Annotated in this window: 47 protein-coding genes and 2 pseudogenes (2 of these 49 cut by a window edge); 32 read left to right on the top strand and 17 right to left on the bottom strand. The window is 65.9% G+C overall.

The features are described from left to right. Positions 1–1,169, bottom strand: the 5' portion of a protein-coding gene (locus VSR82_RS28490; RefSeq protein WP_429455552.1) for an MFS transporter. It extends 271 nt beyond the left edge of the window; only the first 1,169 of its 1,440 coding nucleotides appear in the window; it begins with the start codon at positions 1,167–1,169; its stop codon lies off the left edge, out of view. Positions 1,170–1,412: 243 nt separating this feature from the next. Then, on the bottom strand, positions 1,413–2,297 hold the full coding sequence (locus VSR82_RS28485; RefSeq protein ID WP_018438163.1) for an isocitrate lyase/PEP mutase family protein: 885 nt from the start codon (positions 2,295–2,297) through the stop codon (positions 1,413–1,415). A gap of 199 nt (positions 2,298–2,496) precedes the next feature. Between VSR82_RS28485 and prpR the strand changes: the two genes are divergently transcribed. The 3 genes from prpR to ahpF all read left to right on the top strand — a co-directional run bounded on the left by prpR (position 2,497) and on the right by ahpF (position 6,996). After that, a complete protein-coding gene (gene prpR, locus VSR82_RS28480; RefSeq protein WP_429455551.1) occupies positions 2,497–4,518 on the top strand; it encodes a propionate catabolism operon regulatory protein PrpR in 2,022 nt (673 codons plus the stop codon). Between the two features lie 148 nt (positions 4,519–4,666). Then, positions 4,667–5,230 carry an alkyl hydroperoxide reductase subunit C gene (ahpC, locus tag VSR82_RS28475; RefSeq protein ID WP_368583782.1) on the top strand — a complete coding sequence of 188 codons (564 nt, stop codon included), beginning with the start codon at positions 4,667–4,669 and terminating at the stop codon, positions 5,228–5,230. 173 nt (positions 5,231–5,403) lie between these two features. After that, on the top strand, positions 5,404–6,996 hold the full coding sequence (gene ahpF, locus VSR82_RS28470) for an alkyl hydroperoxide reductase subunit F (protein WP_368583783.1): 1,593 nt from the start codon (positions 5,404–5,406) through the stop codon (positions 6,994–6,996). Between the two features lie 110 nt (positions 6,997–7,106). Here ahpF and VSR82_RS28465 read toward each other — a convergent pair whose 3' ends face one another. Together VSR82_RS28465 and VSR82_RS28460 are read right to left on the bottom strand one after the other, a co-directional pair. Then, on the bottom strand, positions 7,107–7,520 hold the full coding sequence (locus VSR82_RS28465; protein WP_176123767.1) for a DoxX family protein: 414 nt from the start codon (positions 7,518–7,520) through the stop codon (positions 7,107–7,109). Between the two features lie 96 nt (positions 7,521–7,616). Then, on the bottom strand, positions 7,617–8,342 hold the full coding sequence (locus tag VSR82_RS28460) for a pirin family protein (RefSeq protein ID WP_368583784.1): 726 nt from the start codon (positions 8,340–8,342) through the stop codon (positions 7,617–7,619). A gap of 138 nt (positions 8,343–8,480) precedes the next feature. On the opposite strand from VSR82_RS28460, the gene VSR82_RS28455 reads away from it, so the two are divergent. Further along, the gene (locus VSR82_RS28455) at positions 8,481–9,392 is read left to right on the top strand and encodes a LysR family transcriptional regulator (RefSeq protein WP_410849311.1); all 912 of its coding nucleotides are present in this window, start codon (positions 8,481–8,483) and stop codon (positions 9,390–9,392) included. A 15-nt stretch (positions 9,393–9,407) separates the two neighbouring features. On the opposite strand, the gene VSR82_RS28450 is transcribed toward VSR82_RS28455, so the two are convergent. Next, on the bottom strand, positions 9,408–10,424 hold the full coding sequence (locus VSR82_RS28450; protein ID WP_429455549.1) for a 1-aminocyclopropane-1-carboxylate deaminase: 1,017 nt from the start codon (positions 10,422–10,424) through the stop codon (positions 9,408–9,410). Positions 10,425–10,557: 133 nt separating this feature from the next. Between VSR82_RS28450 and VSR82_RS28445 the strand changes: the two genes are divergently transcribed. From VSR82_RS28445 to VSR82_RS28405, 9 genes and pseudogenes are all read left to right on the top strand, one after another. Next, the gene (locus VSR82_RS28445; protein WP_498858265.1) at positions 10,558–11,070 is read left to right on the top strand and encodes an Lrp/AsnC family transcriptional regulator; all 513 of its coding nucleotides are present in this window, start codon (positions 10,558–10,560) and stop codon (positions 11,068–11,070) included. A gap of 154 nt (positions 11,071–11,224) precedes the next feature. Beyond that, positions 11,225–11,983, top strand: a complete 759-nt coding sequence (gene msrA, locus VSR82_RS28440) for a peptide-methionine (S)-S-oxide reductase MsrA (RefSeq protein WP_368583788.1) — start codon at positions 11,225–11,227, stop codon at positions 11,981–11,983. Between the two features lie 307 nt (positions 11,984–12,290). Further along, complete coding sequence (locus VSR82_RS28435) at positions 12,291–13,190, top strand: MipA/OmpV family protein (protein WP_429455547.1); 900 nt, start codon at positions 12,291–12,293, stop codon at positions 13,188–13,190. 104 nt (positions 13,191–13,294) lie between these two features. After that, positions 13,295–15,430, top strand: a pseudogene (katE, locus tag VSR82_RS28430) (catalase HPII); the annotation flags it as partial. 321 nt (positions 15,431–15,751) lie between these two features. After that, positions 15,752–19,309 (top strand): response regulator, encoded by a 3,558-nt coding sequence (locus VSR82_RS28425; protein WP_498858264.1) that lies wholly within the window; start codon positions 15,752–15,754, stop codon positions 19,307–19,309. Between the two features lie 34 nt (positions 19,310–19,343). After that, complete coding sequence (locus tag VSR82_RS28420) at positions 19,344–20,189, top strand: CheR family methyltransferase (RefSeq protein ID WP_410849307.1); 846 nt, start codon at positions 19,344–19,346, stop codon at positions 20,187–20,189. Between the two features lie 37 nt (positions 20,190–20,226). After that, positions 20,227–20,844, top strand: a complete 618-nt coding sequence (locus tag VSR82_RS28415; protein WP_429455545.1) for a chemotaxis protein CheB — start codon at positions 20,227–20,229, stop codon at positions 20,842–20,844. Between the two features lie 9 nt (positions 20,845–20,853). Continuing rightward, the gene (locus VSR82_RS28410) at positions 20,854–21,981 is read left to right on the top strand and encodes a hybrid sensor histidine kinase/response regulator (protein ID WP_429455544.1); all 1,128 of its coding nucleotides are present in this window, start codon (positions 20,854–20,856) and stop codon (positions 21,979–21,981) included. 103 nt (positions 21,982–22,084) lie between these two features. Then, positions 22,085–22,909 (top strand): helix-turn-helix transcriptional regulator, encoded by an 825-nt coding sequence (locus VSR82_RS28405; protein ID WP_429455543.1) that lies wholly within the window; start codon positions 22,085–22,087, stop codon positions 22,907–22,909. Positions 22,910–22,933: 24 nt separating this feature from the next. Here the strand turns inward: VSR82_RS28405 and VSR82_RS28400 are convergent, their stop codons facing one another. Continuing rightward, a complete protein-coding gene (locus VSR82_RS28400; protein ID WP_368583795.1) occupies positions 22,934–23,875 on the bottom strand; it encodes a LysR family transcriptional regulator in 942 nt (313 codons plus the stop codon). Positions 23,876–24,067: 192 nt separating this feature from the next. On the opposite strand from VSR82_RS28400, the gene VSR82_RS28395 reads away from it, so the two are divergent. The 5 genes from VSR82_RS28395 (at position 24,068) to VSR82_RS28375 (ending at position 27,978) form a co-directional block, all read left to right on the top strand. Next, complete coding sequence (locus VSR82_RS28395; protein WP_368583796.1) at positions 24,068–25,267, top strand: amino acid aminotransferase; 1,200 nt, start codon at positions 24,068–24,070, stop codon at positions 25,265–25,267. A 97-nt stretch (positions 25,268–25,364) separates the two neighbouring features. Then, positions 25,365–26,159: a class II aldolase/adducin family protein gene (locus VSR82_RS28390; RefSeq protein WP_410849301.1), complete on the top strand. Its 795-nt coding sequence runs from the start codon at positions 25,365–25,367 to the stop codon at positions 26,157–26,159. A 71-nt stretch (positions 26,160–26,230) separates the two neighbouring features. Further along, positions 26,231–27,214, top strand: coding sequence for a 2-dehydropantoate 2-reductase (locus tag VSR82_RS28385; RefSeq protein ID WP_429455542.1), 984 nt, complete (start codon positions 26,231–26,233; stop codon positions 27,212–27,214). Positions 27,215–27,415: 201 nt separating this feature from the next. Further along, positions 27,416–27,697, top strand: a complete 282-nt coding sequence (locus VSR82_RS28380; protein WP_429455541.1) for a hypothetical protein — start codon at positions 27,416–27,418, stop codon at positions 27,695–27,697. Next, positions 27,679–27,978: a hypothetical protein gene (locus tag VSR82_RS28375; RefSeq protein WP_498858263.1), complete on the top strand. Its 300-nt coding sequence runs from the start codon at positions 27,679–27,681 to the stop codon at positions 27,976–27,978. Before VSR82_RS28380 ends, VSR82_RS28375 begins: the two co-directional genes overlap by 19 nt. A gap of 44 nt (positions 27,979–28,022) precedes the next feature. Here VSR82_RS28375 and VSR82_RS28370 read toward each other — a convergent pair whose 3' ends face one another. The 3 genes from VSR82_RS28370 to pdxR all read right to left on the bottom strand — a co-directional run bounded on the left by VSR82_RS28370 (position 28,023) and on the right by pdxR (position 31,618). After that, positions 28,023–28,208: a hypothetical protein gene (locus VSR82_RS28370; RefSeq protein ID WP_368583801.1), complete on the bottom strand. Its 186-nt coding sequence runs from the start codon at positions 28,206–28,208 to the stop codon at positions 28,023–28,025. Between the two features lie 21 nt (positions 28,209–28,229). Then, on the bottom strand, positions 28,230–29,966 hold the full coding sequence (locus tag VSR82_RS28365; protein WP_498858262.1) for an FAD-dependent oxidoreductase: 1,737 nt from the start codon (positions 29,964–29,966) through the stop codon (positions 28,230–28,232). 125 nt (positions 29,967–30,091) lie between these two features. Beyond that, complete coding sequence (gene pdxR, locus VSR82_RS28360; RefSeq protein WP_429455538.1) at positions 30,092–31,618, bottom strand: MocR-like pyridoxine biosynthesis transcription factor PdxR; 1,527 nt, start codon at positions 31,616–31,618, stop codon at positions 30,092–30,094. A 190-nt stretch (positions 31,619–31,808) separates the two neighbouring features. Between pdxR and VSR82_RS28355 the strand changes: the two genes are divergently transcribed. Continuing rightward, a complete protein-coding gene (locus VSR82_RS28355; RefSeq protein WP_498858261.1) occupies positions 31,809–32,561 on the top strand; it encodes an SDR family oxidoreductase in 753 nt (250 codons plus the stop codon). A gap of 21 nt (positions 32,562–32,582) precedes the next feature. Next, a pseudogene (locus tag VSR82_RS28350) lies at positions 32,583–32,954 on the top strand (SDR family NAD(P)-dependent oxidoreductase); the annotation flags it as partial. Between the two features lie 85 nt (positions 32,955–33,039). On the opposite strand, the gene VSR82_RS28345 reads toward VSR82_RS28350, so the two are convergent. Continuing rightward, entirely contained in the window at positions 33,040–33,741 is a 702-nt protein-coding gene (locus VSR82_RS28345) for a GntR family transcriptional regulator (RefSeq protein ID WP_410842466.1), read from the bottom strand. Positions 33,742–33,971: 230 nt separating this feature from the next. On the opposite strand from VSR82_RS28345, the gene VSR82_RS28340 reads away from it, so the two are divergent. Genes VSR82_RS28340 through VSR82_RS28325 form a run of 4 tightly spaced genes read left to right on the top strand, consistent with a single transcriptional unit; the run spans position 33,972 to position 38,231 of the window. Further along, positions 33,972–35,267, top strand: a complete 1,296-nt coding sequence (locus VSR82_RS28340) for an MFS transporter (RefSeq protein ID WP_429455536.1) — start codon at positions 33,972–33,974, stop codon at positions 35,265–35,267. A 43-nt stretch (positions 35,268–35,310) separates the two neighbouring features. Continuing rightward, a complete protein-coding gene (locus VSR82_RS28335) occupies positions 35,311–36,039 on the top strand; it encodes a maleate cis-trans isomerase family protein (RefSeq protein ID WP_429455535.1) in 729 nt (242 codons plus the stop codon). 10 nt (positions 36,040–36,049) lie between these two features. Continuing rightward, entirely contained in the window at positions 36,050–37,465 is a 1,416-nt protein-coding gene (gene hydA, locus VSR82_RS28330; protein WP_429455534.1) for a dihydropyrimidinase, read from the top strand. A gap of 13 nt (positions 37,466–37,478) precedes the next feature. Continuing rightward, positions 37,479–38,231, top strand: coding sequence for an aspartate/glutamate racemase family protein (locus VSR82_RS28325; protein WP_429455533.1), 753 nt, complete (start codon positions 37,479–37,481; stop codon positions 38,229–38,231). Between the two features lie 12 nt (positions 38,232–38,243). On the opposite strand, the gene VSR82_RS28320 is transcribed toward VSR82_RS28325, so the two are convergent. Then, positions 38,244–40,217 carry an AI-2E family transporter gene (locus VSR82_RS28320; protein ID WP_429455532.1) on the bottom strand — a complete coding sequence of 658 codons (1,974 nt, stop codon included), beginning with the start codon at positions 40,215–40,217 and terminating at the stop codon, positions 38,244–38,246. 143 nt (positions 40,218–40,360) lie between these two features. After that, positions 40,361–41,641, bottom strand: coding sequence for a DUF445 domain-containing protein (locus VSR82_RS28315; protein ID WP_429455531.1), 1,281 nt, complete (start codon positions 41,639–41,641; stop codon positions 40,361–40,363). A gap of 210 nt (positions 41,642–41,851) precedes the next feature. Between VSR82_RS28315 and VSR82_RS28310 the strand changes: the two genes are divergently transcribed. Both VSR82_RS28310 and VSR82_RS28305 read left to right on the top strand, forming a co-directional pair. Then, positions 41,852–43,054, top strand: coding sequence for a metallophosphoesterase family protein (locus VSR82_RS28310; RefSeq protein ID WP_368624037.1), 1,203 nt, complete (start codon positions 41,852–41,854; stop codon positions 43,052–43,054). After that, positions 43,051–45,672: an AAA family ATPase gene (locus VSR82_RS28305; protein WP_498858260.1), complete on the top strand. Its 2,622-nt coding sequence runs from the start codon at positions 43,051–43,053 to the stop codon at positions 45,670–45,672. Before VSR82_RS28310 ends, VSR82_RS28305 begins: the two co-directional genes overlap by 4 nt. Positions 45,673–45,706: 34 nt before the next feature. Here VSR82_RS28305 and cobJ read toward each other — a convergent pair whose 3' ends face one another. From cobJ to cobG, 4 genes are read right to left on the bottom strand one after another with little or no spacing between them, the layout of a single operon-like run. Beyond that, a complete protein-coding gene (gene cobJ, locus VSR82_RS28300) occupies positions 45,707–47,461 on the bottom strand; it encodes a precorrin-3B C(17)-methyltransferase (RefSeq protein WP_498858274.1) in 1,755 nt (584 codons plus the stop codon). Beyond that, positions 47,458–48,201, bottom strand: coding sequence for a precorrin-2 C(20)-methyltransferase (locus tag VSR82_RS28295; RefSeq protein ID WP_368583669.1), 744 nt, complete (start codon positions 48,199–48,201; stop codon positions 47,458–47,460). Before VSR82_RS28295 ends, cobJ begins: the two co-directional genes overlap by 4 nt. Further along, entirely contained in the window at positions 48,202–48,828 is a 627-nt protein-coding gene (locus VSR82_RS28290; RefSeq protein ID WP_429455529.1) for a precorrin-8X methylmutase, read from the bottom strand. It abuts the gene before it with no gap. After that, positions 48,821–50,293: a precorrin-3B synthase gene (gene cobG / locus VSR82_RS28285; protein WP_429457687.1), complete on the bottom strand. Its 1,473-nt coding sequence runs from the start codon at positions 50,291–50,293 to the stop codon at positions 48,821–48,823. The genes VSR82_RS28290 and cobG overlap by 8 nt, the downstream gene beginning before the upstream one ends. Before the next feature lie 311 nt (positions 50,294–50,604). On the opposite strand from cobG, the gene cbiE reads away from it, so the two are divergent. The 6 genes from cbiE (at position 50,605) to VSR82_RS28255 (ending at position 56,769) form a co-directional block, all read left to right on the top strand. Beyond that, positions 50,605–51,828 carry a precorrin-6y C5,15-methyltransferase (decarboxylating) subunit CbiE gene (cbiE, locus tag VSR82_RS28280; RefSeq protein WP_498858259.1) on the top strand — a complete coding sequence of 408 codons (1,224 nt, stop codon included), beginning with the start codon at positions 50,605–50,607 and terminating at the stop codon, positions 51,826–51,828. Next, entirely contained in the window at positions 51,828–52,928 is a 1,101-nt protein-coding gene (locus VSR82_RS28275) for a cobalt-precorrin-5B (C(1))-methyltransferase (RefSeq protein ID WP_429455527.1), read from the top strand. Before cbiE ends, VSR82_RS28275 begins: the two co-directional genes overlap by 1 nt. Continuing rightward, on the top strand, positions 52,925–53,665 hold the full coding sequence (locus tag VSR82_RS28270; RefSeq protein ID WP_429455526.1) for a cobalt-precorrin-6A reductase: 741 nt from the start codon (positions 52,925–52,927) through the stop codon (positions 53,663–53,665). Before VSR82_RS28275 ends, VSR82_RS28270 begins: the two co-directional genes overlap by 4 nt. A gap of 20 nt (positions 53,666–53,685) precedes the next feature. Further along, positions 53,686–54,414, top strand: a complete 729-nt coding sequence (gene cobM / locus VSR82_RS28265; RefSeq protein WP_429455525.1) for a precorrin-4 C(11)-methyltransferase — start codon at positions 53,686–53,688, stop codon at positions 54,412–54,414. Between the two features lie 169 nt (positions 54,415–54,583). Continuing rightward, positions 54,584–55,591 (top strand): AraC family transcriptional regulator, encoded by a 1,008-nt coding sequence (locus VSR82_RS28260; RefSeq protein WP_410842465.1) that lies wholly within the window; start codon positions 54,584–54,586, stop codon positions 55,589–55,591. Positions 55,592–55,593: 2 nt separating this feature from the next. Beyond that, a complete protein-coding gene (locus VSR82_RS28255) occupies positions 55,594–56,769 on the top strand; it encodes an alpha/beta hydrolase family protein (RefSeq protein WP_429455524.1) in 1,176 nt (391 codons plus the stop codon). Positions 56,770–56,806: 37 nt separating this feature from the next. On the opposite strand, the gene VSR82_RS28250 is transcribed toward VSR82_RS28255, so the two are convergent. After that, positions 56,807–57,516, bottom strand: the 3' portion of a protein-coding gene (locus tag VSR82_RS28250; protein WP_429455523.1) for an MDR family MFS transporter. Its footprint extends 784 nt past the window's final position; 710 of the gene's 1,494 nt are visible here — the last part of the coding sequence; its start codon lies off the right edge, out of view; the stop codon is at positions 56,807–56,809.

Below are 57,516 nucleotides of genomic sequence, written 5' to 3'. Positions count from 1 at the left end.
TGCGTCTGCTGGATATCGGCGTAGGCGAGCGTCGCCAGCGTCGAGAACTGCATCGAGCGCGTGACGCCGTACACGAACACCACGATCAGCACCAACACCAGCGGTACGTCCGGCGTCAGCAGTCCGCACAAGGTGATGAAAATGCCCGCCACGACGACGTCGACGATCGCCACCGTCCGGAAGCCGTAGCGCTGCAGGATGCGCGTGGTCAGCGCCTTCATGCCGAGGTTGCCGACCGCGCTCGCGAGCAGCAGCAGACCCGAGCGGAACGCCGACAGCCCGAAGCCGACCTGGAACAGCAGCGGCATCAGATAGGGCACCGCGCCGATGCCGATGCGCGTGAACGAACCGGTGATGACCGTCACCGAGAACGTCGGCACCTTCAGCGTCGACACGTCGACGAGCGGATGCGGATGACGCTTCGCGTGCAGGAACGCGCTCGCGCCGACCAGCAGACCGCCCGCCACGACTGCGATCGCGAGCCACGCATTGGTGGCCGGCTGGCTCGCGAGCTCCGCACCGTACAGGATCGCGGTCAGCGCGACGCCGCTCAGCAGCAGGCCGACGACGTCGAGCGGCTTGCGTTCGGAGCCGCGCAGGTTCGGCACGATGGCGAGCGCGACGGCGATCGCCGCGAGGCCGAACGGCACGTTCAGCAGGAAGATCCAGCGCCACGACGCGTAGGTCGTGATGAAGCCGCCGATCGGCGGGCCGACCACCGGTGCCGCGATGGCCGGCCAGGTGATCGTCGAGATCGCCTGCATCATGCGGGCTTTCTCGGTGCTGCGGACCACGATCAGACGGCCGACCGGCACCATCATCGCGCCGCCGATGCCTTGCAGCAGCCGCGCGGCCGTGAACTCGGGCACGTTCTGCGACAGCCCGCACAGCACCGACGCGACCGTGAACACGCCGATCGCGCTGACGAACACGGTGCGCGCGCCGCAGCGGTCGGCGACCCAGCCGCTCGCGGGGATGAAGATCGCGAGCGCGAGCATGTAGGCGGTCATGCCGAGGCTCAGGCTGTTCGGGCCGACGCCGAACGAACGCGCCATCTGCGGCAGCGCCGTGGCGATCACCGTGGTGTCGAGGTACTCCATGAAGAAGGTGGCCGCGACGATGTAAGGCAGCCAGCCGACGTGCGCGGTGCGGGTGCCGCTGCTGCTCATCGCGCGAGCTCCCGCGGCGCGCTGAGGCGCGCGCAAAGACCATTGACGGGCCGGCGCGCGGCGCGCGAAGCGTGTGACTTCATGGTGCTTGAGATGACCTTTCGTGTGCGTTTTTATGCTTCGGGCTGGCGGGAACATCAGCTTGGCTGAGTTTCAGCCCCGCTTTCCAGCCCTGAATCCTAACGCAAGAAAGGTCCCCTTTCATGCAGGCGTGCAGCGCGCCGCCGCGCCGCCGCCGTTGCGTCAGTCCTTCGCCGCGTACTCCTTGTCCAGCCGGTCATACAGCGGCTTGTTGACGAGCCGCTGGCGCTCGCTGAACGGCGCGACGATCGTCGCGTCCTCGTCGAGGCGGCCATTGCTTTGCAGCGTGCCGAGCGCGCGCTGCATGCCGAGCACCGCGCCCTGCAGCGCCGCGTTCGCGTACAGCACGATGCCGTAGCCGAGCTTCGCGAGCGCGTCGCGCGACTGCACCGGCGTCTTGCCGCCGATCACGATGTTGATCAGCTGCGGCACGTCGAATAACCCCGGCAGACGCTCGATGTCGGCGAGCGATTCGGTTGCCTCGATGAACAGGATGTCGGCGCCCGCCTCGATGAAGCGATGACCGCGTTCGATCGCGTCCTCGATGCCGTGGACCGCGGCCGCATCGGTGCGCGCCATGATCTGCAGGTTCGCGTCCTCGCGCGCGTCGACGGCCGCGCGGATCTTGCCGACCATCTCGCTCGTCGCGACGACTTCCTTACCCGAGAAGTGGCCGCATTTCTTCGGCATCACCTGGTCTTCGAACTGGATCACGTCGGCGCCGCTGCGCTCGAGCACGCGCACGGTCTGGCGCACGTTCAGCGCGTTGCCGAAGCCGGTGTCGGCATCGACGATCAGCGGCAGCGCGACCGCGTCGCGGATGCGCGCGGTGTGCTCGGCGACTTCGGCAAGGCCGATGAAGCCGAGATCGGGCAGACCGAGCGACATGTTGGTGACGCCCGCGCCGGTGATGTAGACCGCCTCGAAGCCGGCGTCCTCGATCACGCGCGCGCTCATCGCGTTGAACGCGCCGGGCACGAGGAGGCCCTGACGCTGATTGACCTTGGCGCGGAACGCGGCGCGGCGGGTGGCGGAAGTGGTGGTCATGATGCGGGTCTCCAGAAGGGAAATCGGTAGTGGAACGCGGGTGACATTCTGCAGGAAACGTGCCATTGGCCGATGTTCCGCGCGTTGTGCCGATGGAACAAGGGTTTGCGCGCTGCGGGCTCGGCTCGGAGGTTCGTGGCAAAATCGGTGGAACGTTTCATGAAACGTTTCGCGGAACGTTTCAATCAAGGAGAACACGGTGTCCACGTTTAGCCCATTCGTCGCGAACCCGAGTCCCGCCGTCGATGTCGGGCGCCCCGGCGTCGCACTCGTCAGTATCAGCCGACTGCAATCGCTTTGCGAGGCGGTAGCGCCGCGCTATGCCGGCCGCGCGAAATTCTTCACGGTGCGGGAGGGCTATGGCGCTGCCGTCGCCGCGTTGCAGGCATACGTGGACGCAGGTTCCGTCGATGTCGTACTGTCCGCCGGCTCGAACGGCGCGTATCTGCGCGAAAATCTCAGCGTGCCGGTCGTGATGGTCAAGGTGAATGGCTTCGACGTGTTGAGCGCGATCACGCGCGCCACCGCCACGTGGCCGCAGGCGCGCATCGGGCTGGTGCTGCATGAAGCGATCGCGCAGGAACTGGCCGACCTGAGCCCGCTGCTGAACGTCGATTTGCGGCAGCGCGCGTACCGGTCGATCGACGAAGTGCGGCACGCGGTCGATGAACTCGCCGCGCAGGGCTGCCGCGTGGTGGTCGGCGCGGGCATGGCCTGCGATCTGGCGCAGCAGGCCGGCATGGAAAGCGTGTTCCTGTACTCGCTCGCCGCGGTCGAGGAAGCGTTCGAGCGCTCGGTCGAACTGGCGCGCGTGAGCCGCCAGAAGGAATCGAAGCGGGTGCGCCTGAATACGATCGTCGCGCACCTGCGCGACGGCGTCGCCGCGTTCGACGAAGCCGGCCAGCTCGAAGCCGTCAACCCGGCGATGCTCGACCTGCTCGGTTTAGGCCCGGCGCAGGAGGCGCCGAAGGACGACGAGGACACCCCCGCGCGGGTCGGACGCGCGCTCGCGCCGCTGTTGCGCGAGACGCGGGTCGCCGATGAGCCGGTCGACGAACGCATCGAGCAGATCGGGGGGCGCGCGCTGATCGTCAACTGTGTGCCGATCGTCGAGCAGGGCGAGCGGGCAGGTTTTGTCGTGACCGCGCAGGACGCGCTGGTTGCGCAGCGGATCGACCGTTCGCTGCGCACCAGCCAGCGCCCACGGCATCTGGTCGCGCGGCATCGGCTCGACGATCTGATCGGCGAGTCGGTGGCGCTCGAACGCGTGCGCCGGCTCGCGCGCGCCGGCGCCGCGCACGACGCGACCGTGCTGCTGAGCGGCGAAAGCGGCACCGGCAAGGAACTGGTCGCGCAGGGCATCCATAACGCGAGCCGGCGGCGCGGCAATCCGTTCGTCGCGTTCAACTGCGCGGCGCTGCCCGAGGGGCTGATCGAAAGCGAGCTGTTCGGGCACGAGGAAGGGGCGTTCACGGGCGCGCGGCGCGGCGGCAAGCCGGGACTATTTGAAATCGCGCACACCGGCACCATCTTTCTCGATGAAATCGGCGAAATGCCGGCCGCGCTGCAAAGCCGGCTCTTACGCGTGCTGCAGGAACGCGAGGTGATGAAGCTCGGCGCGGGCCGCGCGACCCCGGTCGACGTGCGTGTGATCGCCGCGACGCACCGCGATCTGCACGCGCTCGTCGAGCAGGGCGCGTTTCGCGCGGATCTGTATTTCAGATTAAATCTGCTTCAGATAAAATTGCCGCCGCTGCGCGAACGCCGCGCCGACATCGCGCCGCTGGCGCGGCATCTGCTGGAGCGCGGCGCGCTGCAATACGGCTTGTCGGCGGCGGCGCTCGAGCGGGTGCTCGCGTTTCTCGACCCGCTTTTCGCGAATTACGCGTGGCCCGGCAACGTCCGCGAACTGGAAAATCTGCTGGCGCGCGCGGCAATTTATATCGGCGACGTGACCGGCGAGTTGTCCGGGAACTCGACCGCCGACGCCTTGCCAGACTGGTTGGCGGTATTTCCCGAGTTCAGCCGGATCAGGCCGGCTGGGGACGAGCGAATCACGGAAGCGTCTCAGGACGCTGGCCCTGGCAACACGGCGCCCCGCGCCAGCCCCACCCGCGAGGATGCGCTGCGTGCCCTGGAACAATCCGGCGGCAATCGCGCCGCCGCCAGCCGCGCGCTCGGCATCGGCCGAACCACGCTGTGGCGGCTTCTGAAGGGCTGAATCGCCCGGCCATTCGACCGATAGTCTGAACCGCCAAAATTAATAGGGATGGACTATCGAAGTCATTAATACAATCCACTTTACCTATTAAGTGTAGTCTGACATACTGGCTCTACTTTCCAACCACCCTCCAAAGAGGATTCAGCAAATGCCGATCATCAACAGTCAAGTCAAACCGTTCAAAGCACAGGCTTACCACAACGGCGATTTCAAGACCGTCACTGAAGAAGACCTGAAGGGCAAGTGGTCGGTTTTCGTGTTCTACCCGGCAGACTTCACCTTCGTGTGCCCGACCGAACTGGGCGACCTGGCCGATCGTTACGAAGAGTTCAAGAAGATTGGCGTTGAAATCTACAGCGTGTCGACCGATACGCACTTCACGCACAAGGCCTGGCACGACACGTCGGACACGATCCAGAAGATCAAGTACCCGATGCTGGCTGACCCGACGCTCGCTATCTCGCGCAACTTCGACGTGCTGATCGAAGAAGAAGGCCTCGCGCTGCGCGGCACGTTCGTGATCAACCCGGAAGGCGAGATCAAGCTGTGCGAAATCCACGACAACGGCATCGGCCGTGACGCTGGCGAACTGCTGCGCAAGGTTCAGGCTGCGCAATACATCGCGGCTCACCCGGGTGAAGTGTGCCCCGCCAAGTGGACGCCGGGCGCAGAAACGCTGACCCCGTCGCTCGACCTGGTCGGCAAGATCTAAGGTCCGCGCAGCTCACGCTGCACTCGCAGTCTGCATCTGCCGGGATCTTCCCGGCGCATCACCGCGCGAATCGCATGCTACGGCGTTTCGCGCGTTCCCCGGGCCCAGCATGTCCTATCCGGATGTGTGCGGCGCCGGGACACCAACACCCCTCGTCACGGAATCGCAACGCCATGCTTGACGCCAATCTCAAGACTCAACTGAAGTCGTACCTCGAAAAAGTTAGCAGGCCTATCGAGCTCGTCGCATCGGTCGACGACAGCGCGAAGTCGCAGGAGCTGCTGGCCCTGCTGAACGACATCGCGACTCTGTCGGAGCGCGTGACGGTGATCGAGCGTCGCGGTGACGATGAGCGCAAGCCGTCGTTTTCGATCGGCGAAGCGGGCAAGGAAGCGGGCATTCGTTTCGCCGGCATTCCGATGGGTCATGAATTCACGTCGCTCGTCCTCGCACTGCTGCAGGTCGGCGGCCATCCAGTCAAACTCGACGATGCGGTGATCGAACAGATCCGCAGCCTCGACGGCGACTATCAATTCGAAACGTATTTCTCGCTGTCGTGCCAGAACTGCCCGGAAGTCGTGCAGGCGCTGAACGTGATGGCACTGATCAATCCGCGCATCCGTCACGTCGCGATCGACGGCGCGCTGTTCCAGAACGAAGTCGAAGCGCGCCAGGTCATGGCGGTACCGACGATGTTCCTGAACGGCGAAACCTTCGGCCAGGGCCGCAGCGGCGTGAAGGAAATCCTCGCGAAGCTCGACACCAACGCCGGTGCGCGCGCCGCGAAGGAACTGGCAAAGAAGCCGGTGTTCGATACGCTGATCGTCGGCGGCGGCCCTGCGGGCGCTGCGGCGGCGATCTACTCGGCGCGCAAGGGCATCGCGACTGGCGTCGTGGCGGAGCGTTTCGGCGGCCAGGTGCTCGATACGCTGGCGATCGAAAACTTCGTGTCGGTGACCGAAACCGAAGGCCCGAAGTTCGCGACCGCGCTCGAACAGCACGTGAAGGCCTATGACGTCGACATCATGGACGTGCAGCGTGCCGAAGCGCTGATTCCGGGGCGCATCAACGAAGTGCGTCTCGCGAACGGCGCGGTGCTGAAGGCGAAGACGATCATCCTCGCAACCGGCGCACGCTGGCGCGAAATCAACGTGCCGGGCGAGCGCGAGTACCGCAATCACGGCGTCGCCTACTGCCCGCACTGCGATGGCCCGCTGTTCAAGGGCAAGCGCGTCGCGGTGATCGGCGGCGGCAACTCGGGCGTCGAAGCGGCGATCGACCTCGCGGGTCTCGTGCGCGAAGTGACGCTGCTCGAATTCGGCGCGACGCTGCGGGCCGACGAAGTGCTGCAACGCAAGCTGCGCAGCCTGCCGAACGTGAAGATCGTCACCCAGGCGCAGACCACGGAAATCACCGGCGACGGCAAGAAGGTCGACGGTCTGGTCTATAAGGACCTCGCTTCGGGCGACGTGAAGAAGGTCGAACTCGAAGGCGTGTTCGTGCAGATCGGTCTCGTGCCGAACACCGAATGGCTGAAGGGCACGGTCGAACTGTCGAAGCACGGCGAGATCGTCGTCGATGCGCGCGGCGCGACGTCGGTGCCGGGCGTGTTCGCCGCCGGCGACGTGACCACGGTGCCGTTCAAGCAGATCGTGATCGCGGTAGGCGAAGGCGCGAAGGCATCGCTGTCCGCGTTCGATCACCTGATCCGCCACAGCGAAGAAGTCGCGGCGGTCAGCGAAGCGGAAGCCGAAGCAGCAGTTTGATCCGGTAGATCAGAGACGCAAACGGCGGCCCGCGGGCCGCCGTTTCAGTTTGCGCACGAAAAAAGGCCCGCGGCATGCGGGCCTTTTTCGTTAAAGCGCGGCAATCGGTATCAACGACGGTCGAACGAATACTTGCCGGGGCCGGTCACGCACAACAACAGCAAGCCGCCGATGATGCCGATGTTCTTGTAGAAATGGATCATGTTGTCGTATTGCATCGCGCCCGTCATATTCCAGTAGTGGTGGCCGATGATCGCGGTGCCGAGCGTATACAGCGCAAGCAGCAGCGCCAGCGGTCGCGTGAAGAAACCCACTAGCAGCGCGACGCCCACGACCAGTTCCATCACCACCGCGATAACGGCGGACAACTCCGGCACAGGCGCGCCGGTCGACGTCATATAGGCGACGGTGCCGGAAAAGCCGGTCAGCTTCGACCAGCCGAACATCACGAACAGCACCATCAGCAGGATTCGGGCGACGAGAACCACAGCGTCTTTCTGGTTTTCAAACAGCGTATAGCGCATGATTTTTCCCGTTAGGGTAGAGAGTTGAAGCTCGCTGGACCTTGTCGTCCAACGAGCCAGATCAAGATTGAGTCATTAGCGGCGCAAGCGGAGCGCTTATGCCCACAACGCCGAGGTCTCGATGTTGCGCAGGTCGAACACGAGCACTTCCGCGTCGCGGCCCTGCGTGAACGTCAGCGCTTCTTCGCCACGCACCCGTGCGCCATCACCCTCGCCAAGCTCGACGCCATTCACCGTGACGCTGCCGCGCGCCACATGAACATACGCATAACGGTCCTTCGCGAGTTCGAGCCGCGCGGTTTCGTCGCCGTTGAAAAGACCCGCATACACACGTGCGTCCTGTTGCAACTGCAGCGAACCGTCCGCACCATCCGGCGACAGCACCAGCCGCAGCACGCCGCGCTTGTCGGCCGCGCCGAAATGCTGTTGCTGATAGCGCGGCTGCGTGCCTTGCTGCGCCGGTGCGATCCAGATCTGCAGGAAGTGCACCGGCTCGCTCTTCGAATGGTTGTATTCGCTGTGCGCCACGCCGGTGCCTGCGCTCATCAACTGGATGTCGCCCGGCACGATCACCGAGCCCGTGCCCATCGTGTCCTTGTGTTCGAGCGCGCCTTCGAGCACGTACGAAAAGATCTCCATGTCGCGATGCGGATGCTTGCCGAAGCCTTGCGCCGGTGCCACACGGTCGTCGTTGATCACGAGCAGGTCGGAGAAGCCGTTCTGCTTCGGATCATGATAGTGCGCGAATGAAAACGTATGGCGCGAGCTGAGCCAGCCGTGTTCCGCGCGGCCACGTTGGTTGGCGTGTCTGATTTCGAGCATGCTGTTTTCTCCTTGAGTTTTGTCGTGTGATCCGGGCCAGATGTTTGGCTGCGATCGATGAATGACAGTGTAGGTCAATCCAGATCGTTATAATCATGGTAAAACCGGAAACACTGTCGCATTGGAGTGGACAATAAGATGCAGCTCGATGACATGCGGATCTTCGTCGCGACCGTCGACGCCCACAATTTCACCGCCGCGGCAAACCGGCTGTCGCTGTCGAAACAGTTCGTGAGCCGCCGTGTGATGGCGCTCGAAGAGGCGCTCGGCGTGCAACTGCTGATTCGCAATACGCGCAAGCTGGCGGTGACCGATCTGGGCCAGGAGTTCTACGAGCGGGCCAAGCGCATCCTCGGCGAGGTCGAGGACGCCGAGCAGGCGATGTCGCTGCGCCGTGCCGGGCCGCGCGGGCTGCTACGCGTGAGCGCGCCGATGTCGTTCGGCATGACGCATCTGTCGCCGCTCGTCGCCGCGTTTCTGCGCGAGCATCGCGACGTGCGCTTCGATATGGAACTGAGCGACCGCGCTGTCGACGTGGTCGGCGAGGGCTTCGACATGGCGATCCGCATCGGCACGCTGGCGGATTCGTCGCTGATCGCGCAGAAGCTGATCGACGTGAGGATGATCGCGTGCTGCAGCCCCGGTTATTTGCGGCGGCGTGGCAGCCCGGCCGTGCCGGCAGATCTCGCGAATCACGATTGTCTGCTGTACGGCCATGGCGGCGCGGTGAGCTGGGAGTTTCGCGTCGACGGCGCGGCGAAGAGCGTCGAGGTGCGCGGGCCGTTGCGGGCCAATAACGGCGAGCTGATTCGCGATTCGGCCGTCGCGGGACTGGGAATCGTCCGGCTGCCCGATTTCATCATCGCCGATGCGCTCGCCAGCGGACAGCTCGTGCCCGTGCTAGAAGCATTCCTGCCGTCGGCGACGGGCGTCTATGCGGTGTATCCGCAGCATCGGCAAAGCTCGGTCACGATCCGGGCATTCGTCGAGTTTCTGCGCACGCATCTGAGGAAAAAGCTCGCGGCCGAACCGCGGACGCCCGTCGGCTAAATCTTCTAAACCCCATCAACCGTCGCGGAAGATGAAGCTGTACGCGCTCAACGCCGGCACGCCGCCCAGGTGCGCATACAGCACGCGCGAGCCGGCCGGAAATTCGCCGTTACGGACCTTGTCGATCATGCCGTGCATCGATTTTCCCTCGTACACCGGATCGGTCAGCATGCCTTCGAGCCGCGCGCACAATCGGATCGCCTCGAGCGTGCCGTCGTTGGGCAGACCGTATTCCGGGCCGCCGTAGCGCTCGTCGAGCACGATGTCCTTCGCGGTGATGTCGCGGCCCAGCTCGACGCTCTCGGCGGTCCGCTTCGCGATGCGCGTGATCTGCTCGCGCGTCTGCGCCGGTTTCGCCGAGGCGTCGATGCCAATTACCCGCTCGGCGCGGCCGTCGGCGGCGAAACCGACCACCATGCCCGCCTGGGTGCTGCCCGTCACCGAGCACACGACGATGTAGTCGAATTTGAAACCCAATTCGGCTTCCTGCTGGCGAACCTCTTCGGCGAAGCCGACGAAGCCGAGCGCGCCCAGCGGATGATCCGAGCAGCCGGCCGGAATCGCGTACGGCTTGCCGCCGGCGGCGCGCACACTGTCGAGCGCGTCTTCCCAGCTCTTGCGAAAGCCGATGTCGAAGCCGTCCGGCACGAGCCGCACGTCGGCGCCCATCATGCGCGACATCTGGATGTTGCCGACACGGTCGTAGACCGCATCCGAGTAGTTGACCCAGTTCTCCTGCACGAGCACGCACTTCAGACCCAGATGCGCGGCAACCGCCGCGACCTGGCGCGTCTGGTTCGACTGGATGCCGCCGATCGATACCAGCGTGTCGCAGCCTTGGGCGAGTGCGTCGGGGATCAGATATTCGAGCTTGCGGGTCTTGTTGCCGCCGAACGCGAGGCCGCTATTGCAGTCTTCGCGCTTGGCATAGAGCTTGACCTTGTCGCCGAGATGCTCGCTCAGACGGTTGAGCGGCTGGATCGGCGTCGGCCCGAAGGTGAGCGAATAGCGGGGGAATCGTTGCAGGTTCATCGGGGCTCCGTGGTGGGTGATTTCCGAGAGTTCATGTTAGAAAAAACCGTCGGAAATGAGCTTGCGAAAAAAATCGGCCAGACCTATTTTTAAAAATCAGCGAATCTCCGCTTCCTCACAAAACTTCGTAAAGATGGCCACTAGCGCAACAAAAGTTCGTGCTGGATCGAAACCTTCCGATCGGCAACACGCGCTCGATCGCATCGATCGCGCGATCCTGCGGCAGTTGCAGACCGACGCGTCCATTTCGAACGTGGCGCTCGCGGCGAAAGTGAAGCTGAGCGCGCCGGCGTGTTTGCGGCGCGTCGAGCGCTTGAAGGAATCGGGGCTGATTCGAGGCGTGGTCGCGCTGCTCGACCCCAAGGCGGCGGGCGCGGGCATGCTGGTGATCATCGGCGTGGTGCTCGATCGCTCGACGCCAGAGTCGTTCGCCGAATTCGAAAAGGCCGCGCAGAAGGTGGCCGGCTGCATGGAGTGCCACGTGGTGACCGGCGAGTTCGACTATTTCATGGTGATCCGCACGCACGACAGCGACAGCTTCAATCGCCTGCACGCGGAGCAGTTGCTGTATCTGCCCGGCGTGCGGCAGATCCGCTCGTTCATGGTGCTGAAGGAAATCCTCTCGACCACGAAATTTCCGCTGTAATCCGCTCGGTCACCACGCCGCGCAGCCGGCCGCAAAAACGCGCATGCTGTCATAAACGCCGCGCCCGCGCGACCAAGCTTCGGCGCACCCGCGTGCGGCCTGGCAGCACGGTGGCAAGGCGGGCGCGCGTCGGCACTTTTTCGGAGCGACCACCATGACTGGCAACAGACCGCAATCCCTTACATCGCTCGGCGGCAACTCGAAACGCTCACGTGCGGCCGCGTTGTCGTTGCTGCTCGGCGCCGCCGCCTTTGCGTCGCCGCTCGCGCAGCGCGTCGCGTTCCCGGCCGAGAACGCCGTCGTGATCGCACCGCCCGCGCTCGACGAACCGCTCCCGGCCAGCACCGCGCACGAGGAAACCGCGGTGCTCGCGGGTGGCTGCTTCTGGGGCGTCCAGGGCGTGTTCCAGCACGTGCGTGGTGTGACGAGGGCGGTGTCCGGCTACTCGGGCGGCTCACGCGACACCGCGCAGTACGAGACCGTCAGCGGCGGCGACACCGGGCACGCCGAATCGGTGCAGGTCACCTTCGACCCCGGCAAGGTCACCTACGGCCAGTTGCTGCAGGTGTATTTCTCGGTGGTTCAGGACCCGACCGAGCTGAATCGTCAGGGGCCCGACAGCGGCACGCAATACCGCTCCGCGATCTTTCCGCTGAACGATGCGCAGCGGCGCGTCGCGCAAAGCTACATCGCGCAGCTCGACAAGTCGCACGTGTTCCCCGCGCCGATCGTCACGAAGACGGAGCCGTACAAAGGCTTCTATCCGGCCGAGTCGTATCACCAGAACTATCTGACCTTGCATCCCGATTCGGCCTATATCGTGTTCAATGACATGCCGAAAATCGCCAACCTGAAGCGCCTGTTCCCCAGCCTGTATCGCGACAAGCCGGTGCTCGTTCAAGCAGGGCAATGACCCGGCCGAACGGTTGCGCCGCGCTCGTCATCAATCTTCCACAGACTTGGCGCATATCTTGCGAAGCCATGTTCCGTGGGCCATTGTCCGGGTCAGCGCGGCGCGCAAGGATCATGCGCAGTGGCCACACGACCGCGTGGGTCACGCGGGCTCGCCACGCCTCGTGCGCATCGCGCCGCCCGCGTCATCGATTGGAAAAATTACACGCCGTAAGTAGCGGTGCGGCGGTCGTCCGTGCTTTTTGGGTCCGCGCTGGACCCCGGGCGAAAACCTAACCTCATCGCGACGAGCGGATCGGAGGCTTCCGGTGGTGAACAGCCGCAGAAAGAAGCGGGGCGCCTCGCCCCGCCATAAACAAACCGGCATCGCGGCGAGCTTCTTCGTCGCCGCGACCTTGAGTGCGATGGCCTGCGGGCCGGGTGTGGCCTTCGCGCAGACGCCGTCGCCGCTCGGCGAATGGCAATACTCGGTGGGCGTTCCGCTGCAGAAGATGTGGCAGCCGAACATTCCCGACTGGCAACTGCGCTTCGGCGTGGCTACGTCGTTCCAGCCGCGCTTCGAGGGATCGGACCGCTATCACCTGGTGGCCGGTCCGAGCATCGACGTGCGTTACAAGGATCTGCTCTTTCTGTCGAGCGGCGAAGGCTTCGGCGTGAATTTCGCGCAGGGCGAGAACTGGCGCATGAGTCTCGCCGCAGTCTACGATCTCGGCCGGCGCGCCCAGGACGATCCGCAGGAACTCAACGGGCTCGGCAACATCAACCCGGCGGTGGGTCTGAAGCTCTCGGGCGAGTACGTCATTTCGAAGGATTTTCCGCTCGTGCTGCGCGCCGATATCCGCCGCTATTTCGGCGGATCGAACGGCTGGATCGGCGATCTCGGTGCCTATATGCCGATGCCCGGCAGCACCAGGCAGTTCTTCTGGTTCGCCGGCCCGAACGTGGTGCTCGCGGACTCCAAGTACATGAACAGCTGGTTCGGCGTCAATCAGGAGCAGGCCGCTCACTCGCAGTATCCGCAGTATCACGCGAGCGCGGGCTTCAAGTCGGTGGGTTTCGGTGTCAGCGCGATCTGGCTGTTCAGCAAGCACTGGTTCGCGACCGCCGACGGCGCGTTCGAGCAGCTCGTCGGCAGCGCGGGCAACAGTCCGATCACGCGCAGCCGCGCGACGGGCGTCGCCGACGTATCGATCAACTACCGGTTCTGATCTTGCGCCGCCGCGCCGCCATTGCGCTGCGACTTCGTAGGTATGGCCCTTGCTGACTCCGTAATCGCGCGCCGCGACGCCTTCGTCGCCGCGCGCCCGAACACAAGGAGTCGATTCCCATGGCAGGTAAAGCGAATACCCAGAAGCCCGCGGCCCACGCAAACGGGGCGGCGCAGTCGAACGACGCGAAATCGAACGATCTCGAACGCAATCGCGTGAAGCCGCAAGGCGAGGCGCTGCGAACCAATCAGGGCGTCAAGATCGCCGACAACCAGAACACGTTGCGCGCGGGGCCACGCGGTCCGTCGCTGCTTGAAGACTTCATCATGCGCGAGAAGATCACGCATTTCGATCACGAGCGCATTCCAGAGCGGATCGTACACGCGCGCGGCTCGGCCGCGCATGGCGTCTTCAAGGTCTACGAATCGATGCGCGAGTACACCAAGGCCGCGTTTCTGCAGGACCCGGCCGCCGAAACGCCGGTCTATGTGCGTTTCTCGACCGTGCAAGGACCGCGCGGCTCGGCCGACACGGTGCGCGACGTGCGCGGCTTCGCGACGAAGTTCTACACGCAGGAAGGCAATTTCGATCTGGTCGGCAACAACATGCCGGTGTTCTTCATCCAGGACGCGATCAAGTTTCCCGATTTCGTGCACGCGGTGAAGCCGGAAGCACCGAACGAAATGCCGACCGGCGGCTCCGCGCACGACACCTTCTGGGACTTCGTTTCGCTCGTGCCCGAATCGGCGCACATGGTGCTGTGGACGATGTCGGACCGCGCGATCCCGCGCAGCTTGAGGACGATGGAAGGCTTTGGCGTCCACACGTTCCGCTTCGTCAATGCAGAGGGCAAGGCGCGCTTCGTCAAGTTCCACTGGCGTCCGGTATTAGGCTCGTATTCGCTGCTGTGGGACGAAGCGCAGAAGCTCGCCGGCAAGGACCCGGACTTTCACCGGCGCGACCTGTGGGAAGCGATCGAGCGCGGCGATTATCCCGAGTACGAACTGGGCGTGCAGATCGTCGAGGAAGCCGACGAGCACAAGTTCGATTTCGATCTGCTCGACCCGACCAAGCTGATTCCTGAAGAGCTGGTGCCGGTGCAGATCATCGGCAAGATGACGCTCAATCGCAATCCGGACAACTTCTTCGCGGAGACCGAACAGGCCGCGTTCCATCCGGGGCATATCGTGCCGGGCATCGATTTCACCAACGACCCGCTGCTGCAAGGACGTCTGTTCTCCTACACGGACACGCAGATCAGCCGTCTCGGCGGCCCGAACTTTCACGAGATTCCGATCAACCGGCCGGTCTGTCCGTCCGTCAACAATCAGCGCGATGCGATGCATCGGCAGGCGATTCACGTCGGCCAGGCGTCGTACGAGCCGAACTCGCTGAACGACGGCTGGCCGAAGGAAACCGATCCGGCCGCCGAAGATGGCGGCTTCGACAGCTATCAGGAACGCGTCGAGAGCACGAAGATTCGCGTGCGCAGCGAGTCGTTCGCCGATCATTTCTCGCAGGCCGCGCTGTTCTACAACAGCATGTCGCAGCCGGAGAAAGACCATATCGCGGCGGCCTATCAGTTCGAACTCGGTAAGGTGACGAAGCCCGAGATTCGCGCGCGCCAGGTCAACGAGATCCTCGCGAACTTCGACGCCGGTCTCGCCGCGAAGGTGGCCGAAGGACTCGGTCTGCCGGCGCCGAAGCAGGGCACGGCGAAGCCGGTGGGGCCGAAGGCGTCGCCGGCGTTGAGTCTGCTCAATCGCGTGAAGCCGGGCATCAAGACCCGCAAGATCGCGCTGCTCGCTGCGCCCGGCTCAGATGGGGCTGCGATCAAACAGATGCAGCAGGCGCTCAAGAGTGAAGGCGCGACGCCGATGCTGATCGCGCCGACGCTCGCCGGGATCGATGGCCTCACACCCGACGCGACGATCGCCGGGCTTCCGTCGGTGATGTTCGACGCGGTGATCGTCGTCGGCGGCGAGAAGGGGGCGAAGGCGCTGTCGCAGTCGGGCGATGCGCGGCACTTCGTGCTCGAAGCGTTCAAGCATCTGAAGGCGATCGCGGCGCTCGGCGCGGGCCGCGATCTGCTCACGGCCGCGCAGTTGCCCGCGCAGTCGGACGGCGTCGCGACCGGTGAGGATTCGCAATCGGCCGATGTGTTGAAGGCGTTCATCAAGGCTGCCGGGCAGCATCGCGTCTGGTCGCGCGCGGCGCAGGCGGAATTGGTGCCGGCCTGAGCGGGCCGGGGAGGTTGCGCTGCCGCGTGAGCCGCTAAAGACGCTGGGCGTAGCCGCAATGCGGCGTGTCGATGACGTGTGTTCGATGCAGGGACCTGGCCGGTGCGAGCCGGCCAGGTTTCTTTTTGCATTGCTCGCCGCACGCGACCGACCGCGCGAGCGAACCGCGTCCTGCCAGCAAGGCTCGACCTGCCGCCTTCCGATACAGGATGAGTGTCGTCCTTGTATGATGACGGCGGTCGTTTCGCGGTACTCACCACCGTGCACAGACCCGCAAAATATTCCGCATCGACCCGATTCGCCATGCCACCTACAGAAAAAATGACCGCATCGCAGGCCGTCGATCAACTCCGTTTCCGCCGCATCCTTCGCCGCAATATCGCGCTGCCTTTGGGCGTCGGCCTCGTCACGATGGCGCTGTTCGTCGGCCTGATCGTTTATCTCGTGTCGACGATGAGTTGGGCCGAGCACTCCGAGCGCGTGATCGGCGACGCCAACGAAATGCTGCGGCTCGCGGTCGATCGCGAATCGTCGATGCGCGGCTTTCTGATCACCGGTGACGAGAGCTTCCTCACGCCGTATGAAAACGGCGGCCCGAAATTCAAGGCGCAGCTCGAAAGCTTGCAAAAGCAGCTCGCCGACAACCCGCTGCAGATCGCGCGGCTCAAGCAGATCGAGGCGTTGCAGCAGCGTTGGACGCGCTTCGCCGAAGAGACCATCGACGCGCGCCGCCGCAACCTGGACTATGAGAGCGCGATCGCAGCGGGGCGCGGCAAGGTCGAATTCGACGAAATACGCCGCGAATTCGGCGATTTTCTCGATGTCGAATTGCGCCTGCGCCAGCAGCGCGCCGAAGCGACGCGCAATGTGACGGGGACGCTGGTCGGCCTGTTCCTGCTGTTCAGCCTCGTCGTCAGCGGCCTGCTCGCATGGCGGGGGCGTCGTGAACTGCTGGACCTGTCGGAGACCTACGACAACGTGCTGCGTCAGCAGGCCGAGCAGACCACGCTGCTCGAGCAGCAGGTCTGGTTGCGCTCGGGCCAGCGCCTGCTCGCGGACAAGGTGGTCGGTCAGACCAGCGCGCCGCTCGTCGGCCGCGCAATGCTCGAGTTTCTCGCCCAATATCTCGATGCGGTCGTCGCCGCGCTCTACGTGCGCGACCGGCAAAGCGGCACGCTGCGCCGCATCGCCGCGTATGGATACAGCCGCGACAGCGAACAGACCGCCGCACCGAGTTTCGAGGAAGGCGAAACGCTGGTTGGCCAGGCCGCGCGCTCGCACCGCACACTGGTTTTGCGCGACGTGCCCGCCGATTATGTGCGGGTCATGTCGGCGACGGGCAGCGGCGCGCCGCGCAATCTGCTGATCCTGCCGATCGACAACGACGGCCAGGTCAACGGCGTCATCGAAATGGGCTTCCTGCGCGAAGTGAGGCCGCGCGACGAAGAGTTCATGGAGCTGATCCGCCACAGCATGGGCGATTTTCTCGAAGCGGCGCTGTATCGCGAGCGCCTGCAGGATGCGCTCGCCGAGACGCAGCAGCTGAACGAGGAGTTGCAGGTCCAGCAGGAGGAGTTGCGGGTCTCCAACGAAGGTCTCGAGGAACGCGGCCGCGCGCTGATGGACTCGCAACGGCGCCTCGAAGCGCAGCAGTCCGAACTCGAACAGACCAACGTGCAACTCGAGGAATATGCGCAGCGGCTGGAGCGCCAGAAATCGGATCTGCTGCGCGCGCAGAACGATCTGGCGGCCAACGCGGAGCGCCTCGAACAGTCGAGCCGCTACAAGTCCGAATTCCTCGCGAATATGTCGCACGAATTGCGCACGCCGCTGAACAGCTCGCTGATTCTCGCGAAGCTGCTGCAGCAAAATCGCAGCGGCAATCTGACCGAAGAGCAGGTGCGCTACGCGGAGACGATCCACGCGTCGAACAGCGATCTGCTCGTGCTGATCAACGATATTCTCGACCTGTCGAAGGTCGAGGCGGGGCAGTTGACGGTCGAACCCGAAACGGTGTCGATCGACGCGACGCTGCAATCGCTCGACGAAATGTTCCGGCCGATCGCGGCGACCAAGCACTTGCGGGTCGCCTTCGACAAATTGCCGGGTACCCCGGATACGTTCGTCACCGACGGTCAGCGGCTCACGCAGATTCTGCGCAACCTGCTGTCGAACGCGGTTAAGTTCACCGAGCGCGGCGAGGTCACGCTCGATGTCGCCAAGGTCGAGGACAACGTGCTGCGCTTCGACGTGCGCGATTCGGGCATCGGCATTCCGGCCGACAAGCTCGACATGATCTTCGAGGCATTCCAGCAGGCCGATGGTTCGACGAGCCGTCAATACGGCGGCAGCGGCCTCGGGCTGTCGATTTCGCGTGAATTCTCGCGGCTGCTGGGCGGGCGCATCACGGTCGCGAGCGAAGTGGGCAAGGGCAGCGTGTTTTCGCTGTGGCTGCCGCTCGATGCGCGCGAGGCCGCGGGCAGCGCGATCAACGCCGGCACGGGCATTGGCGCGCAGGCGACGGCGGAAGCGCCGTTGCTGCATACGCCGCTCGACGCCGCGCCCGCCGCGGTGATCTCGCCGGCGAATGGCCTAGCAAACCGGGCGTCGCCGATCGCGTTGCGCGACGCGTTGCTGCCCGGCACGGCCGCGCCCGCCGCCGCCGCGCCGATCGCGGACGATCGCGACAACCGCACGCGCGCCGGCCGTCTGATCGTCGCGGTCGAAGACGATCCGCCGTTCGCGGCGATTTTGCGCGATCTCGTGCACGAACTCGACTTCGACTTCGTGCACGCGAGCGACGCCGCCAGCGGTCTCGCGCTGGTGCGCGACATGCGGCCGGCGGCGGTGCTGCTCGACGTGGGTCTGCCGGACCGCTCGGGCCTCACGGTGCTCGAATGGCTGAAAAACGATCCGCTGACGCGCCACATTCCGATTCATATCGTGTCGGCTACCGATCACGCCGATAAGGCTCTGCACCTCGGCGCGATCGGCTACACGCTGAAGCCGACTGCGCGCTCGACGATGGAGGCTGCGATCCGCCGCCTCGAAGCGCGGCTGCAACAGCGCCTGAAGCGCGTGCTGGTGATCGAGGACGACGCGCCGATGCGCGAAAGCATCCGCGCGCTGCTGCAAAGTGAGAACACCGAGATCGTCGCGGTCGCGACACTCGCCGAGGCGTTCGAGCAATTGGGGGCGCTGGCGTTCGACTGCGTCGTCACCGATCTCGCGCTGCCCGACGGCACCGGCTACGATCTGCTCGAACGCCTCGCCGCCAACACCGCACACCCATCGCTGCCGGTGATCGTCTACACGGGCCGCATGCTGTCCGACGAAGAGGAACACCGGCTGCGCCGCTATTCGAAGTCGATCATCATCAAGGGCGCGAAATCGCCGGAGCGTCTGCTCGACGAAGTCACGCTGTTCCTGCACAGCGTCGAGTCGTCGCTCGCGCCGGAGCAGCAGCGCATGCTGCGCACCGTGCGGCAACGTGACAATGCGTTCGAGGGCCGCACGATCCTGCTCGCCGAAGACGACGTGCGCAACATCTTTGCGCTGTCGCACGTGCTCGAACCGCTCGGCGCGAAGCTGCTGATCGCGCGCAATGGCCGCGAGGCGCTCGACGAACTGGAGAACGGACCGGAAGTGCATCTGGTGCTGATGGACGTCATGATGCCCGAGATGGACGGCCTGACCGCGATGGGCGAGATTCGCCGCAATCCGCGCTTCGCGCATCTGCCGATTATCGCGCTGACCGCCAAGGCGATGGCGAACGATCGCACGCGCTGCCTCGAAGCCGGCGCCGACGACTACGTGTCGAAACCGATCGACGTCGACAAGCTCGTCGCGCTGTGCCGCGTGTGGCTGCGGCAGCGCTGAGAGCGCGAGCGCAAGCACGCAAACGAGAAACGCGATGAAACCGTCCGCATCTGACGTACCGCAGCGTCTCAGCGATTTCGACATCGAGCTGAAGCTGCTGCTCGAGGCGATCTATCTGAAGTATCAGCACGACTTTCGCCACTACGCGATGTCGTCGCTGCGCCGCCGCCTCGCGCAGGCGCTCGATGAATTCAACGTGGAGACGCTGTCGCAGCTGCAGGACCGCATCATGCGCGACGGCAACGAGTTTTCGCGGCTGTTCCGGTACCTGACCGTGCAGGTCAGCGACATGTTTCGCGATCCGTCGTATTTCCTCGCGCTGCGCCAACATGTGCTGCCGCGTCTGCGCACCTATCCGTCGGTCAAGGTGTGGGTCGCGGGATGCAGCACCGGCGAGGAGCTGTGGTCGCTGAAGATCCTGTTCGACGAGGAAGGCCTCACCGAGCGCACGCTGTTCTATGCGACCGACATCAACCCCGACGCGCTCGCGCGCGCGGAGGCGGGCATCTATGCGCTCGAACGCATCCAGGGCTTCACGCAGAACTATCTGGCGGCGGGCGGCACGCGTTCGCTGTCGGACTACTATCATGCAGCGTATGGCGGCGCGCGCTTTGCCGGCTCGCTGAAAGAGCGGGTCGTGTTCGCCGATCACAGCCTGTCCACCGACGAAGTGTTCCTCGAAGCGCATCTGGTGTCGTGCCGCAACGTGCTGATCTATTTTGATCGCGGCCTGCAGGATCGCGCGTTGGGGCTGTTCGAGAACGCGCTGGTGCGGCGCGGCTTTCTCGGCCTGGGCAGCAAGGAAAGCCTGCGGTTTTCGCGTCACTATCCGGCGTTCGACGAGTTCCGCGCGGCCGAGCGCATTTATCAGAAGCGTTAGCGAGGTCGCGATGCCATCTTCGAACGTGGAACCTGCCATGACTCATACCGCCGATGCTGGTGGCGCCGCGCGCGCGCGCGAGCCGCGCGGTTACGAGCTTGTCGTGATCGGCGGGTCGGCGGGCGGCATCGAGGTGCTCAACGTGCTGCTCGCCGCGTTGCCCGCGCGCTTCGCGGCGGCCGTGATGGTCGTCATGCATCTGCCGCCCGATTCGCCGAGCTATCTGGTGCCGGCGCTCGCGCATCGCTGCGCGCTGCCGGTGCTCGAACCCGATGCCGGCGAGCTGATCCTGCCGGGCCGCGTGCACGTCGCGCCGCCCGGTTACCACATGCTCGTCGAAGTGGACCGCACGGTCGCGCTGTCGACCGATGCGGCGGTGCGCTTCTCGCGGCCGTCGATCGACGTGCTGTTCGAATCGGCCGCCGCGGTGTACGGCGAGCGGCTGCTCGCGATCCTGCTGTCCGGCGCCAACGACGACGGCGCGCTCGGCCTCGAACGCGTGCGCGCGCTCGACGGCACCGCATGGGTGCAGGACCCCGCCAGCGCCGGTTCGGCGGAAATGCCGCGCGCGGCGATCGCGCGTGGCGCCGCCGATGCGATTTTCAATCCCGAAACCCTGGCCAGGCGCCTTGCCGCGCTGCCGACTTCCCTTTGATCCGATGCCATGACGAACTCACCTGTGAACATCCTGATCGTCGACGACATCGCCCACAACATCACCGCGCTCGAAGCATTGCTCGCGCGGCCCGACGTCGCGGTGCTGGTCGCCGACTCCGGCACCGCCGCGCTCGATCTGCTGCTCAAGCACGAAGTCGCGCTGGCGATTCTCGACGTCAACATGCCCGGCATGAACGGCTTCGAGCTGGCCGCGCTGATGCGCGGCAGCCCGCGCACCTCGCACGTTCCGATCATCTTTCTGACCGCGACCGCGCAGGACGCGTCGCGCACGTTCCGCGGCTACGAGGCGGGCGCGGTCGACTTCCTGTACAAGCCGTTCGATCCGCGCATCCTGCAGTCGAAGGTCGACGTGTTCGTGCAGCTGGAGCAGCAGAAGCGCCAGCTCGCCGCGCAACTGGTGACGACGCGCCAGATGCTCGAAGCGAACGAAATGCTGATGGCGGTGCTCAGTCACGATCTGCGCACGCCGCTCGGCGCGGTGCTCGCGTCCGCGGAATACCTGATGCGCACGGCCGCCGACGAGCAGGCCGCGACCGTCGCCGCGCGCGTGAAGAACAGCTCGCTGCGCATGGCGCGGATGGTCGATCAGCTGCTGAACCTCGCGCGCCTGCAAGGCGGACGTCTGCCGTTGCAGCCGCGCTCGATCGAACTGGCGACGCTGTGCCGCGCGGTGATCGACGAATTCGCGTCGCAGGACAGCGGCAAGCAGATCGTGTTCACCTGCACCGGCAATACGGCCGGCGCGTGGGATACCGATCTCGTGTGGCAGGCGGTGTCGAATCTCGTCAGCAATGCGCTGCATCATGGCGCGCCGGAGGGGGATATCGGCGTCGAGGTCGATGGCGACGCCGAGGATTGCGTGCGGCTGAAGGTGTCCAATCGCGGCACGATTCCGGCCGAGGTGTTTCCGCATCTGTTCAAGGCGTTCGGGTCGAACGGCAACGGCGCGCGCTCGCGCGAAGGGCTCGGGCTCGGTCTGCACATCGTGCAGGAGATCGCGCGGATGCATGGCGGCGACGTCAGCGTCGTATCCAGCGACGAGGCCGGCACGACCTTTACGATTGAATTGCCGAGGGTGGTGGCGTTGCAGCGGGGGTCGTTTACCGGGCGATAAGGCATCGCTGACGACTGGATCACGCCGGCGGACCTGCGCCGCGCACCGGCTGTGCTACGCTTGCCGCAACCCAATCCACGCAGCGCAAGCACCAATCCCCATCATGCGTTCCTGGCGCCTCGCATCACCGCAGCGCAGCGGTCAGATCAGCACCGCGCGCGCCACCGACCTCGTCATCGCGATCTCCCACCCGGATGCCGACGCGCTCGCCGCGAGCATTCTGCAGACGGTTGGGGAATCGTTGTCGCTGTCCGTCTCGCAGTGCACGATCTTCGCGTATGAGTTCGATGCGCGGCCGCGTACGGTGTCGGCGGCCGATCATCGCGGCGGGCATTTTCTGCGCGACGTCGCCGAACGCTACGCCGCGCATTTTTATGCGCTCGACGGCAATCGCGCGATCATCGGCCAGACCCATGACAGGCGGCGCAGTGCTTCACGGGATGGGCTGGTGCTGCATCAGCAGCGCGGCGACGAAATCGAAAACGAAGCGTATCGCGCGGCCTGCTACGCGCAGCCGAACGTATCGGACCGGCTGTCGTTGTTGGTTCAGCCCGCGGATAGCGTATGGCTGTCGATCAACCTGTATCGCGACCGCGCGTACGGCGTGTTCACGCCGGGCGATCTGGAGCGGGTCGAAAGCGTCGCGCCGCTGTTCGCGCATGCGGCGAAGGGCCATTACGCGCTGAACGGGCAGCATCAGCAGGGCACCGGAGCGGCGATGCTCGCGCGCGTGCGGCGCGCATGTCCGACGCTGACGCCGCGCGAGCTCGACGCGTTGCGTGGCACGCTCGAAGGCGCGAGCGCCGCCGAGATTGCCGGCAAGATGGGTGTGAAGCCGGCGAGCGTCGTCACGTATCAGAAGCGCGCGTATGCGCGGCTGGGGATTTCGAATCAGCGGCAACTGTTCGCGCTGTGTATGCAGCCCTAGATGCGCGACGCGTCGCATCGCGCATCAACTCCGCTTACCCCGCGCCTCGGCCTGCGTCTCCCGATCCCAGCGTTTCAACCACGGCATCACGAAATCCGCGAAACCATCGGCCGATGGCGACAGCGCCCGTTCGGTCGAGCGATACACGCACACCTCGCGAATCGTTTCCGGATCGACGATGCGCTTCATCACGAGCCCGAACGTGCGCGCGAGCGGCGCCACATAGGCCGGCGCGAGCGTGACCGCCAGCCCTTGCGCGGCGAGGCCGAACGCGGTAGTCACGTTATCGACGACATCGACCGGAATGATGCGCGCCTCGACCGGCAGATTGGCGCGCATCTGATCGACCGCGCGCTCATGGTCGCGGCCGGTCGCGACGATCGGCACGTCGCGCAGATGCTGCCACTGCACGCGGCGGCGAGCGGCGAGCGGATGCGCGGCCGCGCACCACATGACCCACGGACTCGCGAACGCGGCCTCGGCGCGCACGCGCGGCCCGCTTTGCCGGTCGGGGCCGATCGCGAGATCGATATCGCCGCTCTCCACCCGCTCCACCAGTTGCTCAACCACGGTATCGCAGACCCGCACGACCACCTTCGGCTTGTCGCGCGCGTACTCGGCGATCGCCGCGGGCAGCGCCGTCGATGCGATCACGAGCGGCGCGCCGACCCGCACGATGCCGGCCGCGCGATTGCGGATGTCGTCGGCGGACTGGGCGGCCGCGCGCACGTGGCGCAGCACCGATTCGGCCGACGCCAGAAAGTCCTGCCCCGCGCTGGACAGCGTGACACGCCGCGTGGTGCGATCGAACAGCCGGAAGCCGAGCTCCGTTTCGAGCTCGGCAAGCAATTGGCTGACCGCCGACGAAGTCAGCCCGAGCCGCTCTGCCGCCGCGCCGATGCTGTGCAGATCGACGATGGCGAGGAACGCTTCGAATTGGCGGATCGTGACGCGGGTAAGAGGCATACGATCGATTCTAAAGAAAAACTTACGAATCGTGAAAAAACGATTGATTGTGCGCGGCGCGCCGGCGACCGACACTCGTGCGGGTCGACTTAGCCCGGCAAACCCGCTTAGACTTAAGGTTTGCCCTGTCATCGCGCGGCGCGCGGACGACCGCTACAACAGGCCTGCACAGGCCGCCTTCAAGGACCCGTCATGTTCGACCATATTCCCGCCTATCCGGGCGACCCGATTCTGAGCCTGAACGAAGACTTTCAGCTGGACCCCCGGCCGAACAAGGTCAACCTCAGCATCGGCATCTACTTCGACGACGCCGGCAAGCTGCCGGTGATCGACGCGGTGCGCCGCGCCGAAACCGCGCTGCTCGACGCGATCGGCCCGCGCTCGTATCTGCCGATGGCGGGTCTGCCGCTCTATCGCGACACCGCGCAGGCGCTGGTGTTCGGCACCGACAGCGCGGCGCGCGCCGAAGGCCGGATCGCGACGCTGCAAACGCTCGGCGGCTCGGGCGCGCTGAAGGTAGGCGCCGATTTCCTGAAGCGCTATTTCGCCGGCTCGCAGGTGTGGATCAGCGACCCGAGCTGGGAAAACCATCGCGTGATATTCGAAGGCGCGGGCCTGACGGTCAACACCTACCCGTACTACGACCCGCAAACGGGTGGCCTGCGTTTCGCCGAGATGCTCGCCGCGATCGACGCATTGCCGGAAAAGAGCGTCGTGCTGCTGCACGCGTGCTGCCATAACCCGACCGGCGTGGATCTGAGCCCGGCGCAATGGGCGGAACTGGCGCCGGTTTTGCAGCGCCGCAAGCTGATCGCGTTCGTCGACATGGCCTACCAGGGTTTCGGCGCGGGCCTCGAAGAAGACGCCGCACCCGTGCGCCTGCTAGCCGACGCGAACGTGCCGCTGATCGTCGCGAACTCGTTCTCGAAGAATTTCTCGCTGTACGGCGAGCGTGTCGGCGCGTTGAGCGTGGTCTGCAAGAGCGCCGACGAAGCGGCGCGCGTGGCGGGCCAACTGATGTCGGCGGTGCGCGCGAACTACAGCAATCCGCCGACGCACGGCGCGCGCCTCGTCGCCAACGTGCTCGCCGATGCGACGCTGCGCGCGTCGTGGGAAGCCGAGCTCGGCACGATGCGCGAGCGCATTCTGGCGATGCGCAACGTGATCCACGCGGGGCTCGACGGACGCGTCGACGAAGTGATGCGCGCGCGCTATGTCGCGCAGCGCGGCATGTTCACGTACACGGGCCTGTCCGAAAGCCAGGTCGAGCGTCTGCGCAACGAATACGCGGTGTACGTGCTGCGCTCGGGCCGCATGTGCGTCGCCGGGCTGAACGCGCGTAACGCGGACTATGTCGCGTCGTCGATCGCGGCGGTGGTGTCGGGCGCCTGAAGCCGTCCGGCGGTTCAGCCGCCGTTGCAGCACGAGTGAATAGGGTGGCGGCGCGCATGGCCGCGCCGTCACAACCACAATCATGGAGACACTGACGATGGCCACGACCCTCGAAGCGCAACCGGCGAGCTCGTCCAGACCCGCCGCGATGCATCCGGACGAATGGCAGGCGCGCGTGCAGCTCGCCGCGTGCTACCGGATCTTCGATCTGCTCGGCTGGACCGAGATGATCTACAACCACATCACGCTGCGCGTGCCCGAAACCGTCAGCGGCGCCGAGCGCCACTTCCTGATCAACCCGTTCGGGCTCCACTACAGCGAAGTCACCGCGAGCAATCTGGTGAAGATCGATGCACACGGGCGGGTGCTCGACGGCTCGCCGTATCCGGTGAATCCGGCCGGCTTCGTCGTGCATGCGGCGATTCACGAGGGCTTGCCCGACGCGCACTGCGTGATGCACACGCACACCACAGCGGGCGTCGCGGTGGCCTGTCTCGAAGAGGGCCTGCAGCAAACCAACTTCTATAGCGCGCAGTTGCACGACCGGATCGCGTATCACGACTTCGAAGGCATCACGATTCATGCGGAAGAGGGCCCGCGGCTGCTCGCGCATATCGGCGACAAACAGGCGGTGATCCTGCGCAACCACGGTCTGCTATCGTGGGGCCGGACGTTGCCGCAGACCTTCGCGATTCTGTGGACGCTGAATCGCGCGTGCGAAATCCAGATGGCGACGTTTTCGATGGGCCGCGCGCGGCCGGTGCCGGAGGAGGTCGCGATGCGCTGTTCGCGCGACGCGCTGCAGTTCGACCCGCGCCACGGCGCCGGGCAAGACGTGTTCGATGCGCTGGTGCGGCGGGTCGACCGGATCGATGCGAGCTACCGGCAATGATTGAAGCCACCCGTAAAAGAGCGCGACAATCAACGCTGCGATAAACACAGTAACAGGCAAGGATTCAGGCGATGAAAGTAGCGATCTACGGCGCCGGCGCGATCGGCGGCTGGATGGGAGTGAAGCTCGCGCAGGCGGGGCATCAGGTCAGCGTGGTCGCGCGCGGCGCGACGCTCGACGCGGTGCGCCAGCACGGTCTGCGGCTGATCGAAGGCGGCGTGATCTACGCCGAGCAGGTGAAGGCGAGCGACAAGCCGGCCGACCTCGGCGTGCAGGAGCTCGTCGTGATCGCGGTCAAGGGCCCGGCGATGGCGGCGGTGGCCGCGCATATCAAACCGCTGCTCGGCCCCGAGACGATCGTGCTGACGGCGATGAACGGCGTGCCGTGGTGGTTCTGCGACGGCCTCGGCGGCGAGCTCGCCGGCCAGCGCCTGAAGACGATCGACCCCGACGGCGCGATCGCCGCCGCGATCCCGACCGCGCAGACGGTCGGCTGTGTCGTGCATGCCAGTTGCCTGATCGACGCACCCGGCGTGATCCGGCATCACCAGGGCAATGGGCTGATCGTTGGCGAGGCGTCGGGCAAGCCGAGCGAGCGTATCGAACTGCTCGCCGCGCTGTTGCAGGCGGCGGGCTTCCATGCCACGGCCTCCGCGCAGATCCAGCGCGACGTCTGGTTCAAGCTATGGGGCAACATGACGATGAACCCGGTCAGCGCGATCACCGGCGCAACGACCGACCGGATTCTCGGCGACGAACTCGTGCGCGGCTTCGTCACACACATCATGCTGGAGGCGAAGGAAATCGGCGCGCGCTTCGGCATCCCGATCGACCAGGCGCCCGATGACCGTCACGCGGACACGCTTAAGCTCGGCGCGATGAAGACGTCGATGCTGCAGGACGTGCAGGCCGGCAAGGCGGTCGAACTCGATGCGCTGGTCGGCGCGGTGCGCGAGCTTGGGCAGCTGACGCACGTGCCGACGCCTTATACGGACGCGTTGCTCGGGATCGCGCGGCTGCATGCGAGTACGTTGGGCTTGTATCCGAAGCAGTGAGGTTGTCGTCGTAGCGCCTTCGGGTCTGGGAAGGAAGAAAAGCCGCGCGTTGATCGCGCGGTTTTTTTTGGCACTCGCGGAATACCGGACTTCGTTCAAAACGCATCCAACGTTGCCGTCCTCTAGTCAGCGGTGTAACGACCGCCACGGGCACACGGGCAATTACGCGTCGCTGTGGCCGTTTGCAACTGGGAGACAGCGATGGGTATCAATGTGAATGGCCAATTGGTCGGCAGCGGAGTCGATCTGAATGCGGGCGACTCCGCGTTCTGGTGGGTGGGTCCGATGAACTACGGCGAAATCCTGTGGGCGGCAGCCATCCCCCTGTCGGGACTGCCGTGGGACAAGAACATCGAAGTCCGCAGCCTTTCCAACGATTGCGATGCCGAGGGCAATCGTGTCGTGCTGCTGGAGGTGCATAACACGAGCGCAACCGACTTTGCTTCCTACGGACTCTTCATTGCATGGACCGACGCAATTTGAACCTGGCCGCTGTGCATTCGCTCAATTCCATCGAACATGACGAGGAGTCCCCCATGAAGGTCCATATCGAATACGATCAGCAAGGCAATATCAAAGCAGTCGCCGTGCTGGCCAGCGGCGGCCAAAAGCGTGGGATGCTCAAGGCGAGCGCTGGCCACAGCATCGCCGAAGTCGATTTTCCCGACGGCAAGCATCCCGGCGATCTCGATCATTTGAAGGAGATTCGCCAGCGCTATCGCATTGAGCCGCATGGCGGCAGTCATCGGCTCGCGGAAAAATAATCGGCTCGCCACCGCCTCCGGGGAGGCGGTTTCTTTTTCCGACGCTAGGCCGCGGCGGCGGCCGGCAGTTTCGCCGCTTCGATCAACGACAACGCCCGCCGCGGGTCGTCGAGTTCGGTCAGGCACAACAGCGCGAGGCGCGCCAGATACAGCGACGCCTGCGCTTCGCCTTCGTGCGTCAGCGTGTTGCACAGCGTCGTATAGACGAGGTCGAGATCGGAATCGGTCATGGTGTCGAAGGTCCTTGCGCGTTAGTTCTGCAGCGTCAGCGTGGCATCGAGCGCGTGCCGCACGGCGGCCGGGCTGCCGTTGCGCCAGCGCGCCAGCACGTGGCCGTCGGGGCGGATCAGATAGACAGTGCCGGGCTGTGCGCCGAGCATGTCGTGCAGGCGGCCGGTCGGGTCGATCGCTCGAGGATCGTTCGTCGATCGCGCTTCGGCGGTGACGATGTCGATCAGGTTGAACGGAATGCCCTGGCTGGCGAGCGTGCTTTGCAGTTGCTGCCACGACTCAGCGTCGTTCGCGTGGTCTGCGTCGAAGCGCAGCGCGGTGAAGCACGGCCCGAGCAGGTCGGTTAGATGAATGCCGATCCGTGCGCCATCCTGCGATTGTTTGACCAGCCTGCACTCGGGCAGCACGGTGCCGGGCGCGGGACCGCGATCGAATGCATCGGCCTTGTCGCCCACGAAGTTCAGCGGCGATTGCCGGTACGCGATCGCATGCGTCTGGCGCGGATTGATCAGCGGCCGCACCGCCGCATGATGCTCGGCGAGTCCGAGCACGGCCGTGCGCAGCAGATCGAACGCGAAGGTCGGCGGCGCCATGAATTCGGTGCTTTTCATGCCGTAGCTAAGATTCTCGCGCGCCGCGTACACACGTTCGTCGCTATAGCTATCGAGCAGCGCTGGCGACGCGTTCCCATTGATCACGCAGCCGAGCTTCCAGCCGAGATTGTCGGCGTCGTCGATGCCGGAGTTCGCGCCGCGCACGCCGAAGATCGGCACCAGATGCGCGGCGTCGCCCGCGAACAGCACGCTGCCGTGCCGGTAGCGTTCGAGCGTTAGCGCATTGGCCTTGTAGATCGTGATCCAGATCGGCGACCACGCGCCGGTTTCGCCCATCGAGTCGAGCAGGTTTTGCACGCGCGGCATCACGTTCTCGGGCAGCACGGCGGCGTCGGGGTCTTCGTCGTCGCGCAACTGATAGTCGATGCGCCACACGTTGTCGGGCTGCTTGTGCACCAGCACCGTCGAGCCCGGATTCGACGGCGGATCGAAATAAGCGAGACGTTCGGTCGCGCGCGTGCTGTCGAGTTCGATATCGACGATCACGTAGCGGCCTTCGTAGGTCGTGCCGGTGAGCTTCAGCCCGAGCAGGTCGCGGATCGTGCTGCGTCCGCCGTCGCAGGCGACGACCCACGCGGCGTCCATCTGCCAGCTCGTGCCTTTCGAATCGGCAGATTCGGCGCTGCGCAGCGTCAACGTCGCGCCGCCTTGCGGCCGTTGCACGAGGCCCGTCACACGCGTTTGCCAACGCACGTCGATCAGATCGCCGTGCCGTTCGATCTGGTCGAGCAGCAGCTGTTCGATCTGATACTGCGCGATATTGATCATCGGCGGCAGCGACTGCTCGTCGTCCTGATGCATCGCGAAGCGGAACACCTCGGTGTCGCGATAGAAGCTGCGCCCGCCGGTCCACGCCAGCCCCTTTTGCAGAAACCCATCGACGACGCCGAGCCGCTTGAAGATTTCGAGGCTGCGTCGCGAGATGCAGATCGCGCGGCTGCCGGTGCAGACGCTGTCGTCGGCCTCGATCAGCACCGAGCGCACGCCCTGGCGCGCGAGCGCAAGCGCGAGCGTCATGCCGACGGGACCACCGCCGACGATCGCGACGGCGCGCGTTTGTGGATCGCGTCCGTCGACGAGCGGCGGCAGCGCGGCCGGATAACGGCGCGGCGCGAACGGATAGGGCTTGAACGGACGGGTCATGCGTGTCTCCAGTTTGCTTGCGTTATCGGTGCAGTATGCGGCAGCGTGCGTGCGCGGCTGTCCTCATTTTGGGTACGACGGCGCGACGTGTGACGACTGATAAAGACCCGAACCTTCGCCCGTCGTCAGCGGTCCAGACACGCGCGCAAGGTCCGCGCGAGGCGGCCCGCTTCGGCTGCATTGGCGATGTTTGCGAAGCCCATCACCAGGCCACGCGGCGTGCGAGGTGTGCGGCCATTCGCGTACCAAATCGAAAGCGGCAGTACGGCCAAGCCGGCTTCGCGGGCGCGCGCCGCAAACGCGACGTCGTCGACCGGGCCATCAGGGCCCTCGGCGAACTGTGCGGCGAACTGGATTCCCCCTGGCGGCAATTCGACGATCAGCCTTTCGCCGAACGCCTGCTCCAGCGCGCGCACGATCAACACGCGCCGCTCCGCGTATAGCGCACGCATGCGCTTCAGATGTCGCGCAAAATGCCCCCGTTCGAGAAAGTCGGCCAAAGCGGCCTGCAACAGGGTTGGCGATCCGGCGTTCATGCTGCGCGCGACCCGCCCGACACGCTCGACGGCCCGCTCCGGCACCACCGCATACGCGAGCCGCAGGCCGGGAAACATCACCTTGCTGAAGGTGCCGCAATAGATCACGTGATCGTGACGGTCGAGGCTCTTCAATGCCGGCAACGGCCGGCCCAGATAGCGGAACTCGCTGTCGTAATCGTCTTCGACGATCCAGCTGGACGCTTGCTCTGCCCAGTCCAGCAACGCGATGCGCCGGGAGAGCGATAACGTGTGCCCGAGCGGGCTCTGATGCGACGGCGTGACCAGCGCGAAGCGCGCCTGCGCATCCAGCCGTGTGCCGTGTTCCACGTCGATCCCTTCATCGTCCACCGGCACTGCGATGAGCTTTACGCCGGTTTCGGCGAGAAAACCGCGCGCGAGCAGATAGCCCGGATCTTCGTACCACACGCTGTCGTTCGGGCGGGCGAGACTGCGCAATACGAGTTCGAGCGTCGCACGGTAGCCGCCCGTCACGAACACCTGGTCCGGCAGGCAGGTCACGCCGCGCGACAGCCCAAGATACGTGGCGATGTGCTCGCGCAGCGGCCGGTAGCCGGCAGGGTCCGGGTACGCGAGCATTGCGCGCTCGCCGCTGCGTGCGCGATGCGAAACGAGGCGATTCCAAACCTTGACCGGAAATGCGTCGAGCGCGGGCAGGCCGGGTTGCAACGGCCGGGGCTCGCCGCTCATGGCGGCCGCGATGGCAAGCTGGCGCGGCGCCGGTTGCGCGCCGTGGGATTCGCCCGGCGTCCGAGGCGCGGTAGCCGTTTTAGCGCTTGGCTTGCCGTTCGAATCTTTTGTGCTTTGCGTACGCGTGCGCGTCACGGTAGCTGGCAGCGAAGGCGACACGAACGTGCCAGCCGCACCGCGCATCTGCAGATAACCTTCGTCGACGAGGATCGTATAGGCCAGTTCAACCGTTCCGCGCGCCGTGTTCAGTTGCGTAGCGAGGCTGCGCAGCGCGGGCACACGATCGCCCGAACGCAGATGCCCTGCGGCGATCGCGGTTCTGAAGCGCGCGCAGATCTGCTGGTAGATCGGTAACTCGAGTTGCCGATCGATATCGACGGTGAATGCAGTAGGCGGCACGGTCATGACTGTCTGGTCAGCAAGTGGACCAGAATCTGGATGTCCTGGTCCATTCGACAATTCTTGGCACTTTTCGATGGTTCATGATCTTCCCACAATAGCCTCACACGATGCGACGGCGGCGAGCGCTTTCCCTCGATGAAACAGCCGCCAGCCGTCTGCCCGTGCCAACTGACTCATATCTGGAGGATGTCCCATGAAAATCGTCGTAATCGGTGGTTCCGGGCTGATCGGCTCGCGCGTCGTCACGCTGCTCGGCGAGGCGGGTCACGAGGCAATTGCTGCGTCGCCGCGTACCGGTGTGAACGCGGTAACGGGCGAAGGGCTGAGCAACGCGCTCGCGGGCGCGGACGTCGTAGTGGATGTGGCGAACGCGCCTTCCTGGGAGCCTCAGGCGGTGCTCGACTTTTTCCGCACCTCGACGCGCAACCTCGGCAAAGCCGAAGTCGCGGCAGGGGTACGCCATCACGTCGCGCTTTCGATCGTCGGCTGCGAGCGCACGCCGGAAAACGCCTATTTCGTTGCCAAGGTCGCGCAGGAAGAGGCGATCGAGGCGGCGGGCGTGCCCTACACGATCGTGCGCGCGACCCAGTTCATGGAATTCATCGGCGCGATTGCCGATGCCGGCACCGAAGGCGGGACGGTGCGCGTTGGGGACGGACTCTTCCAGCCGATAGCCGCGGATGACGTCGCAGCGATCCTCGCGCAGGTCGCTCTAGCCACGCCACTGAACGGCACCGTGGATATCGCGGGCCCGGACCGTGAACCGTTTGCCGCGATCGTCAGCCGTTATTTGAAGTCTGTCGGCGACCCGCGCGCTGTTGTGACGGATCAGGATGCGCGCTACTTCGGCGGCCACGTCGAGGAACAGTCGCTGGTGCCGCTCGGCGATGCGCGGATTGGCCGCGTGAGTCTGGACCAGTGGCTGGCGCAATCCAAAAAGGGGTGATGTCAGGTTTATGTGAAACCGCAACTCGCGATCGCCGAAATGGAAAGGTATTCGAGCGGCCACGTGATGAGCGTCACCAGTGCCGTCGACGCTGCGAGCAGTGGTGTGTATTCGACACTCGCGGCCCTGACGAAGTGCGGTCTGAACGCTGTCACGAAGTCGCTGGCGATCGAGTACGCGAGCCAAGGGATTCGCGTGAATGCCGTCGCGCCGGGGATCATCAAGTCACCCATGCACGGGCCGGAAACCCATCAGGCGCTGGGCGCCTTTCACCCGCTGGGACGCATGGGCGAGATGAGCGATATCGCCGACGCGATTCTCTTCCTTGATTCCGCACCGTTCATCACGGGAGAAATTCTGCACGTCGACGGCGGTCAGAGCGCCGGTCGCTAGCCTTGCGCGGGCACCGTGAGGCGGTGCCCACGTCCAATGTCTGCACCCACGGCGTTCAAGCCAATGCGGGTTTCACAGACCTTCATTACTCGTTCCCTTTTGCGGTTTCGAGCACTTTCATCACTTCCGCGGCGGTGTGTTCCGAATGCTCGCGCAGTAAGCGGGCGAGGCATGCTCCATCGCGTCTGGATAGCGCGTCCAGTATTTCACTGTGTTCGCCGAGGGACTCGGCCCAACGCAGCACATCGGCATTAGCCGCACCTCTCGCGCGGTGAATCTTGCTCATCAACGATGCGTACATGTCAGATAACACCGGATTGCCGGCGACGTCGACGATGTGCTGATGCACTTTCTGGTTCGCGCGGTAGTAGGCCGTACGCTTGCCTTCGCGGTGGTACGTCTCCATGGTGCGATGGCGCTCCATCAGCACCTTCATCTGCTTGTCGTCGATGCGCTGCGCCGCGAGCCGTCCGGCCGTTTCCTCCAGTCCATGCAGCACTTCGAAGATGGCGGCAATCTCGGCCTTGTTGATCGGTGCGACCTGAAAGCCCATGTGCTGCCGGTGGGTCACATACCCCTCGGTCACGAGCGTTTTGAGCGCCTCGCGTACCGGCGTTCTCGAGATGTCGAACCGCTCGCACAGCGCTTTCTCGTCGATATGCTCGCCGGGCGCCAATTCACCTTCGAGAATCATCTCGCGCAACCGCTCGGCGATTGCCGCGTACATACCCGTGCCGCGCAGGCTGACGCGCTTGCGTGTATCAGCCGGTAGTGAATTCATGTCCATGTCGCCTGTTTCCGTTTTTGCATCTTCGGTCTTCGCTTAATTGTCTTACAGCTTCGGCCGACTATCTACAGAAAATAAAAAAAGTATTGAAATCAAAGAAATACAGCGCTTGTAATCCATAATTAGGCATCATATACTGCGCTTGCGCATGCAGCGCACTGGTCCCGGAGCGATCCCGGACACAGACATGAGACCCCAAAGCCATGATCAGGCGAACGGAGGAGACACAGATGCAAACCGTAAATGCGGCCGTGCAGGCCGAGGTCAGGACCGGCGTACGCTGGAAAATCTTCCTGATCATGCTGATGCTGATTTCGATCAACTATGTGGACCGGGCCTCGCTGTCCGTCGCGATGCCCCTCATCGCCAAGGAGTTTCATATCGCCCCGGCAGTGCAGGGACTGATCCTCAGTTCGTTCTTCTGGACCTACGCGTTCATGCAGATTCCAGGGGGCATGCTGGCTGACCGTTTCAAACCGCGCATCGTGATCGCCTGTGCGACGTTGTTCTGGGGCTTCTTCCAGGGCATTGCCGCGGTCTGCACGTCGGCGACCGCGCTGATCTTCACGCGGCTGGGGCTGGGCGCTGCCGAAGCACCGATCTATCCGGCGGGCGGCAAGCTCAACGCGATGTGGATGACGCGGCACGAACGCGGCCGCGGGGCGACGCTGCTCGACGGCGGCGCGCCGTTGGGAGCGGCACTCGGCGCGGTGATCATCTCCGGGCTGATCAGCGAATTCGGATCGTGGCGCACTTCCTTCGTGGTGGCCGGTATCGGAACCATGCTCGCCGGCCTGTTTGCCTGGTACTACATCCGCAACAACCCGCGTGAGCATCCGGCCGTGAATCAGGCCGAAGCCGAGTATCTCGAAGCGGCGCTGCAGGAAGAGCACCTCAGCGAGCCGGTTCATGCCAGCGGCCGCAGCCTGGATTTTTTCCGGTATCGCTCGGTGTGGGGTATGTTCTTTGGCTGGATGTGCTTCAACTCGCTGTTTTACGGCCTGCTCACCTGGATGCCGAACTATCTGAACAAGGTTCACGGCTTCAACATCCAGCAGATGGGCGGAGCCAGTTTCGCGATCTTCTTCAGCGGCTTCGTCGGCGAACTGATCGGCGGCTGGATCGCCGACAAGTGGAAGGCGGCGGGCGGTTCGCCCAACCGCGTGATGCGCACGCTGTTCGGAATCGCCGCGGTGGCGGCAACCGTGTCGATCTTCTCGGTCGCCTATGTCGGGAATGCCGCGGCGGTGGTGGTATTGCTGGCGTCCACGTTGTTCTTCCTGCGCTGGTGCGGTCTTTACTGGTGCCTGCCGTCCATCCTCGGGACACGCGACAAGGTCGGCTTTCTCGGCGGTTTCATGAACCTGGGCGGCAATATCGGCGGCGTTCTGGTTCCGATCATCGTCGGCCTGATCGTGCAGGCCACCGGTTCGTATTTTCTGGCGCTGATGTTTTTCGCCGCAGCAGGCGGAGGGCTCCTCGTCTGTTCGACGCTGATCGACTACGAACGCAAATTGCCCGTCTAAGCCGGACTTTCTTCACCCTTAACACTTGATTGCTGACTTCATCATGAGCAAACGCGTCATGCTCGGCATGCTTACCCCGTCGTCCAACACCGCGCTCGAACCGATCACAAGCGCGATGATGGCCCAGTTGCCAGGTGTCAGTGCCCATTTTTCCCGCTTCAAGGTCACCGAAATCTCGCTATCCGGGCAGGCGCTCGGGCAGTTCGACACCACCAACATCATTCAGGCCGCGCGGCTGCTGGCCGACGCCAAGGTCGACGTGATCGCATGGAACGGCACCTCGTCCGGCTGGCTCGGTTTCGAGACCGACCGCCGCCTGTGCCGCGAAATCCAGGAAGCGACCGGCATTCCCGCAACCACGTCGGTACTGGCGCTGAACGAGATTCTGGACAAGACCGGCGTGAAGAAATTCGGCCTGGTCAGTCCGTATCTGAAGGATGTCCAGCAGAAGATCGTCGCCAATTACCGCGACAGCGGCATCGACTGCTCATCCGAAAACCACCTCGGCCTGAAGGTGAACTTCGAGTTCTCCGAGGTAAGCGAAGAGACGCTGCGCGCACAGATCCGCGATGTCGCCGAGCACCGGCCGGAAGCGATCGTCACTTTCTGCACCAACCTGCACGCAGCGCATCTGGCCTCGGAAGTGGAGCGGCACCACGGTGTCCCGCTCTACGACACGATCTCCACCGTGGTGTGGAAATCGTTGAAGCTCGCTGGCTACGATACGACCCGGCTTGCAAGCTGGGGCCGCCTGTTCTCCGAAGTCCTTTGAGAGGACCGTCATGACAACCATGTACGACCTGGTAATCCGCAACGCTGACGTGGTAACCGCGTCCGAGCGCTTCAATTGCGATATTGGCGTGAAGGACGGCATCGTCGTCGCGCTGGGCCGTAATCTCGACGCGGGCAGGCGCGAGATCGACGCGACCGGCCTGCTGGCGTTGCCCGGCGGCATCGACGCGCACTGCCATCTCGATCAACCCATGCCGGACGGGCTGAAGATGGCGGACGACTTCAACAGCGGCACCCGTGCTGCCGTGTGCGGCGGGACCACGACCGTGATCCCGTTCGCCGCGCAGGCAAAAGGGCAATCGCTGAAAGCCGCGGTGGCCGACTACCATCGCCGCGCCGAAGGCCGCGCGGTCACCGACTACGCGTTCCACCTGATCGTCTCCGATCCGACGCCCGAGGTGCTGGAACGCGAGCTCCCGGAATTGATCGCCGCTGGTTACACGTCGTTCAAGATCTATATGACCTACGACGATCTCAAGCTCAGCGACCGCGAGATCCTCGAGGTGATGGATGTGGCGCGCCGCAACCAGGCGCTGGTCATGGTGCATGCCGAGAATTCGGATTGCATCGCGTGGCTGACCGACCGGCTCACCGAAGCCGGCAAGCACGCGCCGAAGTATCACGCGCTGTCGCGCCCGGCGGTGGTCGAGCGGGAAGCGACGCATCGGGCGATCGCGTTCTCCGAACTGGTCGTCGTGCCGATTCTGATCGTGCATGTGTCGGGCCAGGACGCGATCGAACAGATCGAATGGGCGCAGCAGCGCGGCCTGAACATCTACGCCGAGACCTGCCCGCAATACCTTTACCTGACGGCCGAAGATCTCGGCCACGAGGACGGCTATCACGGCGCCAGGTGCGTTTGCAGTCCGCCGCCACGCGACTCGTCCAGCCAGAAGGCCGTGTGGAGCGCATTAAAGCGCGGCGTATTCAGCGTCTTCTCGTCCGACCACGCGCCGTTCTCATACGACGATCCGCAGGGCAAAAAGCCCGGTGGCGAGGAAGTGTCGTTCGAGCACATCCCGAACGGCATCCCCGGCATCGAAACCCGCCTGGCGCTACTGTTCGATGGCGTGAACCGCGGGAAGCTGTCGTTGCACAAGTTCGTCGAACTGACGTCGCTGAATCCCGCGAAGCTGTACGGCCTCTATCCGCGCAAGGGGACGATCGCCGTCGGCGCCGACGCCGACATCGTGCTTTGGGACCCGCTCAAGCAGATCACCATTGCGAACGACGCGCTGCATCACAACGTCGACTACACGCCGTACGAGGGACGCACCGTCCAGGGTTGGCCGAAGCACTGTCTGTCACGCGGCGAACTGCTGGTCGAGAGCGGGCGCTATCTCGAGCCGGAAGCGGGCCGGGGCCGCTTTCTGGCCGCTGGCAAGCCCCAGTACGTCGACCTCTGAAGTGGAGAGCAGTATGAAGATCCTGGTGATCAATCCGAATATCTCCGAAAGTGTATCGGCGCTGATCCGGACGGAGGCGCAACGCAGTGCTTCACCTGATACCGAGATCGAGGTTGCGACCGCGCCGTTCGGCGTTGCCTACATCGAGACCCGCTTCGAAGCGCTGGTCGGCGCGTACGCGAGCGCGTGCGTGGCGGCCGAACGCCATGGCAGCTACGATGGTGTGGTGGTCGCGGCGTTCGGCGATCCGGGCCTGCAGGGCATCAAGGAACTGCTCGACGTGCCGGTAGTCGGGCTGACCGAGTCGGCATTGCTGACTGCGGCAGCGCTCGGGCAGCGCTTCTCGATCATCGCGATCTCGCCGCGAATCAAGGCGTGGTACCGCGAGACTGTCGAGCGCAGTCATCTGGCGAGCCGGCTCGCCAGCATCCGCGCGCTCGACGAGCCGTTGCGCGATATCGGCAGCGTGCAGCAGGATCACGCAGCGAGACTGAAGGCGCTGTGCAATCAGGTCGTCGACGATGACGGCGCCGACGTCATCATCATCGCTGGGGCGCCGCTAGCGGGTCTCGCACGTGAGATACGTGACGAATTGCCGGTGCCGGTGGTCGATGGTGTGTCGAGTTCGATTACGCAGCTCGAGGGCCTTATCCGGTTAGGTCCGAAAAAGGCGACGAAGGGCAGTTTCGCCCAGCCGCCAGTCAAGCCGAATCGGGGTCTGCCCGAGCCGCTGGAGCGATTGCTGAGCAGCGAGCAGACGCGTTGATCCAGCGCGGCCTCAGCCCGCGCTGGCCGCCTGCGATTGCTGTCGCATGGGCTGCCCGCTCGTCGCCGCGTGACATGCCTGGATCATCGCGCGGAACGTCGGCGACGCATGCAGCTCGCCGCCCGCATCGAGTTCGGCGCTGTCGTCCGGCGCGTCGCCGACGCCGACCACCAGCGTCGCGCGCGGCCGCCATTCGCGCGTGCGCCGCAGCATGTTGCGCAGATACGGCGGCGACTCGGGCGCGTCGAGCGACACGATGCAGATGATCGAGGTGTCCTTGAAGCTCGGCTCATCGGCGCGCGCGCTGCGATAGCCCGAGTGCGTCGCCATCAGCGGCGCGAAACCCTGGCGGTTCAAGAGTTGCACGGCGATGGCCGTCGTCACTTCGTCGAATGCGCCGCGGCCGGGCACGCACAACACTGCGACCTTGCTCGCTTCGTCCGACTGTGGCGAGCGCGACCGCAGATCGCTGCCGTAGCGCTCCGAGGCGCCCGCGCCCGGCGACGCGAGGTCCGGCGCCCCGGCAAGCAGCGCATTGCCCGTGTCAGCCGGTTCGACTGGTGACAGCGTGTCGCGCAGCCCGTCGGCGATTTCGAGGTTCTCGACGATATCGGCGAGCGCGTCATTGATCCGCTGCAACTGCTCGGGCATCAGCACGCCGCGCTGCGCGTCGTTGCGCGCGAGCCGCAGGCCTTCGAGCGCGACCTTGTCGTAGTAGTCGATCAGCGACATCTCGCGCAGCAGCCGTTCGGCCTGCACGATCGCCTCGTGCGGATCGTCGGCGAGCAGGCGCTGATAGAAGTTCTGCGCGGGCGTCAGCGCGGGCTGATCGCCGAGCAGCACGGTCAGGAAGTTCAAGCGGTCCGCGTAGCGCCCGAGCGTGACGACGCACAGCGTGAGCGGGGTCGACAGCACGAGGCCGATCGGCCCCCATAGCCAGCTCCAGAAAATCGCCGCGACCACCACCGCGAGCGGCGACAGGCCCGAGCGATGACCGTACAGCAGCGGCTCGGCGATCTGCCCGGCGACCACGTCGACGACGATGAACAGGATCAGCGTGAGGACCGCCATCGTCCATTGCGGCTGGATCGCGGCCGCGAGAAACACCGCGAGGATCGCCGCGATCCAGATGCCGATGTATGGCACGAAGCGCAGCAAAGCGGCGATCACGCCGAACAGCAGCGCACCCGGTACGCCGATGATCGCGAGCCCGATCGCGATGATGCCGCCCGCGCTCAGATTCACGCCGAGCTGCGCGACGAAATAGCGTGACAGGCGCCCGGCGGCGTCGTTGATCGCGGTGGTCGTGCGGTGCAGATCGCGAGAGCCGAACAGGCTGATCAGACGGTCGCGCAAATCCTCGCGCTGCAACAGGATGAAGATCGTCACGACGAGCACGATGAAGGTCGTCTCGATCGGCGCGATGGCCGGGGTCAGCGCGCGCTGCGCGAGCTGCACCGGCGTCGGCGCGGGCTCGTGCACCTCAACCTGTTGCGGCACCTGCGGCGCGTTGCGCGCGGCGCGGCCGGTCGGGCGCGGCGGCGCGGGACGCGACGGCGCCATGCGCTGCAGCGCGCTGGCGGCGCTGCTCATCAGCGAATCGGCGCGGCCCACGGTTTTTTCCTGCACCGTTTCGATCTTCTGCTCGATCGCTTCCTGGTACTGCGGCAGCGCGTTCGCGAGCTGCACCAGCTGCGCGCCGATCAGCGCACCGACCGCGAGCAGCGACGCGAGAGCGAACAGCACCGCGATGAAGATGGACGGCAACTGGCCCATGTGCAGACGCCGCAGCATCTGCACGAGCGGCGCGAGCAGGAAGCTCAGCAGCACCGACAACGTGATCGGAATCAGCACCTCCCGGCCGAAGTACAGCGCGCACACCACCACCACGCCGGTGATCAGCGACACGAGGCCATGCAGGCCCGGCGTGCCCGGCGGATAAACGCGATTGGGGCGCCCATGCGGCGGCGGCAGCGATATTTTCATGTAAACACAATTCCGGTTGGGACGCGTTGACGACCGAGCGGAGCACTGGTCGTCCGCAAGACATATGCCCGAATTGTAGGCGGTTTGGTGCGAGCAGGGCTCACGCGCGGCTACGTGTCGGGTGGCTCGATGAGCGCGAATCGTCAGCCTACATGCACCCGCAACATCTCCAGCAACTGCGAGCTCACGTACAGCAGCAAGCCGATAAATCCTCCGACGATCGTCCCATTGATGCGGATGTACTGCAGATCCTTGCCGATATTCATCTCGACCTGGCGTGACATCTCATGGGCGTCCCAGTTCTTCACGGTATCGCTGATATGGCGCGTGAGGAACTGCGCGAAGTCGGGCGCCATCGCGCGCGCGGCTTCTTCGAGGTGATCGTTCAGCGATTGCCGCAGCGCTGGATCGCGCGCGAGTTCGCGACCGACCCACGCGCCCATCGCGGCGACACGCGCATGCAGTGCCGAGTCGGTGCTTTGCAGGTCGCGCTTGAGCCACGCGCGCAGTTCGCCCCACATGTCCTTCACGTAGCTGCTGAAAGCCTCCCCTTCGACCAGATAGCGCTTCAGCGCTTCGCCCTGTTGCAGGAAAACCGGATCGGTCTTCAGCCGCACGATCAGCTTCTGCACCACCCGGTCGAACCTGTCGCGCAACTCGTGCGTGGGGTTCTCGGCGATCTGTTCGAGCATACGGTTCGCGGCGCTCGCGATCGCTTCGGCGCCCTTGTCGCCGATCCACGCCGACGGCAGAAACTTCTCGACCGTCGGATACTCGCTTTTCACCCAATCGACGATGCGCGCGGCAATGAACTCGCGCGCCGGCGCCTCGCGCAGCACCGCGATCACCTGATCGATCGCGGTGTCGAGCAGTTCCTGATGACGGCCGTCGCGCGTCAGCGTGTCGAGGACCGCGCCGAGCGACTGCGACAGATCGACCTTCGCGAGAACGTCGCGCAGGCCGTCCTTGATGAAGTTCTGGATGCGCGCGTCGTCGGCCACCTCGAGGATGCCGCCGGTGAGGCGCACCACGTAGTCGCCGAGACGCGCGGTGTTGGCCGATTCGCCGAGCCACGTGGTGATGGTCTGCGCCGGATCGTGCCGGCGGATCAGACCGACCAGCGACGGCACGTCGAGAAACTTGTCCTGCACGAAGTGCGCGAGGTTGTCGGCGATCTTGTGCTTGTTGCGCGGGATGATCGCGGTGTGCGCGGACACGACCGGAATCGGCACGCGCCGAAACAGCGCCGCGACCGCGAACCAGTCGGCGAGCGCGCCGACCATCGCGGCCTCGGCGACGGCCTTGATGCCGTCGACCCACAGGCCGCGCGGCAGGAACGCGGTGACGACGAAAACGCAGGCGGCCGCAAGCAGCAGCAGTAAAGGCGTGCGCTTGGCCTTCTTCAGTTCGGTGGTCTTGTCCATCGGGCGCGGTTGATCGTGTCGGGCGGCGGGCGGCTGAAAGGTGGGCGGGGCAGCCGGTTCGGTTGCAATGATGCGGTACGGCCCGCGCACGCGTCCAGCCTGGATACGCGCATGCAATACGCGCCGGGGCTTCGGCAAGGTAACATTCGCGGTTGGGCTCGTCGTCGAACCTCACGCAAGACGGCGCAACGCAATCGCAATGGAGGCACAGTGATCAGGTTTCTGCACACCGCGGATTGGCAGATCGGCACGCAGTTCGGTCAGTTCGAACCGGACGAGGCCGCGCATCTCGCTCAAGCTCGCTTCGACACCGTGCGCCGCATCGCCGAAGAAGCGGCCGCGCGCAACGTCGACGCGGTGCTCGTCGCGGGCGACGTGTTCGACCTGCAGACGGTGTCGGACACCGTGATCCGTCGTTTGTTCGGCGCACTGCAAGCGTTTTCCGGAACCTGGATCATGCTGCCGGGCAATCACGACGCGGCGCTCGTCGAAAGCGTTTGGACCCGCGCGCAGCGGCTCAATTGCGTGCCGCCGAACGTGCGCGTCGTGCTCGAAACCGGCGTCGTGCTGCTCGATGCGTGCCGTTGCGCGCTGCTGTGCGCGCCGCTCACGCAGCGCATCACCTACGACGACACCACCGCATTCTTCGATTCCACCGAGACGCCGCCCGGCTATCACCGCGTGGGGCTTGCGCATGGCAGCGTCGGCGGCATCCTGCAGGAGGGCATCGATTCGTCGAACCCGATCGCGCCGACGCGCGCCGTGAGCGCGCGGCTCGACTATCTGGCGCTCGGCGACTGGCACGGCCATCTGCGCGTCGACGAACGCACCTGGTACGCGGGCACGCACGAACAGGACCGTTTCCGCTCGAACGAACCGGGCTTCGTGCTCGACGTCACGATAAGCGAGCCGGGAGCGTCGCCGCAGGTCGAGGCGGTGCGAGTCGGGCAATACCGCTGGCATCGCTGGGATGAGACGATTTCGGTGCCGACCGACATCGACGCACTGAAAGCCCGCCTCGCCGAGCTCGGCGCGAATGACGTGCTGCGCATCGAGGTCGGCGGCACCGCGGCGCTTGCCGATGCCGAGGCGCTGCATGTCGCGGTCGAAGAGGCTCGCGCGTGCGTGCGCGCGTTGCGTGCCGATCTGAGCAGCCTGCACGTGCTGCCCACCGCCGACGATCTCGCCGAACTCGGCGCGCAAAGCGGCTATCTCGCGAAGGTGGTCGCGCGGCTGCGCGCCTTGCAGGAAGACGCACAGGCCGATCCGCAACAGGCGCGGCGCGCGGCGGAAGCGTTGCTGCTGCTGGCGCGCTTTCAGCGCGAACAGTGGCACCGCGATTCCCATGCCGCACCACCCGCGCAGGCGCGCGATCGGCAACCTGAAGCGCCGCGTGAAGGAGCCTGTGCATGAAGCTGCAACGTATCGCGATTCAGGAATTCAGGCAGTTCGGCGGGCAGCTCGTGATCGACGATCTGCAGCCCGGTCTCAACCTGTTCGTCGGCCCGAACGAGGCCGGCAAAAGCACGATTGCCGAAGCGGTGCGCACGGTGTTCCTCGAACGCTACAAGGCCTCGCATCTGAAGGACCTGTTGCCGTGGGGACTCGCGAACGGGCAGCCGTCGGTCGAGGTCAGCTTCGAGCTCGATGGGGTAGCGTGCCGTCTGTCGAAGCAGTTCGTGTCGCGTCAGCGCTGCGAGCTGAGGATCGGTCAGGCCGTGTATAGCGAGGACGAAGCCGAAGACAAGCTCGCCGCGCTGCTCGGCTTCTCGCGCGCGGCGCGCGGTCCGATGAAAGCCGAGAACGCCGGCGTGCCGGGTCTGTTGTGGGTGCAGCAAGGCGGCACGCAGGAGATGCGCGATTCGACCGGGCACGCGGCGCAGTATCTGCGCGACGCGCTCACGCAACTGTCGGGCGGCCGCGAAGCGGGCGGCGAGGACGCGCTGATCGCGGCCGTGCAGCGCGAGCTGCGGCAACTGCTGACCGCGCGCACGCAGAAGTCCACCGGGCCGCTCGCCGAGGCGGAGCAGAAGCTCGCCGCGCTGATCGCGAGCCGCGACGAGTTGCGACAGCAGCGCCAGCAGTTCGACGACAACATCGCGCGGCTCGCCTCACAACAGCAGGCGTTCGACGACGCCGAGCGCCGGCGTCCGTGGGAGCTTCACGAGCAGAAGGCCGCGCTCGCGCAGCAACGCGCCGTGGCGGTCGAGCAACTCGAACGCGGTCTCGAAGGGCTCGCGCAGTCGCTGAAGATCGGCGAGGCCGAGCTCGCGTTGTCGGTGCAGCAGGAGCGGGGCGCGCTCGAACTCGAAGCGGCCATCGCGCGCGAACGAGAGCAACTCGACGCGGCGCGCGCCGAGGTCGCGGCCGCGCAAACCGCGCATGCGCAGGCGCAAAGCCGCGTGGCGCAATTCGAGCAGGCAGCCGCCGAGGCGAACCGTGCGCTCGAACTCTCGAACGCGGCCGTGACCGCCGCCGATCTGCGCAGCCAGGTCGATTTCTATCGGGCGGAGAGCCAGCGGCTCGAAGCGTCGATCGGCGAGGCGGACAAGGCAAACATGGCGGTGCTGCAGGCCGCGCGCGACGCGGCAGCGCTCGAACTCGACGACGCGCAGTTCAAGCGCCTCGTCGCGCTCGATGGCGAGTTGACCGTGCTGCGCGCGCGGACCGAGGCGGCGATGACGCGCATCGAATACAGCTTGAACGGCGAGTTGCGCGTCGGCGGTGAGACGATCAGCGGCACGGGCGTGCTGCGTGTCGATGAAGAAAAGCGCATCGGCCTCGGCGAGCTTGGCGAATTGCGCGTGATTCCGGGTGTGTCCGATCTGTCCGCGCGATTGTCGGAACTGGCATCGCTCGAAGCGAAGCACGCGCAGTTGCTGCTCACGCTCGGCGTTGCGTCGGTGGCCGATGCGCAGGCGCGTCACGAGCAATGGAAAACGCTGGTCGCGCAACAGAAGAGCCAGGCGAGGATACTCGAGGTCCATGCGCCGCAAGGCATCGATGCGTTGCGCGCGGCGCTGGCATCGACGGCGGCGCGCTTGCAGGCGTCGAGCGAGCGCCTGGCCGGTCTGCCCGACGTGTCGGCGGCGCCGCCGCTCGAGGACGCGCGCCGCAATGCCGACATCGCGCGCGACGCGTTGGAGGCCGCGCGCAAGGTGCTCGCGCAAGCGGCGGGCGCGCAATCCACCGGCGTCGCGAAGGCCGATTCGCTGACGGCGCAACTGCAGCGCAAAGAAGCGCAGCTGAACGACGAAGCGTTCCGGCGCAATCGCGCGCAGTGGCAGGCGCATATCGTCGAGCAGCGCGTGAAGGTCGATGCGCTGAAGAACCAGCGCGGCGAGCGCGAACGCGAACTCGATGCGGCGCGTCTGGACGACCCCGTGGCGGAGGCGAAGCGCTATCGCGCATCGGCGGAACTCGCGCGCAACGAGCAGCATGAGCGTCAACTGCGCATCGCGGAACTGCGTAGCCAGCTCGAAACGATGGGCGCATCGGGCCTTGGCGAACGGCTTGCCGCGCTCGAAGCGCAGGTCGAGCAGGCCACGCGCCGCAAGGACGAACTGAGCCTGCGCGCGAGCGCGCTGAGTCTGCTCGACGAGGTGCTGGTCGACGAACGCGACGCCGCGCTGGCACAACTGCGCGCGCCGTTGACCGAGCGGCTCGGTCATTATCTGAAGCGGATTTTTCCGCAGTCGAGCCTCGCGCTCGGCGACGATCTGATTCCGGCGATGCTCGATCGCGACGGCCGCGCGGAACTGCTCGACGCGCTGAGCTTCGGCACGCGCGAGCAGCTCGGCATCCTGACGCGGCTCGCGTACGCGGACCTGTTGCAGGCCTCAGGCCGGCCCACTCTGCTGATGCTCGACGATGCCGCGGTCCACACCGATGCGGCGCGCCGCGACGCGCTCAAGCGCGTATTGATCGACGCGGCGACGCGGCATCAGATTCTGGTGTTCACGTGTCATCCGGAGTTGTGGGACGACCTGGGCGTCAGGCAGCGGGCGGTGCAGGATTTGAAGGTGGCGTGAGCGGGACGGGCCGGCACCACCCGGTACGGCCCGCTTACTCGTACCACCGCGGCGTGTACACCCACTGCGCGCCGTTATCGCCACAAGCGAATTTTCTCGTCAGCGACGACCCGACGATCACCATCGTGCGCATATCCACGTCGGCCGAGCGAAGCTCGCCGAGCGTCACTGTGCGCAACGTGCCGCCAGGCCGGCCGATATCGCGTCCGAGCACCACCTGCGTCGATGGCGCGCGATATTCCCGCACGATATCGAGCGCCTTGTCGAGTTGCCACGGACGCGCGCGCGAAATCGGGTTGTAGAACGCCATCACCAGATCGGCTTGCGCCGCATGGCGCAGGCGGGTTTCGATGATCGTCCACGGCTTCAGGTTGTCCGACAGCGACAGCATGCAGAAGTCGTGGCCGAGCGGGGCGCCGGCCTGCGCCGCGGTCGCGAGCGCGGCCGACACGCCCGGCACGATCGATAGTTCGACGGCCGCCCATGCGTCGTTGCCAGAAGCTTCGAGCGCTTCGAGCACGGCGGCCGCCATCGCGAACACGCCGGGGTCGCCCGACGACACCATCACGACCGAGCGGCCTTCGCTCGCGAGCTCGAACGCGTGTCGCGCGCGCTGCATTTCCTCGCGATTGTCGGTGCCGTGCACGCGCTGATCGGCGCGCAGCGGGCCGGCCATTTTCACGTAGGTGTCGTAGCCGAGGATGTCGGTCGCTTCGTTCAACGCGGTGCGCGCGGCCGGGACCATCAGTTCGGCGCAACCGGGGCCGAGGCCGATCACGGTCAGGCGGCCGCGGGCACGGCCGAGCGTCACTGGGTCGATGGCGAGCGGGGAGAGAGCGAGCGCGACGTTCGGATGAGCGTCGTCGTGCAGCGTTTCGTGGGGGACACGTAGCGCGGTCTGCAGCAAGCGTGCGGCACTCGATTCGCCCGGTTCGGCGCTGGTATCGGAGAAGCGTAGCGGCACATCGAGAAGCCGTGCCGCTTGCGCAAGCGCCGGGTCGGCCATGCCCGTCGATGGCGCGAGCAAGGCCGCGAGCGAAAGCATCGCGAGACCGTGCCCTTTCAGTGCCGCGCGCACGCGTGCGACGATCGCATCGGCGGACTCGGCATCGTCGCTGACGACAGCCGCCACCACGCTGCGCGGATGAATCACGAGCTCGTCTTCGCGCCCCTCCCACGCGCGCGGCGTCACGCGAATCGCGAGACGTGCCGACTCCGAGCGCGGCAGTTGCGCGTCGTCGAGCCACGGCGCGTCGCCTTCGATGCGCGTGCTTTCGCCCGCCAGCAGATCCGACACGAAGCGCTTGCCCTGGCCGAGATCGGCGAGCGCATAGCCATCGGGCGGATTGAGCACGCAGGTGCCGAAACGCAATTCACCGCTCGTCGTGATCGCGGGCTGCACCGCCAACGCGGCGGCGATGTCGCGCGCCATCAGGTTGACGCCCGCGAGGCCGCCGAGCAGCGGCACGACCGCGCTGCCGTCCTCGGCGAGCGCGAGCACCGGCGGCTCGGCGCCTTTGTTCGACAGCAGCGGCGCGAGGCAGCGAATTACGATGCCGGCCGCGCACAACGCGACGATCGGCGTGCCGCGCGCATACAGCTCGCGCAGATGCGTGCCGAGTTCGCTGTACGAGACGTCGGCCTCGACGCGGCCTTGCAGCGCGTGGACCTGGCAATCAGGAGCAACGCCCGCTGCGATATGCGCGCCACGCTCGACATACAGCGCCTGAATCCGCCGCGCCGTCGCGAGCGCGCCCGTACCGAGAATCACGATCGCGGGCGCGTTCATCCTTGCCATTTCTGCCCCGGCACGACCAGCAGCGAAAAATACGGCGATGCCATCGGATCGACTTCGGCGAGCGGCACGATGCGCTGATTGCGCATCGTCGCGCGCTCGACGTACAGCGCGCGCTGCGCGAGTCCGAGTTCGTCGAGCACGCGCCGCACCTTGTCGAAATTGCGGCCTAGTTTCATGATGACCGCCGCGTCGGCATCGGCCAGACGGCGGCGCAATTCGTCTTCGGGCAACACGCCCGACAGCACCGACAAGCTCTGATTGCGATACACGAGCGGCGCGCCGAGCACCGCCGCACCGCCGAGCATCGAGCACACGCCGGGCACTACTTCACTGTCGTAGCGCGCCGCGAGCCGGTCGTGCAGATACATGTACGAGCCGTAGAAGAACGGATCGCCTTCGCAGACCACGGCGACGTCACGGCCCGCGTCGAGATGGCCGGCGACGACTTCGGCGGCGGTGTCGTAGAAGTCCGCGATGATCGCTTCGTACGACAGCGGCGGCTCGAGCGCTTCGGTCGTGACCGGATAGACGAGCGGCAGATGCTGCTGCGCGTCGTGCAGATGCGCCTCGATGATGCCGAACGCGTTGCCCTTCTTGCCCTTCGCGACGAAATACGCGACCACCGGCGCCGCTTTAAGCAGCCGCAGCGCCTTCAAGGTCAGCAATTCCGGGTCACCGGGACCGACGCCGATGCCGTATAGCCTTCCGCGGCTCGTTAGCTGGCTCGTCATTTATTCGACCTCCGTCGCAAGCGCGTTGACCGCGGCGGCGGCCATCGCGCTGCCGCCGCGCCGTCCATGCACCACCACATAGGGGACGCCGCGGCTGTTTTGCGCGAGTGCCGCTTTCGATTCCGCCGCGCCGACGAAGCCGACCGGAAAGCCGAGAATCAGCGCGGGCTTCGGCGCGCCGGCATCGAGCATGTCGAGCAGATGAAACAGCGCGGTCGGCGCATTGCCGATCACGACGACGCTGCCCGCCAGATGCGGACGCCACAATTCGAGCGCGGCGGCCGAGCGCGTGTTGCCGATCTCGCGCGCCATCGCTGGCACATCCGGGTGCGTCAGCGTGCAGATCACTTCGTTGTTCGCGGCGAGCCGCGCGCGCGTAATGCCTTGCGCGACCATGCCCGCGTCGCACAGGATCGGCGCGCCTTGCGCGAGCGCACGGCGGCCCGCGCTGCCGGCGCCGTCGGAGAACGCGAGGTCGTCGATCACGTCGACCATGCCGCACGCGTGGATCACGCGCACCGCGAGTTTTTCGAGGTCGGCGGGGATGCGCGCGAGGTCGGCCTCCGCGCGGATCGTCGCGAACGATTGGCGATAGATCTCCTGACCGTCGCGAATGTAATCAAGCATGGGAAGTACTCCGGGCGAGGCGCGCGAGCAGCGCGGCGGCCTCGTCGATCGTCAGTTGGGGCGCGACACATTGGCCGAATCCGGGGTGATGGTCGTCGCGTCGATAAAGGTCGTAGCGGCCGGGCGCGGCGGCGAGCAGCGTGTACGGCGCGCGATGCGCGGCCGCGCACGAGCGCGGGCAGCCGGTCAGATGCACGTCGACGCCGGCGGGCAAGCGTTCGGCGAGTTGCAGCGCGTCGGTCTTGGTGTCGGCGAGGCCCTTCGCGCAACCGGCCGAACCGGCGCAGGCGATCACATGTGTGATGGCCTGCGCGGGATCGCAGGCGAGGCCGAGTGCGCTCAGCTTCGCGAGTACGGCGGGCACGGCGTTGGTCGCGATGTCGGGCAGCAGCACGCTTTGCCATGGCGTTGCGTGCAGCATGCCGTTGCCGTGTTGTTGCGCGAGCGCGGCGACGTCGCGCAGCGTGGCCGCGTCGATCCGGCCGAGCGGCGGTTGGCCGCCGACGTGCCACATGCCGCCGCCGTGCTGTGCGTGCGCGCCGAGCCGCAATGACGCGTCGGCGGGAATGTGGCGTTGCCAGTCGCGCAGCGATGCGTCGCGCGCGAGCGGGAAGTCGACGTAGCGTTGCGCGTGCTGCAGAAGCGCATCGGCGGAGTGCGTGGCGAGCAGGTCGCGCATGCGGGTCGCGTCGGCTGAGGCGAGGTCGAGGAACGTGTGCAGCAACGCGCGCACGAGCACTGGCACGCGCGACGGTGGTGCGGCCGCGAGCGCACTCGTGCCGTTGGCATCGGGATGGTCGCCGGCGTTCGCGTTGTCGCCTGTCGAGCCGGGGCACCCCGCGAGGCCGAACACGAAGCGCACGCCTTCTTCGTCAGCCGACGCCGCGAGCCACACGTCATGCGGATGATCGATTCGCGCGAGTCGTTCGCCGCCGTCGAGCAGCAGCGCGAATTTCGGCGACAACGCGGCGAAGCGCACATCGCTTTGCAGCAGCGTGAGCAGTTCCGCGCACAACGGCGTCGTGTCGATCAGCGCGTGCGGATCGCGGCCGGCGGCGGGGCTGATCATCACGTTGCGGACGTCGTCGGCGTAGCTGAGCGCGTTGGGGGTGGCGATGTGCGGGTCGTTCGCGGCGGCCGGTCCAAGTCCCGCGCCAATCAGCGCTGCGCTCAACGCAGCTTCGTGTCCGCGACGCACGCCGCGCAGTTGCAGATTCGCGCGATTGGTCAACTCGGCGACGCCGTTCGCGTGCCGTGTGCTCGCATCGGCGATCGCGTGTGCCTGCGCCGCGCTCAGCACGCCGCCGGGCAGTTTGATGCGGCAGATGCCGCCGTCGCGCGCGGAGACGATGCGCAGCAACCCCGGACATGCCGAGGACCGCGGTGACGTGACCGCGTGGGACGAAACGGGGGGAGGCGAAGCTCGATTCAATGGGGCACCGGGTTTAGCGTCGCGCGACGGCATGGTGGCGGCCTCGCTGCATGCTGCCCGATGAAGGCCGGCGTGAACCATGCGGCCGAAAAGCGCTTCGGGCTGACCGTGGGCGATGAAAGCGGCCATTATATCTTTACGCAATGGCCGCAGCGCCTGTTTGCCGGCCATCGCGCGATGCCGCCGGTCGCGACGCATGGCGCCTTGCCGCGGACCCGCGGGCCGCATGGCGGCGGTATCATGCGGACTTTCCAAACCCGCCGTCCGAGCCTGCGCGCAGCCGCATGCACGACGCGGCGCGGTGCAATCGCTCAGGAATCGACGCAACTGATGAGGATGGATGCATGCCGGCATGGCTGACCGTAGTGGGCATTGGCGACGACGGCTTCGCCGGTTTGGGGCGGCCCGCGCGGCGTGCGTTGCTGGGCGCGTCGGTCGTGTACGGCGGCGAGCGCCATCTGGCGATGCTGCCCGCGCGGATCGCCGCCCGCCGCGCCGCGTGGCCGCGTCCGTTCGATCTCGCGCCGTTGCTAGCCGAGCGTCCGCACGCGGTGTGCGTGCTCGCGAGCGGCGACCCGATGCTGTTCGGCGTCGGCGCGACGCTCGCGCGGCAGTTGCCGGCCGGGGAATTGCGCGTGCTGCCCGCGCCGTCGTCGCTGTCGCTCGCGGCCGCGCGGCTCGGCTGGCCGTTGCAGGATGTCGCGACCGTGTCGCTGGTCGGCCGGCCGCTTGCCACGCTGAATGCGCATCTGCACGACGGCGCGCGCCTGTTCGTGCTGAGCGCGGACGGCCACACCCCGGCGGCGCTGGCGGCCTCGCTCGATGCGCGCGGTTACGGCGCAACTCAGATGACCGTGCTCGAACATCTGGGCGGTGAACGCGAACGGCGTGTCGATGGCCGCGCCGATCAATGGCCGGGCGGCGAGATGGCCGCGCTCAATCTGATCGCGCTCGACTGCCGCGCGTCCGCGCAAGCAGCGCGTCTGCCGCTGACCTGCGGCTTACCCGACGACGCCTTTATCCACGACGGCCAGTTGACCAAGCGCGACGTGCGCGCCATCACGCTCGCGCGCCTCGCGCCCGCGCCTGGTGAGTTGCTGTGGGACGTCGGCGCGGGCAGCGGTTCGATCGGTATCGAATGGATGCGCGCGCATCCCACCTGTCGTGCGATCGCGATCGAGGCGAACGACGCGCGGCAGCGCTTCATCGAACAGAATCGCGATACGCTGGGTGTGCCTGGTCTGCAACTGGTGGCCGGCCGCGCGCCGGACGCGTTGCGGGGGCTACCCGCGCCGCACGCGGTGTTTATCGGCGGAGGGGTGACGGTGCCGGACGTGCTGGACACCTGCTGGGCGCAACTGCGCGACGGCGGCCGGCTCGTCGCGAACGCGGTCACGCTGCAAGGCGAGGCGGTGCTCGCCGCGTGGCGCGAGCAGCATGGCGGCACGCTGACACGCATCGCGCTCGCGCACGCGCAACCGCTCGGCGGCTTCGATACATGGCGCCAGGCGTTGCCGATCACGCTGCTCGACGTGACCAAGCCCGCCAATCCGTCAGCCGATTCGTGATGCGCGACGAAACCCCCGAACAGCCGGCGCCGCTGCGCAGCGGCTATACGACCGGCAGCTGCGCGACCGCGACGTCGCTGGCGGCCGCGCGTTTGCTGCTGGCGGGCGAGGTCAGCGAGGTCGCCGAGATCGTGTTGCCGAAGGGCCAGCATGTGCCGATGCGGCTCACGTTCTGCCGTCTCGTGGAGATGGACGGCGAGCGGATCGCCGAAGCCGGCACGATCAAGGATGCCGGTGACGATCCCGACGTGACGCACGGCGCGCTGGTGTTCGCGCGCGTGCGCCTCGTGCCCGAGCCCGGTGTGATTTTTCGCGCGGGGCCGGGCGTCGGCACGGTCACGCGCGCGGGGCTCACGCTGGCGGTTGGCGAACCGGCGATCAATCCGGTCCCGCGCCAGATGATCACGCAGCACCTCGACGAACTCGCCTCGCATCATGCGTATCAAGGCGGCTTCGAAGTGACGCTCTGCGTGGAAAACGGCGAAGCGCTCGCGCTGAAAACGATGAACCCGCGTCTCGGTATCGTCGGTGGACTGTCGATACTCGGCACTACCGGTATCGTGCGGCCGTTTTCGTGTTCCGCCTATATCGCGTCGATCCATCAGGGCATCGACGTTGCGCGCGCGAACGGCTATATGCATGTGGCCGCCTGCACCGGCAACGCGAGCGAGGACGCGATGCGCGCGCACTACGGCCTGCCCGATATCGCGCTGATCGAAATGGGCGATTTTGTCGGCGCGGTGCTCAAGCATGTGAAGCGCGCGCCGGTCGAGCGTCTGAGCATTTGCGGCGGCTTCGGCAAGCTCAGCAAGCTCGCGGCCGGCCATCTCGATCTGCATAGCCGCAACTCCAGCATCGATCTCGAACAACTCGCCGGCTGGGCCGCCGGGCATGGCGCCGACGCCGCGCTGCAAGCGGCGATGCGCGCGGCCAACACGAGCCAGCAGGCGCTCGCGCTCGCGCACGCGCAACAGGTGCCGCTCGGCGATATCGTCTGTCAGCACGCGTTGGCCGTTGCACGCGATATCGTGCCGCCGCAGGTCAGCGTCGAAATCTTCGCGATCGACCGGCAGGGCAAGTTCGTCGGAGTCGCCCGATGACGCGCATCCTGTTGCTCGGCGGCACCGGCGATGCGCTGAAGATCGCGCGCCAACTCGGTCCCGCGCATGTGTACAGTCTCGCGGGGCTCGGCAAGGTGCCCGACGACCTGAAGTGCGCGGTGCGCGTCGGCGGCTTCGGCGGCAGCGAGGGGCTGGCGCGTTATCTCGCGAGCGAAGCGATCGGCCTCGTGATCGACGCGACGCATCCGTACGCGGCGCGGATCAGCGCGAATGCCGTAGCGGCGTGTCGCGTCGCGAAGGTGCCGTGCTGGGCGCTGCGGCGTCCGGCGTGGCAGCCGCAAGCCGGCGATGACTGGCGCATCGTCGATGACTGGAACGCACTGATCGACGCGCTCGCGCCTTTCAGAAGGCCGCTATTCACGCTCGGACGCGAACCGCTCGCGCATCTCGACGAGATTCCGCCGTATCAATTCTGGACCGTGCGCGTGCTCGATTCGCATCCGGACACCGCGCGCTCGCGCATCCTCGCCGCGCGCGGACCGTTCACGCTCGACGGCGAACGCGCGCTGTTCGCGCTGCAGGCGTTCGACGTCGTCGTCAGCAAGAACAGCGGCGGCGGCGCGACCGAGGCCAAGCTCGAAGTTGCGCGCGAACGCGGCTTGCCGGTGATCATGCTGCGACGGCCGGTGTTGCCCGACGTCGATCGCGAGTTCGCCACCATTGCCGATCTTCTCGATGCGTTGCCCGCGCACGCGCAAGCGGCTTCGGATCAGTGAGCAAATAACTGGAGTACTGAATGACAGTGTTTTTTATCGGCGCGGGTCCGGGCGACCCGGAACTGATCACGGTGAAAGGGCAGCGTCTCGTGCGCAGTTGTCCGGTGATCCTGTATGCGGGGTCGCTGGTGCCGGCGGCGGTGCTCGAAGGTCACAGCGCCGAACAGGTCGTCAACACCGCGGAACTCGATCTCGACCAGATCGTCGCGCTGCTCGCGGCGGCGCACGCGAAGGGCCAGCATGTCGCGCGCGTGCATTCGGGCGATCCGTCGCTGTACGGTGCGATCGGCGAGCAGATCCGCCGCTTGCGCGAGTTGGACATTCCTTACGAAATCGTACCCGGCGTGACCGCGACGGCCGCATGCGCGGCGGCGCTCGGCTGCGAGCTGACGCTGCCCGGCGTGTCGCAGACACTGATCCTCACGCGCTATGCGAGCAAAACATCGATGCCCGAAGGCGAGCAGTTGGCCGATCTCGCGCGGCATCGCGCGACGCTGGCGATTCACCTCGGCGTGCGGCATCTCGCGCGCATCGTCGATGAATTGCGGCCGCATTACGGCGGCGCGTGTCCGATCGCGGTGATCTATCGCGCGAGCTGGCCCGACGAAGAAAAGATCACCGGCACGCTCGACGATATCGTCGCGAAAGTGCAGGGCAGCGCGATCGAGCGGACCGCGCTGATTCTGGTCGGGCAGGTGCTGGCCGCCGAAGGCTTCGCCGATTCGACGCTGTATGGGAGCGGCAATTGATGGCGCCGTGAGAGCCTGTCTGGTGTCGGAAAGCGGCGTGCGTTGTCGATCATAATGTGACGCAGCGCGAGAGCCTGACCCGTTTCCTGGCAAAACGCCAAAACGCGAAAGCGCGAAAATCCGCAAGTTCTGCACCGCCACCCGGCGCGCAGACCGCTATCGTGGCGCCATGATGAAGCCCAGCACCGAACGTGATTACCGTCGACGGATCGCTCGCGTGGTCGAGGCCATTCTGGTCGAGCCCGGCGCGCGGCACACGCTCAGCAGCCTCGCGGCCGTCGCGCATATGTCGCCATATCACTTCCATCGGATTTATCGCGCGTTGATGGGCGAGAGCGTCGCCGATACCGTCAAGCGTCTGCGGCTCGCCGAGGCAGCGCAACGGCTGACCGACGCCGCGCAGGTCACCGCGGTCGCGCACGACGCTGGCTACGACAGTCCCCAAGCGTTCGCACGTGCGTTTCGCGATTTCACTGGTGTATCGCCGAGCGAGTTCAGGACGCGGCAGCGGCATCTGGTGGCGAATCCGGCGGCTTCGGCGGCATCCGCGCGGACACGGCGAACGGGGCATGCGCGCATCGAGCCGCGCGGCGACGGCGATGGCATAGGCGCTGACGGCCGCCGCGACGAGTACGCTGAAAACCAGAACACCCCCGCATCACCATCCGTCGAAGTGATCGAGATCGCACCGCTCGACGTGCTATGCCTTCGCCATGACGGCCCGGTCGCGACGATCGGCCAGACCTTCCACACGCTGATGACGACGTTGCGCTGCGACGAGAACCCGCTGTTGCAGCAGCGCGTCGGCATCTGCGCGCGCGATCCGTCGATCGCTGGCGGGTTTTGCTATCACGCGGGAGTCGTCGCGGGGTCGCAGGCGGCGTTCAGCGATGCGATGCAGCGGCTCGACGAAGCCGCGCAACGCTCGCGTGTGGCCAAGCCGCCGCCGGGCATCGAGCCGCTGCGGCTCGAAGGCGGGCTATACGCGGTGCACCGCCTCATCGGTCCTTATGCGCTGATCTCGCCCACTTTCAGGGCACTGTACAGCGGCTGGTTGCCGCGCAGTGGCTACCGGCGCGATCAACGGCCCGGGCTCGAACTGTATCGAAGCGCGCCCGATCGCGGCGCGCTGGACCCCTGCATCACCGATCTGCTGATCCCCATTCGCGAGGACTAACCATGATGCGTCGAGGCTGTGCCGCGCTGTCGAGCGCGGTGGTGGTGTCGTTGAGCGTGGCATTGTCGGGGGCGCTGTGCGGCGCGCTGTGGGCTGCGTCGCCGGCGCACGCCAACGCGCAAACCGCTTCCGCCGACTGGCATGTCGGCGAGACGAGCCGCGTGTTTCATCCCGCCGTGGCCCGCAACTGGCGTGGCGCGCAAACACAGGCGTTGATCACGCGCATCTGGTATCCGGCCGATGCGACGCAAGCCGAGACGCGTCACGATATCGGCGCGCCAGGCCATCCGATGTTCATCGGCCACGCCGCCGCCGACGATGCGCCGCTGTCCGACGCGCAGCGCAAATACCCGTTGCTGCTGTTGTCGCACGGCACCGGCGGCAGCGCGGACAGTCTCGACTGGCTCGCGGCGTCGCTGGCCGCGCAGGGCTATATCGTCGCGGGCGTCAATCATCCGGGCAACAACGCGCTGGAGCCGCGCACGCGCGACGGCTTCATCCTCTGGTGGGAGCGCGCGACCGACTTGAGCGAAGTGCTCGACGGCGTGCTCGCGGACCCGCGTTTCGGTCCGCGCGTCGACACGACGAGGATCGGCGCGCTGGGCTTTTCGCTCGGCGGATACACGGTGCTCGAAGTCGCGGGCGCACGTACCGACAGCGCGGCGTTCGAGCGCTTTTGCACGTCGCCCGAAGCCGATGCGATCTGCACGCCGCCCGAAGCCGCGAGTCTCGCGCACGCGCCGGGCGCGCCGGCGTTGACGGTCGACGGGCTATCGGCCGAAACGAATGCATCGCGCGCGCGTTCGGGCGACTCGTATCGCGATCCGCGCGTCAAGGCGGCATTCGCGATCGCACCCGCGCTCGGCGAGGCGTTCGACAGTTCGTCGTTCAAGGAAGTGACGATTCCGGTCGCGCTGCTCGCGGGCGAGGCGGATACGACCGCGCCCGTCAACACCAATATTCACCGCATCGCGGGCTTCATGCCGCAAGCGACGGTGACGATGCTCCCGGGCGCCTCGCACTATACCTTCATGGATGTGTGCGAGCCCGAGGTGATGGAGCGTCTGGCGCCCATCTGCAAGGACGGACCGGGTGTCGACCGCGCCGTGATTCATGCGCGAACCGCGGCACAGGTGCGTGATTTCTTCGCGGCGACGCTGCCGGCGCGCGGCTCGTAGCGCTCGCGAACGCAAGTGATTCGCGCCGCCGCGCGACTCAATCCTCGAGCGGCGCCAGGGTCTTGAGCGGTGCCGGCTTGTCCTCGCCGAATCGGATCATCGGCACCAGCGAAAGCAGCGCAACCACGAACAGCCCGATCACGAACATCGACACGAAGGTCAGATGCAGCGACTGGTGCAGCACCAGCCTGACCAGATCGCTGTCGCCGAGATCGGCGGCGCGGTTCTGCAGCAGCGCCTTCAGCTGGTCCGACGTGACCGTCGCGGTGCCTTGCGAATGACGGAGCCCGAAGTTCAGCACCGCGCCGAACAGCGTCGCGCCGAGCGTGCTGCCGAGATTGCGCGAGAACAGGTTCGACGCGGTCGCGCTGCCGCGTTCGTCCATCCGGACGATCTCCTGGATCAGCACGAGCGAACTGACGCTCGACGTCCCCATGCCGAAGCCCATGATCAGCGACGCGAATCCGGCGACGAGCGGCGACGCGCCCGGCGACAGGAACAGCAGCAGCACCGCGCCGAGCGGCACGAACGCGCTGCCGCAGATCAGGATGCGCCGCAAGCCGAGCCGGTGAAACGACTTCGCCGCGAAGGTCGCGCCGGTGGGCCAGCCCACCATCATCATCGTCAGCGCGAGGCCGGCCACCACGGGCGAACGATGCAGCACGCCCTGCACGTACATCGGCAGGAACGTGGTCGCGCCCATCAGGATCATGCCGGCCAGCACCGTCGCGCTGTTGCATGCGGCGA

Origin of the sequence: Burkholderia sp. JPY481, assembly GCF_038900515.1 — a bacterium.
Classification (GTDB): Bacteria; Pseudomonadota; Gammaproteobacteria; order Burkholderiales; family Burkholderiaceae; genus Paraburkholderia; species Paraburkholderia youngii.
This window is presented reverse-complemented; position numbering and strand designations above follow the sequence as displayed.

What these genes read in the sequence shown, in the direction of transcription:
- VSR82_RS28465 (WP_176123767.1), bottom strand. Translation starts at nt 7,520, where the DNA reads ATGCGCTATACGCTGTTTGAAAACCAGAAAGACGCTGTGGTTCTCGTC.
- VSR82_RS28320 (WP_429455532.1), bottom strand. Translation starts at nt 40,217, where the DNA reads ATGAAAATATCGCTGCCGCCGCCGCATGGGCGCCCCAATCGCGTTTAT.
- VSR82_RS28455 (WP_410849311.1), top strand. Translation starts at nt 8,481, where the DNA reads ATGCAGCTCGATGACATGCGGATCTTCGTCGCGACCGTCGACGCCCAC.
- cbiE (WP_498858259.1), top strand. Translation starts at nt 50,605, where the DNA reads ATGCCGGCATGGCTGACCGTAGTGGGCATTGGCGACGACGGCTTCGCC.
- VSR82_RS28355 (WP_498858261.1), top strand. Translation starts at nt 31,809, where the DNA reads ATGAAAATCGTCGTAATCGGTGGTTCCGGGCTGATCGGCTCGCGCGTC.
- hydA (WP_429455534.1), top strand. Translation starts at nt 36,050, where the DNA reads ATGACAACCATGTACGACCTGGTAATCCGCAACGCTGACGTGGTAACC.
- VSR82_RS28385 (WP_429455542.1), top strand. Translation starts at nt 26,231, where the DNA reads ATGAAAGTAGCGATCTACGGCGCCGGCGCGATCGGCGGCTGGATGGGA.
- VSR82_RS28370 (WP_368583801.1), bottom strand. Translation starts at nt 28,208, where the DNA reads ATGACCGATTCCGATCTCGACCTCGTCTATACGACGCTGTGCAACACG.
- VSR82_RS28365 (WP_498858262.1), bottom strand. Translation starts at nt 29,966, where the DNA reads ATGACCCGTCCGTTCAAGCCCTATCCGTTCGCGCCGCGCCGTTATCCG.
- cobG (WP_429457687.1), bottom strand. Translation starts at nt 50,293, where the DNA reads ATGCCGTCGCGCGACGCTAAACCCGGTGCCCCATTGAATCGAGCTTCG.
- cobM (WP_429455525.1), top strand. Translation starts at nt 53,686, where the DNA reads ATGACAGTGTTTTTTATCGGCGCGGGTCCGGGCGACCCGGAACTGATC.
- VSR82_RS28305 (WP_498858260.1), top strand. Translation starts at nt 43,051, where the DNA reads ATGAAGCTGCAACGTATCGCGATTCAGGAATTCAGGCAGTTCGGCGGG.
- VSR82_RS28415 (WP_429455545.1), top strand. Translation starts at nt 20,227, where the DNA reads ATGACTCATACCGCCGATGCTGGTGGCGCCGCGCGCGCGCGCGAGCCG.
- VSR82_RS28255 (WP_429455524.1), top strand. Translation starts at nt 55,594, where the DNA reads ATGATGCGTCGAGGCTGTGCCGCGCTGTCGAGCGCGGTGGTGGTGTCG.
- VSR82_RS28260 (WP_410842465.1), top strand. Translation starts at nt 54,584, where the DNA reads ATGATGAAGCCCAGCACCGAACGTGATTACCGTCGACGGATCGCTCGC.
- VSR82_RS28380 (WP_429455541.1), top strand. Translation starts at nt 27,416, where the DNA reads ATGGGTATCAATGTGAATGGCCAATTGGTCGGCAGCGGAGTCGATCTG.
- VSR82_RS28450 (WP_429455549.1), bottom strand. Translation starts at nt 10,424, where the DNA reads ATGAACCTGCAACGATTCCCCCGCTATTCGCTCACCTTCGGGCCGACG.
- VSR82_RS28485 (WP_018438163.1), bottom strand. Translation starts at nt 2,297, where the DNA reads ATGACCACCACTTCCGCCACCCGCCGCGCCGCGTTCCGCGCCAAGGTC.
- VSR82_RS28275 (WP_429455527.1), top strand. Translation starts at nt 51,828, where the DNA reads ATGCGCGACGAAACCCCCGAACAGCCGGCGCCGCTGCGCAGCGGCTAT.
- VSR82_RS28325 (WP_429455533.1), top strand. Translation starts at nt 37,479, where the DNA reads ATGAAGATCCTGGTGATCAATCCGAATATCTCCGAAAGTGTATCGGCG.
- VSR82_RS28400 (WP_368583795.1), bottom strand. Translation starts at nt 23,875, where the DNA reads ATGCCTCTTACCCGCGTCACGATCCGCCAATTCGAAGCGTTCCTCGCC.
- VSR82_RS28375 (WP_498858263.1), top strand. Translation starts at nt 27,679, where the DNA reads ATGGACCGACGCAATTTGAACCTGGCCGCTGTGCATTCGCTCAATTCC.
- VSR82_RS28390 (WP_410849301.1), top strand. Translation starts at nt 25,365, where the DNA reads ATGGCCACGACCCTCGAAGCGCAACCGGCGAGCTCGTCCAGACCCGCC.
- VSR82_RS28445 (WP_498858265.1), top strand. Translation starts at nt 10,558, where the DNA reads ATGGCCACTAGCGCAACAAAAGTTCGTGCTGGATCGAAACCTTCCGAT.
- VSR82_RS28395 (WP_368583796.1), top strand. Translation starts at nt 24,068, where the DNA reads ATGTTCGACCATATTCCCGCCTATCCGGGCGACCCGATTCTGAGCCTG.
- VSR82_RS28460 (WP_368583784.1), bottom strand. Translation starts at nt 8,342, where the DNA reads ATGCTCGAAATCAGACACGCCAACCAACGTGGCCGCGCGGAACACGGC.
- VSR82_RS28405 (WP_429455543.1), top strand. Translation starts at nt 22,085, where the DNA reads ATGCGTTCCTGGCGCCTCGCATCACCGCAGCGCAGCGGTCAGATCAGC.
- VSR82_RS28315 (WP_429455531.1), bottom strand. Translation starts at nt 41,641, where the DNA reads ATGGACAAGACCACCGAACTGAAGAAGGCCAAGCGCACGCCTTTACTG.
- ahpF (WP_368583783.1), top strand. Translation starts at nt 5,404, where the DNA reads ATGCTTGACGCCAATCTCAAGACTCAACTGAAGTCGTACCTCGAAAAA.
- VSR82_RS28420 (WP_410849307.1), top strand. Translation starts at nt 19,344, where the DNA reads ATGAAACCGTCCGCATCTGACGTACCGCAGCGTCTCAGCGATTTCGAC.
- VSR82_RS28335 (WP_429455535.1), top strand. Translation starts at nt 35,311, where the DNA reads ATGAGCAAACGCGTCATGCTCGGCATGCTTACCCCGTCGTCCAACACC.
- VSR82_RS28425 (WP_498858264.1), top strand. Translation starts at nt 15,752, where the DNA reads ATGACCGCATCGCAGGCCGTCGATCAACTCCGTTTCCGCCGCATCCTT.
- VSR82_RS28290 (WP_429455529.1), bottom strand. Translation starts at nt 48,828, where the DNA reads ATGCTTGATTACATTCGCGACGGTCAGGAGATCTATCGCCAATCGTTC.
- VSR82_RS28340 (WP_429455536.1), top strand. Translation starts at nt 33,972, where the DNA reads ATGCAAACCGTAAATGCGGCCGTGCAGGCCGAGGTCAGGACCGGCGTA.
- msrA (WP_368583788.1), top strand. Translation starts at nt 11,225, where the DNA reads ATGACTGGCAACAGACCGCAATCCCTTACATCGCTCGGCGGCAACTCG.
- pdxR (WP_429455538.1), bottom strand. Translation starts at nt 31,618, where the DNA reads ATGACCGTGCCGCCTACTGCATTCACCGTCGATATCGATCGGCAACTC.
- VSR82_RS28345 (WP_410842466.1), bottom strand. Translation starts at nt 33,741, where the DNA reads ATGGACATGAATTCACTACCGGCTGATACACGCAAGCGCGTCAGCCTG.
- VSR82_RS28295 (WP_368583669.1), bottom strand. Translation starts at nt 48,201, where the DNA reads ATGACGAGCCAGCTAACGAGCCGCGGAAGGCTATACGGCATCGGCGTC.
- ahpC (WP_368583782.1), top strand. Translation starts at nt 4,667, where the DNA reads ATGCCGATCATCAACAGTCAAGTCAAACCGTTCAAAGCACAGGCTTAC.
- cobJ (WP_498858274.1), bottom strand. Translation starts at nt 47,461, where the DNA reads ATGAACGCGCCCGCGATCGTGATTCTCGGTACGGGCGCGCTCGCGACG.
- VSR82_RS28410 (WP_429455544.1), top strand. Translation starts at nt 20,854, where the DNA reads ATGACGAACTCACCTGTGAACATCCTGATCGTCGACGACATCGCCCAC.
- VSR82_RS28270 (WP_429455526.1), top strand. Translation starts at nt 52,925, where the DNA reads ATGACGCGCATCCTGTTGCTCGGCGGCACCGGCGATGCGCTGAAGATC.